Raw genomic sequence first — 57,108 nt, forward strand, 5'->3', positions numbered from 1 at the left:
AACATCTATCTGTATTACAACAAAGAACCAACAGCTGCTTATGCACGATAAGGTAAAAGTTTGGTTTGACCCATTAAACCAACAGCAGATAGCCTATTATGTAGACACCTATAAACCTTACGATAAAGCCGGAAGTTATGGCATTCAAGAATGGTTGGGCTATGTAGCTGTTCCCAGAATAGAAGGCTCCTTCTTTACGGTTATGGGATTGCCCACGCACTTGGTCTATAAAGGTTTATCTGAAATTGTTGCAGCTGCGGATTCCTAAATGTTAAAGAAGCTTTAAGAGGCGGCAGCTCGGCATCTAATTTGGCTATATTTGAGCAAACCATACCAATTACCACCCATGCGATTAAAAGGCTTTTTACTGCTTATCGCCATATTGCTACCCTTAGCAAGTTCGGCTCAAAAACCAGAAAAACCGAATTCCTCTGAAATCTATGAAGACCTAAGAAAACTCAGTTTCTTTGGCACAGCCCTTTACGTGGCTGCACACCCAGACGATGAGAACACAAGACTTATCTCTTATCTGGCCAACGATGTAAAAGCCAGAACAGCTTATTTATCGATGACCCGAGGCGATGGTGGCCAAAATCTGATAGGCCCAGAAATTCGTGAACTTCTGGGAGTTATAAGAACCCAAGAATTATTGGCAGCCCGAGCAACAGACGGTGGAAGTCAATACTTTACGCGAGCCAATGATTTTGGTTATTCCAAACACCCAGACGAAACCTTGGCGATCTGGAACAAGAACGAGGTGCTCAAAGATGTGGTGATGAACATTAGACGATTTAAGCCAGATATCATTGTAAATCGTTTCAACCACAGGACTCCTGGAAGTACTCATGGACACCACACCTCCTCTGCCATGCTCAGCGTGGAGGCTTTTGACCTAGCTGGAGACCCGAAGGCCTTTCCAGAATCCGCAGAAAAATACGGGATTTGGCAGCCAAAACGCTTATTTTTTAATACCAGCTGGTGGTTTTATGGCAGCCAAGAAAAATTCAACGAGGCCGACAAGACGAACTTGGTGTCTGTTGAGACCGGGAACTACTTCCCTACGCGCGGACTTTCCAATGGAGAGATCGCAGCACTGAGCCGCAGCATGCATAAATCTCAGGGCTTTGGTAGTACCGGTAGTCGCGGATCGCAAACCGAATGGCTGGAGTTCATTAAGGGAGATTTTCCAAAGAACAAAGAAGATCTTTTTGAAGGCGTGAATACCTCTTGGTCTCGCATGGAAGGTGGAGCTGCTGTTGGCGCAATTGTAGATCAGGTGATCGCCAATTTTAATTTTCAAGACCCAGCTGCCAATGTGTCCAAATTGCTAGAAGCCTATAAACGTTTAGAAAATCTTCCGGCCAGTCATTGGAAGTCCATTAAACTCGAAGCCTTAAAAAAGATCATCCTAGATTGCAGCGGGATCTTTTTAGAAGCGGTGGCCGATCAGCAAGAGACAACTTTAAAGAGTGATCCAAATATTCGTATAGAAGCGATTAACCGCTCTAACCTGAACGTAAAACTAAACGGACTTACATCTGCAGTAGTGAAATTCCCTGACATGTTTGCGGCTGTACCTTTAGCAACTAACCAAGGCTATACGGCCAGCAGTGTTAGTGGCACTTTTAGCCCACTTGCGGAGTATACCGCTCCCTATTGGTTAAAAGAACCTGGTACGCTCGGAATGTATAAAGTAAGCCGGGAGGATTATATCGGTCTGCCTCGAGCGCCTCAGCGCTTTCCGGTGCAGTTCAACATCAGTATTAATGGTGTGAACATGTCTGCCCTACGCAATGTGGTGTACAAATTCAACGACCCAGTGGATGGAGAGGTTTACAGACCTTTTGATGTATTGCCGGAACTCACCACTACAATAGCGGAAAAGGTGATCATTTTCGCGAATACAGACTCTAAAGTGATTCCTGTAGAAGTTCGTGCAGGAAAAGCCAATATAAGTGGTGAGCTAAGCCTTCAATTACCTCAGGGCTGGACCGCTAGTCCTAACAGTATCAATTTTAAGCTCGACAATCAAGGAGAAACCCAGCGCTTTAATTTTACGGTGACGCCTCCGGCCAATCAAAGCGAGGGCTATATTAGACCCCTAGTTACTAGTGATGGACAGATTTATACGCAAGAGTTGATCCAGATAGACTATCCACACATTCCTTTCCAGAATGTCTTGATGCCATCTCAGGCAAAAGTGGCGCGCATTCCCATTGCAAAACGCGGGGAGCATATCGCTTATGTAAAAGGAGCAGGAGATGCAATTCCAGAGAGTTTAGAGCAGATTGGGTATCATGTGGTTACCTTGGCGCCAGAAGAACTCAGCCTTGCCAATCTAGCCAATTACGACGCTCTGGTATTCGGTGTTAGAGCCTACAATACTGTAGATGAACTACAGTTTAAAAAACAAGTTGTTGCCGATTATGTCGCCTCCGGAGGGAACGTAATTGTGCAATACAACACCAGTCGCGGCTTGGTCACTAACGATTTTGCACCTTACCCCATCACTCTTTCGAGAGAGCGGGTTACAGACGAGTATGCTCCGGTGACCTTATTGGCTCCGCAGCATCCGGTACTCAATAGTCCAAACAAAATAACGGCCTCGGATTTTGAAGGATGGGTACAAGAAAGAGGGCTGTATTTTCCAAGCAGTTGGGACAGCCAATACGAGGCTATTTTAGCAATGAAAGACAAGCAAGCCAAAGAAGATTCTAAGGGAAGCCTTTTGGTCGCCAAACACGGAAAGGGCCATTATATCTATACCGGATTGAGTTTCTTTAGAGAACTTCCGGCGGGCGTTCCTGGCGCATACCGCTTGTTCGCTAACCTATTATCCATAGGAAAATAATGGAAAACCCTAGACGCTGGAATAAGTGGTACACCCTGATCCTGGTAGCCAATTTGGTCTACGGGATAGTCTTTTATTTGTTAATGAATCATTTTAGTCAATGAATAAGTTGCAATTAGAAGATTGGTTGGTACTGGCCACCACGCTCTTGTTCATTGTTATATACGGAGCTTGGAAAACGCGAAAGCACAGCAAGGTATCCGATTATCTCAGAGGAGGAAACTCCGCCAAATGGTGGACCGTTGGAATCTCTGTAATGGCTACCCAAGCCAGTGCTATTACCTTTTTGTCTACGCCCGGACAAGCTTTTCACGACGGGATGGGCTTTGTACAGTTTTACTTCGGATTGCCTATAGCGATGATCATTATTTGTATGGTGTTCATCCCTTTATACCACAAATTAAAGGTTTATACGGCTTACGAGTTCTTAGAGCAGCGCTTTGACGGAAAGACCCGTGTGCTCACTGCCTTTTTGTTCTTGATCCAACGAGGCCTTTCTGCAGGGATCACCATTTTTGCCCCAGCCATCATACTCTCTGCAGTATTGGGCTGGGATCTGTATCTACTCAATATCATCATTGGTGTATTGGTTATCATTTACACTGTTAGCGGTGGAACCAAAGCGGTAAGTGTCACCCAGAAACAGCAAATGGCAGTCATCTTTGCCGGAATGTTTATTGCTTTCTATTTGATCTTAGACGGCCTACCGGAAGAGGTTACCTTTAGCAAGGCGCTAGAAATTGCAGGCGCAAGCGGAAAGATGGACGTACTCGATTTTTCCTTCGACTTTGAAAACAATTATACCGTTTGGAGCGGGATCATTGGTGGAACCTTTTTAATGCTTTCCTATTTTGGGACCGACCAAAGTCAGGTACAGCGCTATCTGAGTGGACAATCAGTAAAGCAAAGTCAATTGGGGCTTATGTTTAACGGGCTGCTTAAAGTACCTATGCAGTTCTTTATTCTTTTGGTTGGGGTTATGGTTTTTGTCTTCTACCAATACAATAGCGCTCCCCTGCACTTTAATCCTAGTAATGTAAGCGAAGTGATGGCCAGCGATTACGCCGATGAGTACAAGGCCTTAGAGACCGAAAGATTAGTTGTTGAAAAGGAACTCTTTGCTGTGCAGGCAGCAATGGCCGCCACTACAGATGGCCTTAAAGATGGTCCGTTGGTGGCTAAGATGAAATCACTACAGGCCACAGACAAAGAACTACGAGAAAAAGCAAAGACGGTCATACTTCAGGTCAATGAGAATGCAACAGTGAATGACAAGGACTATGTCTTTATCCACTATATTCTCAATAACTTGCCTAAAGGTTTGATCGGTTTATTACTAGCAGTTATCCTATCCGCAGCGATGTCGTCCACTGCATCAGAACTCAATGCCTTAGGCACCACTACTACCATAGACATCTATAAACGCAGGCAGACCCAAGAAAGAGATGAAGCTTTTTACATCAATAAATCTAAATGGTTTACAGCCATGTGGGGAGTACTCGCTATACTGGTGGCCTGTGTGGCCAACCTTTTTGAGAACCTGATCCAATTGGTGAATATTATTGGTTCAATTTTCTACGGAAATGTTTTAGGAATCTTTTTACTGGCTTTCTTTATCAAGTTTGTGAGAAGCCGTGCTGTCTTTTTAGCGGCCATAGTGACACAAGTGATGATCATTGGGCTCTGGTTCTGGGATGTCATTCCTTACCTCTGGCTGAATCTAATAGGCTGTGTCTTGGTTATTCTTATTGCAATGCTGATTCAGAGCCTTGACAATAGGCCAAAAAAATAGGGGCCTAATCGCTCACTGACCGACCCCTTGCAAGTTAGGCTTGCTTTATCTTTATTTAGCCCCCCATTCTTTGAGTGACTTCTGATTGAGGGCAATATAATCTTTATCTCCAGCCTTTTCAGCTAACTCCAAAGAAGTTTTTGCAGCAGCAATTGCACCTTGCTTGTCCCCCATCTTAGCGTGGATCAAAGACTTCTGACGATACATCCAGAAAGCAGGGTCCTTGCGCATAGCAATGGCCTTGTCTATCCATTCTTTAGCTTGCTTCATATCCTTACCTTCTTGCAAGTAATACACTGCTGCAGCGTAATAATCATTACCACTTGGACCAGCCATGGTACGATCAATACTTGCCATTACAGCATCATCTGTTGGAACCTCGATAGTGGCGCGTACATAAGTGTTCTCCCAAATAATTCCAAGATTCACGGCATTGTTGGTCAAATCGTCAAAAGTAATAGTAAAGGTCTCTACCGGCATTTCGATAGGCCATACCTCCGAGGTCACGCTGGTAGCAACTTTAGATTCATCCCAATTTTGTGGATTACCCCAGTTACTGGAATCGCTGTAAAAAATAATCTCCCAGCTGCTCGCTCCTGGCTTACTATACAAAGCATAAGTTCCAGCCTCTACTTTTTTACCACCAATAGTAACGGCTGTACTAAAACTGATCTTGGTATTGGCATTTGCTCCTGTTCTCCAAACTGGTCCGAATGGAACCAGATCTCCGAATACTTTGCGTCCCTTCATGCTTGGACGGGAATATTCTAAGGTAATATCGGTTAATCCAACTTTCTGTTCCACTTTTTGAAATGGACTCGGTGCTGGTGTATTTACTTGTGCCCAAGCCGATCCGGCCAAAGCGAATAGAAATAAGAAGAAATAGTTTTTCATGTTAATGAATTTAGTGTTATGAAGGTAATTCAATCGAAACCTATTGAAAGTTAAGATTTCCTTAAAACACTAAGACCTACTTAGTTATATGCAATAATTATATGTAGGATTTTTCTATCTTATTGGCTTTTAAACGATTATTTTATTATTTTTATCGATATAAGTAACCCAAATTTACAGTAACCCCGCAAATCTAAACCTATGGACACTACCATGCATAAGTTCTCCAACGGAGGCTTAACGGTGACTTTTGATCCAAAGAAATGCATTAACGCTGAATGCTGTGCAAGAGAACTTTCATCGGTATTTAGAACATCCGTTATTCCTTGGATTCATTTAGAAGGCGCACCGGCCGAACAAATTGTGAAACAGGTAAAACGCTGCCCTTCTGGAGCCTTGCGATGCAGTATTAAGGAAACTCAACCACAATCAGCTTAAGGCAAAACCGTCTTTCGTCGATAAAATTGAAAATTCACACAAGAGAATGCCTTCTTTAGGCGTTCATCATGTACATTTACCGCGTTAGAAAACTAGCAATTATGAATTCCGCATTAAAATTATTCACTTTTATCCTATTGCTGAGCAGCTCCCCCCTATTTGCACAGCAAGCTCCTAAGACACTCGATGAACACTTTACAAATGTCATTGACAAGTCCAACAGATATGAAGATTACAAGGTTGTTAAACGCTATAAGCTAGACAACTTAAAGAAGGCTGTTAACGACAGTATAGCTGCTTATAAGAGCGAGGTGAATGCCTTGCAGACCACCGTAAGTGGCCTGGAGTCTAAAGTTACTTCCTTAGAAGGGCAATTACAGACCCTGCAGCAGAATCTGACAAATTCCCAAGAGGCAGAGAATCAAATGAGTTTGTTTGGAGCTCAAACAAGTAAAAGCTCTTACAATACTATTATGTGGAGCATTATTGGAGGCCTTTTATTCTTATTACTATTTTTTGTTTTTCGATTTAGAAACAGCAATGCCCTTACCCGGGATGCCAAATCCAAACTCACGGAGGTAGAAGAAGAATACGAAAGTCACAGACAGCGCAGTTTAGAGCGCGAGCAACAGATCCGCAGAAAACTTCAAGACGAGATCAACAAAAACAGAAAACAGCAGTCTTCTTCTGCTAAGAGTTCAGGCGCGTAATTTTAGCCCCAATAGCTCGTAAACGTTCATCGATCCGCTCATAACCGCGATCGATCTGTTCTATATTGTTAATAGTACTAGTTCCCTTGGCAGAAAGTGCCGCTATTAACAAGGAGATCCCTGCACGGATATCTGGAGAAACCATGGTGGTCGCTTTTAGGCTAGATTCGAAGTTGTGCCCTATTACCGTTGCACGGTGTGGATCGCATAAAATTATCTTAGCCCCCATGTCTATCAGCTTATCCACAAAGAATAAGCGAGATTCGAACATCTTCTGGTGAACCAAGACAGAGCCTTTCGCTTGGGTACAAACCACTAGCACTATGCTTAAAAGGTCTGGAGTAAAGCCTGGCCAAGGTGCATCGGCCACAGTAAGAATGGAACCGTCTATATATCCTTGGATCTCATAAGATTCCTGAGCGGGAATATAAATATCATCACCTCTTTTCTCTAAGGTGATCCCAAGCTTTCTAAAGGTATCAGGAATAAGCCCTAGATTTTCCCAGCTTACATTTTTAATAGTGATCTCAGAGCGGGTCATAGCCGCCAAACCGATCCAACTACCAATCTCGATCATATCTGGCAAGATACGGTGAGTGCATCCGCCCAGAGCGTCAACACCTTCAATAACCAAGAGGTTAGATCCTACGCCACTGATCTTGGCGCCCATGGAGTTGAGCATCTTGCACAATTGTTGTAGATAAGGCTCACAGGCTGCATTGTATATAGTAGTGGTTCCTTCTGCCAGCACAGCAGCCATCACAATATTGGCCGTTCCAGTAACTGAAGCTTGATCCAACAGCATATAGGTGCCTTGGAGGCCGTTTGGAGCTTCCACACCGTAAAAACGCTCTTCTTTGTTGTAGCGGAACTTGGCCCCTAAATTTATAAATCCTTCAAAGTGAGTATCTAAACGTCGACGTCCGATCTTATCGCCTCCTGGCCTTGGTATATAACCTTTGCCAAAACGCGCCAAAAGTGGGCCAACGATCATGATGGAACCTCTTAATGAGCTCCCTTCTTCTTTGAATAATTCTGATTCCAGGTATTTCAGATTAACATCATCCGCCTTAAAGGCATAACGGCCTTCTCCTAGCTTCTGAATCTTAACACCCAGGTTCCCGAGTATGGTGATGAGTTTGTTTACATCACGGATATTGGGAATATTCTCAATGACAACTTCTTCTGGGGTGAGTAAGACCGCACAGAGGATTTGTAGTGCTTCATTCTTGGCTCCTTGAGGCTGGATCTCACCTTGGAGGCGATGACCTCCTTCAATCTGAAATGTACCCATTACGGCGTGTAGGTTTTAGTGGCGTTTTCTACTTCTTCCTCCCTTTTTTCCGGAGGGTTTCTTTTGGAATCGTTTTTTGGTCTTTAACAGGTCGCTGGAATCGCTTAGATCTTCTTCGGAGTCTTTAAGGTTAAATTCTCCTTCAGATAACTCATAGAGATGTTGAAAGATCACCGGGTCTTCGACAGTGTCTTTGTTCCAGTTCAAGAACGATTTCTTCATGTGGTTGGCGATATTGATCACCAAGGCGTTCTTCATATCGCCATCGTCCCATCCGCGTGCTACATCGATCATGCGTTTTATGTTGTTTCCGTAGAAACGATACTTCGGATGGTTTTGCGGATATCCCAACGGCTGTGGTCTTTCACGTAGCTCTTCTAAGGATGGCTTCGGATATGGAGAATCTACATCCAATTTAAAGTCCGAAATGATAAAAAGTTGGTCCCATAGTTTGTGTTGAAAATCAGGGACATCGCGCAAGTGCGGGTTCAAGTTCCCCATCACAGCGATGATGCTCTTAGCACATTTGTTGCGTGCTTCTTTGTCTTCTATGGCCAGACAATGGTCTACCATTTTTTGTATATGACGGCCGTATTCGGGTATGATCAAATGCGGACGCTCTGTGTTGTATTCTAACTGGTCTATCAAAATTAAAGGCTTAGTAAGTAAGGGTAAGTCCTAGCGTTTGCAAAATAGTAAATTATAAGGAAATCACCCCTTCTACTTTAGAAACTTCTAAATATTTTTCTATCACCGCATCTGGCGATTTCATTCGGACTTTTACAGAGACACTAGTAAATGTTCCTTTAGAAGATTCCTTAGTTTGCAGATTCGCAGAAGTGTATGCAAATATGTCTTTAATGGCCGCCACTTTAGCTGGGTCAGAAGGGACGATAAATTTATATAAATAGGTAGAAGGCCAACTAAAATTATCTTCTAATTGGGCTTTTAAACGCTGGTAAAATTCTTCTGTCTTCTCAGAATTATTCATGAATATGTAGCAGTATTTCTGTACAGACAAAGATACATCTTTCAGATCGAAAAAATTATCTGCAACTTTGCCTGAGATATGGAGCGAATTAAGCCTTGTTAAAACCAAGAGATTCCTTTACTTTAAAACACATGGAAAATCAAATCCACAGAATTGTAATCACCGGGGCGCCTGGAACAGGTAAAACTGCTGTTATCGAAGCGCTACAGGAGCTCGGGTACCATATCTTCCCCGAGGTGATCCGCGAATTTACTGCAGAAGAGACCGCCCTACAGGAGAGCCCGCAAGAGGCGACTAATCCGATAGTGTTTGCAGAAGATTCTGAGAGTTTTAACCGGCGCCTACTCCGCGGTAGACAAAAACAGTATTTAAACGGTAGCGCATTGGAGCACCCGCTCTTTTACGATAGAGGGCTCCCGGATGTCTTGGCTTATATGGACTATTTTGAGCAGTCTTACACAGAAGAATTCGAACGTTACTGTCTGGATCACCGTTACGACCTTGTTTTTATAATGCCCCCTTGGGAATCTATATTTCATGCCGATGGAGGCCGTTTCGAAACCTTCCAGCAAGCCAAAGAACTACACCACAGTCTTATGAGCAGTTATGAGCGATTTGGTTATCCGCTCATTGAGGTGCCTAAGAATACCATAGAAAAAAGAGTCGCTTTTATTTTGGATCAACTCAATCGCTAATGAATCCGAAGGAGCTCTTACAACAGTATTGGGGCTATGAATCCTTCAGGCCTGGTCAATTGGAGCTTATAACAGCTGCTCTAAAGAATCGTGATGTTTTAGCGATCTTACCTACTGGAGGTGGTAAAAGTCTTTGTTACCAACTGCCGGGCATAGCACTAGATGGAATTACCTTAGTGATCAGCCCTTTGGTGGCGCTAATGCAAGACCAAGTTTCTAGGCTAAAAGCGCTTGGTATCAAGGCTGTTGCTCTGAGCGGAGGACTCAGCTATGATGCAGTAGACCGCATATTAGACAATTGTATTTACGGAGATTATAAATTTCTCTTCCTCTCTCCGGAAAGGTTACAGCAAGACCTAGTCCAAGGGCGAATCAAGCAAATGAAGGTAAATCTGATAGCCATAGATGAAGCTCATTGTATCTCGCAATGGGGACACGACTTTAGGCCCTCCTATGCAAAGCTAAGTACATTGCGAGAACTAGCCCCGGAGGCTTCAATTATTGCCCTTACAGCAACTGCTAATTCTCGTGTAGTCATGGACATACAGGAGCAGCTATTACTGCGTGATCCTTTGATCCATATTGGCAGTCTTGAAAGAAGCAACCTAAGCTATTCAGTTCTTGCTACTCAAGACAAATACAAAGGTTTAGAGGCTTTGCTGCACAAGCATCCAGGGTCTGGCATAGTGTATTTACGCAGCAGACGAGCTTGCGAACAACTGTCGCAATGGCTGAACGCCGCAGGGCATCAGACCTTTTCTTACCACGGAGGTTTAGACGCCAAGACCCGAAAGGAGCGCTTAGAGGAATGGAAGCAAAGTGATCAGGCCGTAATGATAGCTACGAATGCCTTCGGAATGGGTATAGACAAAGCCGATGTTCGCTTGGTGGTTCATTTTCAGCTTCCGGATAGCTTAGAGAGCTATTATCAGGAAGCAGGGCGAGCAGGACGCGATGAATTACCGGCTCAGGCGGTGCTTCTTTACAATGCCGACGATATCCAAAACGCAAAAAGTATGTTTTTGGAACAGCTGCCAGATCTTAAATTCACAACTACCGTTTACAAAAAACTCCAGCAACAATTGCGTATTGCCTATGGAGAGGGAGCTTTTGAAAGCTATCCGCTAGATTTTGCAGGCTTCTGTGCAGATTACAAGCTGGCTTACGGTAAGACCTATGCCAGTTTCCAAATGATGGATCGGCTAGGAATACTCAGATTAAGCCCAGTTTTTAGTAGACAGACCAAGGCGCAGTTCACAGCTTCAAACCAACAATTGCTGGACTTTTTTGACACTAATCCTCAGGCTGGTATGTTTGGACAATTGTTATTGCGCCTTTATGGCGGTATTGCAGAGGTTCCAACAAGAATTGCGCTCAAACCTCTTGCCAGACAGTTAAATAGACCGGAACAGTTCCTTGTAGAACAATTGGAGTTTATGGAGAAACAAGGGATCATGAGTTTGGAATTACAGGCGGCAGATAGCAATATTACCTTTATGCAGCCCAGAGAAGATGAACGAACCCTCTACCCTTTTGGTAAACATATCGAGCTGTATCACAAGCAAAAGACCAAACAGTTTAAAGCGTTAATAGACTATATCACTGCGGATTCTTCTTGCAGACACCAATTATTGGCCGCCTACTTTGATCAGCACGACCTAGCGCCTTGTGGTATTTGTGATCTTTGCCAAAAACCAAAAGCAGCTGTCAAAAACAGCATGCCCAAGCAGCGACAGGTTCTAGATCTTCTCAAAAAGGAGCCTTTGACACACGATCAACTGGCGGAAAGCCTTAATTTTGCCCCTGCAATAGTAGGCGAAGTCTTGCAATTGCTCTTGGACGAAGGCTTGATCGCCTTAGATCACAATCAAAAATTCAGAAGTATATAAGTGATGCGTATAGTCTTTATGGGAACTCCGGATTTTGCAGTGGCTTCTTTAGAAGCACTACTAGCAGCTAAAATGGAAGTTGTTGGTGTAGTCACTACTCCGGATAAACCTGCAGGAAGAGGCCGTAAATTGAGAGGCTCCGCAGTAAAAGAAGCTGCACTTAAGCACGATCTTCCTATACTGCAACCAGAAAAACTAAAAGACGAGACATTTCTAGAAGCCTTAAGCACATGGAAACCCGATCTTATAGTGGTTGTCGCATTCAGAATGTTGCCAGAAGCTGTATGGAAAATGCCTAGACTCGGCACCTTTAATTTACACGGCTCGCTTTTACCAGAATACCGTGGGGCAGCCCCGATTCATTGGGCAGTGATCAATGGAGAGACAGTGACTGGAGTGACCACTTTCTTTATAGACGAACAAATCGATACTGGTGCAATTATTGATAGCCGAAGCATTACCATTGGACCAGAGGAAACAACTGGTGAGGTGCACGATAGAATGATGCAATTGGGAGCAGACTTAGTCGTTGAAACAGCAAAGGCAATAGCAAAGGGTGAAGTGACACCAAAACCACAACCCAAGGAGAAAGCATTTAAGCCAGCACCAAAGCTAAATGCCGACAATACGCGTATTGATTGGTCTCTGGCACCAGAATATATATATAATAAGGTAAGAGGATTGAATGCCTTTCCTGGAGCATGGACAACATTTTATAATGGTGACGAGGAAATTGTGGCTAAAATATACGAGGTGTCTTTTCAAGCTGGTCAGCACGACTTGGAAACGGGAACTCTGGTTCACGATAAAAAGAACTTAAAAGTTGCCGTCGAAAAAGGTTGGATCTCTATTTTAGAAATCAAGTTGGCGGGCAAGCGAAAAATGACCGCTTCTGCCCTTTTAAATGGATTTGAATTTAAGCCGCAAGCCAAAGTCCATTAAACCCGCGCCTAGTCTGGGCTACATGAATTTTATCGATAAAGTGTTCGCTTTATTAACAAAGGCTCCGAGTTATTAACAAAAACCCCTATTTCCCTCGCTATTCCTTGCGTGAACCGATAATCCGATTAAATTTGTAGAGCAATAAAATAATAACGTTTAACCACTAATTTAATTTAAAGTTCAAATTATGAATAAATCAGATTTAATCGACGCAATGGCCGCCGATGCTGGAATCACTAAAGCAGCAGCTAAAAAAGCACTAGAGTCTTTTTGTGGAAATGTAGAAGGATCTCTTAAGAAAGGAAATAGAGTATCTCTAGTAGGATTCGGATCTTGGTCTGTTTCTAAGCGTTCTGCTCGTGAAGGACGTAACCCACAAACTGGGAAAACTATTAAGATTGCTGCTAAAAACGTGGTAAAATTCAAAGCAGGTTCAGAATTATCTAACTCTGTGAACTAATCACAAACGCAATAAAATAAAGGTAAAACCTCGCAATTTGCGGGGTTTTGCTTTTTAAGGGATTTATTTCTAGATTTACTTATGCCAACACTCGAACCAACTAAAGGAGTTCTGCTAATTGCCGAACCTTCTATACTCACAGATGTTTCTTTTAATCGGTCTGTGGTACTGTTGGCGGAAGTGAATGAAGCTGGCGCTGTAGGTTTTATACTCAATAAACCTTTGGAATTTACCCTTAATGATCTTATTCCTGAGATCGATTCTGAACTGACCGTTTACAAAGGCGGTCCGGTGGAGCAAGACAATTTGTACTTCATTCACAAGATCCCTGAACTGATCCCTGATAGTGTCGAAATAGCTAATGGTATTTATTGGGGCGGAGACTTTGATGCAGTCATGACACTCTTGGTGCAAAACAAGATATCCAACGATGATATTCGTTTCTTTTTAGGGTATTCCGGTTGGGCTAGTGAACAATTAGAAGACGAGTTGGAGATAAACAGTTGGATAGTCATGGAAAATCCTTATGCCAACGGAGTTGTCGGAAGGAGTTATGACAATTTCTGGAAAGAGAAAATGATAGAATTCGGAGACGACTATGCCTTGTGGTCTAACGCTCCGGAGAATCCGCACTACAATTAAGACAACCTAACCCGAGCATTAAGTTTCCCAATGAGGTCTTTGGCGACCTTATTGTCGTACTGCTTTTTGCGGTATTTAGTAACCGGCTGTATACCTTGGACCACATTGGTCAAAAACATTTCGTCTGCTTTTTGCAACTCAAAAGGAGAAACAGACCCCTCCTCTATCAAATAATCAGGTAGTTCGAGTAAGAGTTTTAAAATCTGCTTACGCATGATGCCATTCAAGCAACCAGATGCAATAGCCGGTGTTTTGATACGATCGCCCTTGACCAAGAATAGGTTTCCGTTCAGCGCCTCGACAATTTCTTTGTCTGTATTTACAACCAAACAGTTCTGATAATCGTTCTCTCTGGCGTATATACTACCTAAAACCTGTAAGGCTTTATTATTGGTCTTTAAAGTTGATAACAAAGAAGGACTCAAATAATGATCTTTGTACAATTCAACCTCATATGGAGCTTCGTTTAAGGTATAAAAAGGACTATCTATAGCTCTTAGACTCATAGTGTACTCTACTTCTAAATGCTGCGGCCCGTATAAACCACCGGATTTGCGATACACCAAAAGTTTAACCACAGCTGTCTTGACCATGAGTTCATTGGCGTCTACCAAGGCTAATATTTGCTCACTGAGCTTCTCCGGAGTGAATTCCATTGGAATCTCCATGCGCATGATACGCATGGCCGACATGAGTCGGAAATAATGATCTTCCCAGAAAAGGATCTTTCCCTGTTGAACGCGCAGGGTTTCAAAGACAGCGTCTCCGTAGTTGAGACCTCTGTTTTCCAGTCTTAGCGCGGATTGATCTGCCGTGAGTGTTCCGTTGATATTGTACATAAAAAACTCCCGATTATTCGGGAGCAAAGATACCTATAATTAGAGGGTTTTTAAACCGATCCTAAAATATGTTTTAGATCCGAGATCATGTTGTCCCAGAGCATTTTACCTTCTTCCATTTCGTCATCTTCGGCAAAGTCGGTAACCATAAGGGAAACGTCTTTGGTAATTTCGTCTACTTGAATGCGTAATTCAAAATAATAGTCGGTGTCTTCATCTTCCATCCAACGGAACTTGACGCGCTCTCCACTTTTTTTGCTGATCAGCTTGGCTTGTTCCTCGCTGCCGTCCCAAATAAAGGTAAAGAGTTCTCCTCTTGAATTGACATTATCTGCGTACCACTCTGAGAGTCCGGATGGTGTTGAAAGGTATTGGTAAAGAAGGGATGGAGACACATGGATTGGGAACTCCATTTCATATTTCACTTTGTCGCTCATTGCACTTTTTAGATTGGAACGCTCCAATATATATATTAATTTGATAGTACAAAAGAATTGCTTTGGAATTAAAAAAATAAAACAAAAATTGATCGCTTTATTTGGCTTGAGCGGATTTGTTGTTATCTTTGCCGCCGAGTAAAAACGGCGAGGTAGCTCAGCTGGTTAGAGCGTCGGATTCATAACCCGGAGGTCGGGAGTTCAAGTCTCCCTCTCGCTACAAAAAAGAACCCAACACCGAAGGTGCTGGGTTTTGTTTTTTAAAGCGTTGAACGCTTGCGTTCATAAGCGAATAAAAACAAAACTCAGAAACGCGCAAAGCGCGTTTTGGGTTCTTATGCTTGATACAGCTTCTCTCTTAAGACTCAGCGAGCCAAAGGCGAGCTAAGTCTCATTATAGTTATGAGACATAAAGCTGCGAAGCAGCTTGGGTTCTTATGGTTGTGGAAGCTAACCCTATTAAGACTCAGCGACTGAAAGGAGCTAAGTCTTTATTCATGCCAACGCGGCAGCCTGGCCCCTTCGCTAAAAATGTCCACAGGACATTTTCTAAACGCTCGGTCCTATGCTTGATACAGCTTCTCTCTTAAGACTCAGCGAGCCAAAAGCGAGCTAAGTCTCATTTTAATCGTTCTTTCCGCTTTCGCGGCTACCTCTCTCAAATATCCACTGGATATTTGGTTTTCTTTGAAAACTTCGTTCGGTAATTTTCAGGCTTCCTAATTAAGACTCATCACGCGGAGCGTGATAATTCTCCCTTACCATTATAATGACACCTCGATACGATTTGCTCCGCAAATCACTCGATGTCCGTAATTTGCATTAACCAGCGCCAGCGATCGCAGCGGCATACTTTTCGCGCTAGCGGAAAGATACAGCGGAGAGCGCGGTCGTGAAGTGAATTTATGCTACTTCACGAGGCGCCCAAAACCAAAGACTTAACTAAATAAAGGTATACTATACACTACCCTTCCTCTTCCTACAAAATTCAACTAACAATTGTTAATTCTATAGCCTTAAAAACATCGATGAAATGCACTTTTATGCAGTTTAATTGCATATTATCATGTTTTTTCTTGGTCAAATGGATTTTAATACACATTTTTGTCATCAGCTGAATTACATTACAGAAAAGGAGATCTGGACTTTGCACTAGATCTTAATCAAGTCGCTATCATAAACGCCAGACATAACGATATCAGCGCTCCGACAAGTCAACAGGTGTACTTCAATAATATTGAAATTGCAGAATCGGAATCCGACGCTGCCGATTTCGGGGAGATTTCTAACACCCGCTATTGGTTAGGACGCAGTTAGTATTGGAACGGGAGTTTCGGTGGTCGTATCACAGAGGTGATCACCTACTCTACCACTAATACCGATGGTTCTATGACAGACAGCCGTAACCGTATCCAAAGCTATTTGGCTGTAAAATACGGGATCACTTTAGGCGTTAATGGGGTGTCTCAAGATTATGTTGACTCAAACGGAAACGTGATCTGGGATCAATCTTCAGACGGTGGAGCTTTTAACTGGGATATCGCCGGATTGGGTCGTTCTGACGCCGCTGGTTTAATGCAAAAGCAATCCAAGTCGGTAAACCCGAACACCATGGTAACCATGGGTATTAGCAATATAGAAGCGACAAATAATCAAAATACCAACAACTTAACAACCGATGAATCATACCTAATGTGGGGTCATGACAATACAAGCCTGAACGCTGTTGCACCTATAATCGTAGATATGAGTGCAGGTGTTTCTGGCTTAACTACCATAGTAGAATTTACTTCGGTTGAACGCACTTGGAAGGTAGTTGAGAGCGGTGGTGACGTTCCGCGTGTGGAAGTTTCAGTACCAGAGGCCGATCTGGTAGCTACGCTGAATCCTCCGGGAGAATACTTGATGTTCATCTCTGACACCCCAAATTTTAGCCCGAACTCAGAATATCGCATTATGCGACTTAACGGTGGGAATTTGGAAACAACTTACGATTTCAACGGAACCAAGTACATTACTTTTGGATATGCCCTAGAAAACATGTATGTGCGTTCTGTTGATTTTGACGGTAGCGTAGACTATATGGATTCTGATGATTTTCTTGATCTAGACGCCGACTTTACGCTTTCTGCGTGGGTTAAGAATGATGGCGCCACAGATCGAGATATTATTTCTAAGCGTGACGCGTCCCCAATGACAGAAGGATATGCATTAAGAGTCAATGGTAGTGGAGCAGCACAGGCTATTTGGACCAACAGCTCTGGTACTATTCAAACGCTAAACTCTTCCGTAAGTATTCCTAACGACGAATGGCACCATGTAGCCGTAAGTTATGACGGAACCACTGCTCGTATTTATATCGATGGAGTTTTAGATGTTTCAGGTCCGATGGATCCACCAGTGTCGAACAGCCAGCACTTCTTAATTGCAGCTGCAGACTACCAAAACCCAAGTAATTTCTGGGACGGCGGTATAGACGAGGTTCGCGTGTGGGACACAACGCTTTCTCAAGATCAGATAAGATTCATCATGAATCAGGAGATCATTGAGCATACGGACAATACGGTAACCGGAAGCATTTTACCACAGAACATCACCAAAAATGATGTAGCCATTGTGGATTGGAGTCAACTTATGGCTTATTATCCTATGACCACTTATACCTTTACAAACATTAAGGATGAGTCAGGAAATGGTAACACAGCTGCTATAAAGAATTTAGATACAGTAGACTTCCAAACCGCTCCACTACCCTACCAGACCAATCAGGACGGAGCTTGGAACGACCCGAATACATGGACAAATAATAGCGTGCTGTATTTACCAGGAGCAACCTCTATAGTCGATGGTGTAACTACTATTGACTGGACGATCTCTCTAGTGAACCACGATTTGACAGCCTCTGACAATACTACTGTTTTAGGTGTGTTTGTAGACGCAAGCGCAGAAATACTGGTAGACAACAACAATAAATTCGAAGTGTCTCACTATTTAGACCTCGACGGTTTTATGGACCTGCAAGGAGAATCACAACTCATTCAAACAGATGGAAGTGACCTGGATCCTAGTAGTGCGGGTTATATCGAAATAGACCAAGGAGGTACTGCAGATACCTATACCTATAATTACTGGAGTTCCCCTACTAGTACTGTATCAACATCGGCCAACAATGTCGCTTTTAGTGTGAATACCATGCTTAGAGACGGAACCGATGTCAATAATCCTGTGAATGTAAATTGGATTGGTGGTTATAATGGTATGCCTACCACTCCAATATCGCTCTCCGATTTCTGGTTATTCAAATACGACAACCACCCTATTGGAGATTACAGCTCATGGCAGTATCTAGGACCGAACGGAACCTTGCAAGCTGGACAAGGTTATACTATGAAAGGCCCTGGAACAGGATCTGTACTCGACGAACAGAACTACACCTTCTCTGGTAAGCCAAACAACGATCAGACCGGATATGATATCCAGCTCAACATCAATGGTGGAAACAACTACCTGGTGGGTAATCCATTTGCATCTGCTCTAGATTCCCATGATTTCATAGCCGACAACACCCACCTAGACGGTACCTTGTACTTCTGGGAACATTGGGGCGGTGGTTCTCACGTCTTGGAAGAATACCAAGGAGGATATGCCATGTACAACCTTTCTGGAGGAGTAATGGCGACCAGCCACCCAGACGTAAGTGCAGCAGGAGTTCCTACTAAAACTCCAGGACGCTATGTAGCGCCAGGACAAGGTTTCTTTGTTGCTGCGGATACTGATGGAACTATAGAATTCAATAACAGTCAGCGTAACTTTGTACGCTCTGGAACCAGCTCCGTATTCGTCTTTACGGACGACACTTATGCCCTACCGACTGGCCCACTTGTAACTTCGTCAACCTATAGTTTGCCAGACGACAGCGACTTAGATCCTGTAGACAATCGCCCAAAGCTGAGAATTGGTTTCGATTCACCGAAAATGTTACACCGTCAGTTGTTATTGACAATGGACAACAATACTACCCTTGGTTTTGACAGAGGGTATGACGGAAGACTGTTCGATGATCTGGTAGAAGATTTCAACTGGGACATAAACGGAGAACGTTTCGTGATTCAAGGGATCCCAATGCTAGAAGGTGATAGCAGTGTAGTATTGCCATTGATCGCAGAGATAGACGAAAGCGGTGAGTTCACTATTGGACTAGATCAGGCAGAGAATTTAGGGGAGAAAGTAATTCCTTATCTACGCGATAAAGAATTCGACATCTTTACCAACTTGCTTGAAGACAATTACACAGGTACCATTGAAGCTGGAATGCATCCGAATCGATTCGAAATTGTGTTGCGCAGAACACCACGCAACCAAGATCAGGACGGTGCCATGAAAATAGCAGAGACTTTGGTTTATGCCATGCACCAGAAACAAGCTGCACAGGTTAACATCATTGCCAAAGAGGCAGATCAGACCATTGCTAGTGTTGCAGTGTATAATATACTTGGTCAATTTGTAGGTCAGTACAATTTCAGTGGAAACAATCCGCAGGAGTCATTCTCCTCGGCACAAATGGCCACAGGAACGTACATTTTAAAGACCACGACCAATACCGGTACCTATACAGTTAAGGTTTTAATAGAGAAGTAGTTTAAATTTTAATCAGTACCTAAAGGCGAGTATCTAGCGATGCTCGCCTTTTTATATTTCATTAAGGCGTGTTAAAGCCGAGCAATTCCGTTGCGATATTTTGTAACTTTATCAACCTTAATTCGTCTTATAACGCAATTAAACACCTAACCTATGTTTTCATTATTCCGGGAAAATGTTCGAATTGCGATGGATTCCATCCGCAGTCAACTCTTAAGAACCATTTTAACGGTAGTAATCATAGCAATTGGTATTTGGGCCCTAGTAGGCATCTTAGCCGCCGTAAAAGCCTTAGAGAACACGATTTCGAGCGATTTTGCCTCCATGGGAGCGAATTCTTTCAATATCCAGCGATACGATTTTACTTCACAAGGACGTCGTGGAGGTGAGCGCCAGAAGATCAATCCGATTATAAGCTACAGAGACATTAAAGAGTTTCAAGACAGCTACTCCTACCCTTTTACCAAGGTTTCGGTCTCTTTTAGAGGAACTAGCCGAGCCGAGGTGCGTTACGAAGGCAACAAGACAGACCCAGAAGTTCAAGTTTATGGGGCTAATGAAAACTATTTGAGCAATACAGGAACCGAGGTTGAGAAAGGCCGCGATTTCAATATTTTCGATATTCAGAACAACAACAATGTTTGTTTGTTAGGAGCAGATTTTAAGAAGACACTCTTTGAAGGTACCGACCCCATAGGCAAGACCTTGAGCATACGCGGGGTGAAATTCAAAGTGATAGGTTTGCTAGAAAGTAAAGGAGCAACTTTTGGCAACAATCAAGACCTTAAGGTTATCATTCCCATACAGCAAGCGCGAAGCATTTATACGGCTCCCAACATCAATTACACCATTAGTGTGATGGTAGACGACAAAGAATACCTAGAAGGCGCTCAAAACGATGCTATTGTGACCTTTAGAAATGTTCGAGGCCTCTCTCCCGTAGAAGAGAACAACTTTGGCCTGGAGCGCAGTGAAGATCTTATTAATCGCATTGCAGAAATTACTGGCGTTCTGGAGTTCGCTGCTTGGTTCATAAGTGCCATCACTATTTTTGGATCCCTGATCGCTTTGATGAATATCATGTTGGTATCGGTTACAGAGCGCACGCGAGAGATCGGAGTGCGGAAAGCTCTTGGCGCTAAACGATCTACCATAGGGACTCAGTTTCTTATGGAGACCGTTGTAATTGGTCAGTTGGGAAGTATCCTTGGAATTACTCTTGGACTTGTAACCGGAATCGCCTTTGCATCGCTGGCTGATTTTAACTTTAGTATTCCTTGGGGTGCTGTTATTGCAGCCACTATAATCACCTTTTTAGTTGCCGTGGTTGCTGGTTCTTATCCGGCAATGAAAGCAGCCCGCTTAGACCCAATTGAGAGTTTGAGATACGAATAGCCTAGTTGATCACCTTTATAAGCTGATCGATAAAACTTCCATCTACTATTTGAGCACCTTGTCGAACCAGACTAAATAATTGTTGATTGCGGTCTTCTGAAATGGCTTTGCTTCCGCTTTGGATGACCACAGAATCATCTATAAGATTATCTAACAACCATTCCCTACCAGCAGCTGTAGTCAAGTCTGCAGTGTTAGAGGTCACTTTAATATGAATAAGCTCGATCACCTCAGTCTGAACCGCAAAACAGAACAACTGATCTGGGCTTGCATTTTCCAGATACTTTGCGGCACTTAAGGCACCTTCCCAAACCAGGTCGCTAAATACATCGAGCTCGGCTTCGGCAACTTCGGGTTTGTTCTGTTTGATCTCTTGCCACTCATCCGCAGTAATACTCTGGGTAGCTAAAAATCTTGTAAACTCCTCTTGTAGGGCTTCGAACTGTTCTTTGGTAAGTCTGGTGTATTTCATTCTTTTAAAAATACGATCTACAAAAAAAGGCCTTCTGAACAAACAAAAGGCCTTTGAATTATCTTGAAGGTCTAATTAACTCTTAGCCTCTGCAATTACGTCAAAAGTAAGGTTCGCGATCACATCTCTGTGGAAACGAACTTTAGCTTCGTACTGTCCAGTGCGCTTGATGTTTCCACCAGAAACTGTAATGTACTTCTTGTCGATGCTCACTCCAGATTTCTCTAGAGCTTCAGCTACGTCTGCATTATTTACAGAACCGAAAAGTTTATCACCTTCTCCAGCTTTAGCAGCAATCTTCACTTCTAAACCGTTAAGTTTCTCAGCTTCTGTTTTGGCGTCATCAACCAACTTTTGCTCTTTAAAAGCACGTTGCTTCAAAGTCTCTGCCAATACTTTCTTAGCAGAAGAAGTAGCCAATACAGCATATCCTTGAGGGATAAGGTAGTTTCTACCGTATCCGTTCTTTACAGTAACGATATCGTCTGTAAACCCAAGATTCTCTACATCTTTCTTTAATATAAGTTCCATGACCGTACTGTATTATTTTAATAGATCCCCTACGTATGGCATAAGTGCAAGATGACGAGCTCTTTTAACAGCTACGGCCACTTTACGCTGATACTTCAAAGAAGTACCTGTCAAACGACGAGGAAGAAGTTTACCTTGTTCATTCACAAACTTCATCAAGAAGTCTGGATCTTTATAATCGATGTACTTAATACCTGACTTTTGGAAACGACAATATTTCTTTGCCTTAGTAGTCTCGATGTTAAGCGGCGTTAAATAACGGATCTCACCGTCTTTTTTGCCTTTTGCTTGTTGTTCAATGCTAGACATGATTAAGCGGTTTTAGCGTTGCGTTTTCTTCTTTTCTCTGCCCATGCGATAGCGTGCTTGTCCAAACGAACGGTCAAATAACGCATAATGCGCTCGTCTCGTCTGAACTCAACTTCTAATGGGTTGATCACTTCACCAGGAACGGTGTACTCGAACAAGTGGTAAAATCCACTTTTCTTGTGTTGAATTGGGTAGGCAAGCTTCTTAAGCCCCCAGTCCTCTTTTGAAATCATCTTAGCTCCGCCAGAAACCAAAAAATCTTCGAATTTCTTTACTGTTTCCTTTATCTGTTCTTCAGATAAAACGGGATTCAAGATGAAAACAGTTTCGTAATGATTCATACTTTATGTTTAAATATAAATTAAGTCTCTTATAAAGAGGCTGCAAAAATAGAACTATTTCTGCAATATTCAAAGCTCGTCTATCCTTTAATTTCCTACATTTAACCCTTACATATTTGGCAGATAAACGTAAATTTTCCACGGTTAATCGTTAAGTTTCGTTAATAAATGTTGTCGTTCATCGATAATTTGCTTATAATTGTGCGTTACTAAATCTATTATTGCCTTGGAAAAAACCGTACTTAACTGTGCTATAGTTGACGATTCTAGCCTACAGCGTCTGTCTATCGTCAAACTGATCCAAAACCACCCCTCGCTAAATTTAGTCGCCGAGTACAACAACGCTATTGAAGCGAAAATGGGGCTATTGGACACACAAATCGACTTGATATTCTTAGATATCGAAATGCCGATCCTATCCGGCTTTGACCTCTTGGATGACTTGAGTGTTAAACCACAGATCATCTTTGTTACTGGAAAGACGAAATACGCTTTTAAAGCCTTTGATTACGACGCCGTAGACTATTTGCGCAAGCCGATCTCTAAAGAGCGTTTTCTCAATGCTGTACACAAAGCGATCACGAACCATCGCCTACACAACGAAGACGGTTTTGACGACGAAGACTTCATCTTTGTTAAGAGCAACTTGAAAAAGCGTAAGGTATTCTTAAATGAGCTGCGCTATATAGAGGCGCGAGGAGATTATGTGAAGTTGGTAACAGAGCACGACTCTCTGGTAGTTCTATCTACCATGAAGAATTTTGAGTCGCTCTTGCCCACGGATCGTTTCCTTAGAATTCACAAGTCTTATATTGTGAATCTGGATAAAGTAGAGCGTTATAACAGCAAGGTCATTGAGATCGACAACGATCAGTTACCGCTTAGCCGTAACAGAAAGACCCAACTAGTAGAAGCGCTTGCCGCTTCTATGAAGGCTTAATACGGATCTACATCCACTACTAGCTTGATACGCGCAAACGGTTTTTGTGCCTCAAAGTTGCGGACCAACATGCCGACCTTGCCCTTATATGCCTTTATTCCGGCGTTTACAGGCACTTTTAGTAACACATGGCTCAGGTATTCGTTGCGTATACGGCCTACTGGCGGGATCTCCGGACCTAGCACTCCCTCATTGAACTGAGCCTCTAAAGCTTTGGCAAACCAACGAGAACCGTTTTGCATGGTCTCAAAATTGCGATGCTTAAAGGTAAACCTGATCAGGCGATTAAATGGCGGATAACCATATTGCCTGCGTTGTTCCATCTCGTCTTTAAACATACCATCGTAGTCATGAGTGGTCACCTGTTGTAATATTAGGTGCTCCGGATTAAAAGCTTGGATCAAAACCTTCCCTCTATCTTTGGTACGCCCAGCACGGCCAGCCACTTGACTGAGCAGCTGAAAGCTGCGTTCGTGGGCTCTAAAGTCCGGGAAATTGAGCAAGGAATCTGCTTGCATCACTCCTACCAAACCAACTGCTCTAAAGTCTAACCCTTTAGCCAGCATTTGGGTTCCTACTAAGATATCTATCTCCCCCTGCTCAAAACCGTGAATCAACTTGGCATGTGCATGTTTACCACGCGTAGTGTCTTGATCCATGCGAGCTACACGCGCGTCTGGCAAAAGTTCTTGTAGTTCTGTTTGGATTTGTTCTGTTCCGAAGCCTTTAGGGTCTAAGGTCATACTGCCACAAGCACCGCACTGCTTGGTCAAGGGACTCGCGTATCCGCAGTAATGACAGCGCAACTGCCCTTTGGCCTTGTGAAAGGTAAGGCTGACATCGCAATTGGGGCACTGCGGAGCGCTTCCACAGGTCATACATTCCATAATAGGAGCAAATCCGCGTCTGTTCTTGAATAAGATCACCTGTTTTTTCTCGGCCAAGGTTTCCTGTATAGCTTCTACTAAGCTATCAGAAAAATGGCCTTGCATCCGCTTTTTACGATTCTTTTCGCGCAGATCGACCAACTGAGTATCTGGCAATAGTACCTTTCCGTAGCGTTCTTTAAGACTGACCAAACCGTATTTACCCGAAACAGCGTTCTGATAGGTTTCTAAAGCTGGTGTAGCAGAACCCAAAAGTACCTTTGCTTTACACAAAGAGGCAAGCACAACTGCTGCGTCGCGGCCGTGATAGCGCGGTGCAGGATTGTATTGTTTGAAGGAATGCTCATGCTCCTCGTCTACAATGACCAAGCCCAGATCTTGAAAGGGTAAGAAAACGGTAGAACGAGCTCCAACAACCAATTGCGCACGCTGATCTTGGCGTAACAATTGGTTCCAGACCTCTACCCTTTCATGTACACTATAACGGGAGTGATAAACCCCGACGCGATCGCCAAAATATTCTTGTAAACGACTTATGAGCTGGGTTGTGAGGGCAATTTCCGGAAGCATATACAATACTTGCTTTCCTTGCGCTAACTGCTCTTCTATAAGTTTTACGTATACCTCGGTCTTACCACTTGAAGTAACACCGTGAAATAGACAAACAGACTTTTCGGTGAACTGTTGCTTTATCTCACCGTAGGCTCGCGATTGTGCTTCTGACAGGCCTTTGGAATCTGCCGTATCACTTTCCCACTGGGCTTTTCTATCGGTTTGTCGTTTCTCTTCCAGTATGATGCCTTTGTCGATCAAGCTGCGCAGTGGCGCAGCAGCTCCCGCTACTTCGGCTAAAAGCTCAGGGCGCTTTACAGCTCCAGATTGACGCGCAGACAACATAAATAGTTGCATCAGCACTTCCCGCTGTTTGGGCGCGCGTTGCATTTCGTCTAAAAGTGCCGTCAAGGCAGATTCTTCTTTAAACTGCGGAGCCAATTGCAGATAGCTAACCATTTTCGGGATATACTGCTCGTAAAGGGTTTCTACCAGTGCGATCCTGTTCTTTTCTAACAAAGCTTGGATAACGCCTAAAACCTGCTTTCTGTCCAAAATGCTCCGCACATCATTTAGGTGCAACTGTTGCCTGTTCTCTAAAGCCTCCAAGATCATTTCTTCTTGTTCAGATAAGGCAGCCTCGCTCGCAGGACGCTCTGTCTGCAAACGGATGATGGTCTCGCTTTCTAACAGAAATGCTCCAGGTAGCGCAGCGCGCATCACCTCGCCTATACTGCAGAGATAATAATCCGCTATCCACTGCCAATGCTTTAGTTGGGTTGGGGTTACCAGAGGATATTCATCAAGGATCTGATCGATCTCCTTGGTCTCGTAGGTCTGCGGGGGTGTTTGATGTACTTTATAAACAATAGCCGTGTAGATCTTCGATTTCCCAAAGGGAACAGCCACCCGATGTCCTGGCTTGAGAAAATGAGCCTCGTGAGCGTTTACCGAATAAGTGAACGCCTGCTTAATGGGAATGGGCAGTATGACATCAATAAAGTACAAGAAATAAAAAAGGCTGTCGCAAAAAACGACAGCCTAAAATTACGTAATTCTATGAGCACAATTAGCTGCCCAACATTCCTTTTTTAAGTTTTTTATCGGCAGGAACTTTTCCAAGCCAAATTCCGAATAAGGCTTTCTTAAACGCCATACCAGGAATGACTCCCAATTCTTTTCCGTTCTTGTAACACACCACGCCACGTCCGGTTTGGTAAGTGATATCAAAAACGTCTTCTTCTACGATTTCCTCGCTAAAAAAGCCAATGAATTTCTGGATCTCGCTATCTAAAGAAGAAGTGTCTCCACGCATAGAGGCATCGAATCCGTCGTTTACGGCCTCTTTCATAGCATCGCTAGATACAAAACTAGAAGTGATCACAAGTTTCATAGCCATATTCTTATCTGCATCGATGATGCCCTGTGCATTTTTAGACTTGGATTCCAAGTATAGTCCGCCCGAATAAAGTTCCAAAACAAACGCTTTTTTACGGATTCCACCGCCGTTAAGCACCAAATCAGAACCACCAACTTTCATGGTATTGGGTAGCATCACATCTCCTATCTCTGTCATTCCTCCATTCTGCGCAAACCCAACATTCATAGAAAGTAGAGCGATCATTAATATTAAAACTCGTTTCATAAGTCAATAAAGTATTTAAGTAATTATTAGTGTTTGTTTTTCAAAGCTCTTAAACTCGCATTAAGTTCAAAGCCCAGTAAAAGTAAGTTAGAATTTAACCAAATATACAGCATCATTATCAAAAGAGCCCCTATGGACCCGTAAAGCTCGTTGTAATTGGAGAAATTATTAATATAAACTCCAAAGAGATAGGTGGTTAGCATGAACAATAAGGTGCTTACCAAAGCGCCTATGGAAAAGAATCGCGATTGTCTCCCGTCCTTTACTCCAAAATAATAAAGTATAGCTACTACCATATAAACTAAAAGTACAAAGACCACATAACGTACCGTTGTTATCCAAAACACCTCGTCAGAGATGTAGTGTTCTTGCTTGAGTACACTGATCAAATATTCACTGTACACCGCTATCACTACGCTAAAAAGCAACAACAATGCCAAAAACACAGAAACCACTAAGGCGACCCAATACTGGCGCAAAAAATTACGGTTAATTGTAACGTGAAAAGAGTACTCAAAACCGCTAAATATAGAATTGACACCATTGGCCATAACCAACAGCGTCAATACAAAAACAAAGGACAGCAATCCTCCTCTAGGGTTGGCTGCAATATCTTCTATGACGGGGAAAAAGAAATCAAAGGTCTGGGCTGGCATCAATCCCCCAATAAAATCTAAGAAACGCTGTTGAAAGTTCTCTATGGGTACATAAGGAATAAGGTTCAGCACAAAGAGCAAAAAGGGAAAGATCGCCATAAAAAAGCTAAAGGCTATGGCTCCTGCCCTACTGGAAAAGGTCCCTTTGACTATGCCAACGGCATAGGTCTTTAATAAATCATACAACGACAAACCTTCAAAACCCGGCAGTAAGATCTTATCGCAGAGACGGATAGCCGCACTGACCACAGGAGTGTTTCGCAAGCGTTGTTCTAAACTCATAAAGCTTTTAGGCTGAGATCCATATTGTGTACCGAATGGGTCAAAGCTCCACTAGAAATATAATCTACTCCACATTCTGCATAGGCTCGCACCGTTTCTAAAGTGATGCCTCCCGAGGATTCAGTTAGGCATTTATCTCCAATTAGAGCAACCGCCTTTCGAGTATCCTCGTAGTTGAAATTATCTATAAGGATGCGATATACACCCTGGTTCTCTAAAATCTCTTCTATCTCTTCTAAAGATCGAGCCTCTACAATGATCTTCAGTTCCAGTCGATTGTCCTTAAGATACTCCCGAGTTACTTGTATGGCTTTTGTAATCCCACCGCAAAAGTCAATGTGGTTGTCTTTGAGCATGATCATATCATAGAGAGCGAATCGGTGATTCTCACCGCCGCCGATCTTAACCGCCCATTTTTCCAGTGCACGTATACCGGGCGTGGTCTTACGCGTATCGAGAATTTTGGTGCCTGTACCTTCTAATAGTTTTACATATTTGCTGGTCTTAGTCGCAATAGCGCTCATGCGCTGCATGGCATTTAAGACCAAGCGTTCAGCCTTTAGTATAGACTGTGAATTTCCACTGACATAAAAGGCTTCATCTCCGTATTTTACTGGGCTACCATCTGTGATTCTAATGTCGACCTCAAGACCGGGATCTACAAATTCAAATACCTTCTGAGCAAAAGCCACTCCTGCAAGTATACCTTCGTCTTTGACCAAAAGTCGCGCCTTTCCGGTAGCGTCATAAGGAATACAAGCAAGGGAGCTGTGATCGCCATCGCCTACGTCTTCTCGAATAGCATTGGCGATGATCAGATCGATTTCTTTGTCAAAGTCTTTTTGGGAGATCATGGAAATAGGTGTTTTGGCTAAATTACTAATTCCACCCTAAACACAGGCTTTAGCTTTGCGGATTCGTAAAAAGAAAACAAACACTAGGTCGCGCTTTTGTACCTTTGTCAGATGCAGATCAAACTCCTGGCCGTTGGCAAAACAGATAGCGCAGCAATAACAGAACTCACCGAGATCTACAACAAGCGATTGACGCGTTATATTCGCTTTGAATTTCAGATCGTTCCCGACTTGAAGAAAAGGGCCAAACTCTCCTTTGAACAGCAAAAGAAACAAGAAGGTGAATTGATATTAAGTCAGCTAAACACAAGTGATTTTGTTGTACTTCTAGACGAAACGGGAAAACAGTTCACCTCTATGGCCTTTGCCGATTATTTACAACAGCGCATGAATTCCGGAATCAAGAATTTAGTGTTTATAATAGGTGGCCCTTACGGGTTTTCTGAGGAGGTATACCAGCGCGCAAACGGCAAACTGTCGCTCTCTAAAATGACTTTCTCGCATCAAATGGTGCGTCTTTTCTTTGCCGAGCAGGTCTACCGCGCATTCAGTATACTCAATAACGAACCCTATCACCATCAATAACTATGAAAGAACTGGTTTTTGCCACGCACAATCCCGGAAAGCTCAAAGAATTACAAGCCATGGTTGGAGATCGCTTTAAATTACTCAGCTTAGATGATCTGGGCTGTCACGAAGAGATCACGGAGACCGCAGATAGTTTTCAAGGCAATGCCTTGCTCAAGGCTAAATATGTCCAAGAAAAATACGGTTTACCTTGTTTTGCTGACGATAGTGGTCTGGAAGTTTCTGCCTTAAACGGAGCTCCTGGGGTTTATACTGCGCGCTACGCTGGTCTTGGGTGTACTTCTGACGATAACATGGACAAGCTTTTAAGCGCCTTGAAAGATCAAGCCGATAGATCTGCTCGTTTTGTTTGTGTGATTTCTTTGTTGCTCGAGAATGAACCTGTTTACTTCGAAGGCTTCTGCCCTGGTGAGATTCTAAAGGAACGCCAAGGCACGGACGGCTTTGGCTACGACCCCATCTTTAAACCCAATAATTTTGATCGTTCTTTTGCGCAAATGACTCTTAAGGAGAAAAGTGCCATCAGCCATAGAGGAAAAGCAGTAGCACAATTGGTGGCCTATTTAAAGAATTCTCAATAAACAAGCTGAAAACAAAAAACTTAGCGTACTTTTTTCAAAGGCAACCAAATTTTATAGGTTAAACCCCAAATTATAAAATTTGGTTGGGCTTCAAGAACCACTTCGTTAGTCCGCTAACTTTTTTATTTCATCAAAAAAGCTTGGAAACAAAAAACTTAGCGTACTTTTTTCAAAGGCAACCAAATTTTATAGGTTAAACCCCAAATTATAAAATTTGGTTGGGCTTCAAGAACCACTTCGTTAGTCCGCTAACTTTTTTATTTCATCAAAAAAGCTTGGAAACAAAAAACTTAGCGTACTTTCGCGCCAGAAAACTCCTCGGGTTGAGGAAATGTGTTGCACGAAGCTAAATGGGTTTACTTGTCGCGTGCTTCGACCAACACGCAAATACAAGTAACTATGAGTGCATTTGAAGCATTAGGACTGTCTGCGCCTTTATTGCAGGCCACGGCCGATATGGGTTTTGAAAAACCAACCGAAGTTCAGGCCAAAGCGATTCCCCTTTTATTACAATCAGAGACCGACTTGGTTGCCCTGGCGCAAACCGGGACCGGAAAAACTGCTGCCTTTGGCTTTCCACTGATCCAAAAGATCGATGTAAAAAGTAGAAATACCCAAGGGCTTATCATTGCGCCTACACGCGAACTCTGTCTGCAGATCACCCACGAGCTGCGTTCTTATTCACAACACGTTAAAGGTTTACACATTGTTGCCGTATACGGTGGAGCGAGTGTACAAGCACAAGCAAAGGACCTAAAGAACGGTGCCCAGATAATCGTAGCGACTCCTGGTCGTATGAAAGATCTTATCGGTCGGGGTGTTGCTGTCATTAAAAACGTGGAGTACTGCATTTTAGATGAGGCAGATGAAATGTTGAACATGGGATTCTACGAGGACATCAAAGAGATCCTTTCACACACACCAGAAGACAAGAGCACTTGGTTATTTAGCGCGACCATGCCTAAAGAAGTTGCCGCAATTGCCAGACAGTTCATGCACGATCCTAAGGAAATCACAGTAGGCACAAAGAATAGCGGCGCACAGCGTGTGGATCACGAATACTACCTTATCAGTGCTAGAGATCGCTATTTGGCATTGAAGCGCTTGGCAGATGCCAACCCAAACATCTTTTCGGTAGTTTTCTGTAGAACCAAGCGCGATACCCAGAAAGTAGCAGAAATGCTAATCGAAGACGGCTACAACGCAGCTGCTCTACACGGTGACCTGAGTCAGAATCAGCGTGATCTGGTAATGAAATCGTTTCGAACCAATCAGATACAAATGTTGGTGGCTACAGATGTTGCCGCTCGCGGTATTGATGTGGATGATATTACCCACGTGATCAACTACCAATTACCGGACGAGATAGAAACCTATACCCACCGCAGTGGACGTACAGGACGCGCTGGTAAATCTGGTGTCTCTATGGTTCTGGTATCTAAAAGCGAGGTGCGCAAGATCAAGGCCATAGAAAAGATCATTCACAAGCAGTTTGAGGTTAAGACCTTACCAACAGGCATGGAGATCTGTGAGATCCAACTCTTGCATTTGGCAGAGAAGATCGAGCAAACAGACGTAAACAAGGAGATAGAGCCTTATGTTCCGGCGATTATGGAAAGCCTCGGTGCTTTTGACAAGGAGACCTTGATTAAAAAAATCTTTAGTGTGGAGTTTAGCCGTTTCTTTAATTACTACAAGAACGCTAAAGAACTCAATGTGCCAGAAGTTGGAAATGTTTCTAGTGGTGGCAATAGCACGCGCTTCTTTATCAATATTGGTGCTAAAGACGACTTTAGCTGGATGACGCTGAAGGACTTCTTAAAAGACCTATTACAGATCAAAGATGACGGCCTGTTCAAGGTAGATGTGAAAGGAAGCTTTTCATTCTTCAACGTAGAAGAACCTTATGTAAAAAGAGTAGTCGATACCTTTGAAGACTTTGTTTTAGACGGGCGTAAGATAGTAGTCGAAGCTACTACCGAAAAGCGCAGAAAAGGCGGTGGCAAACGTTTCAAGGAATCCTTTGATGGCAAAAAGAAATTCAAACAGCCAAGAACGCGAAAACAAGGCAAACGCGGCGGAGGTCGTTTTGAAGAAGGATTCGGTGGAGGACGCGGCAGAAAGAAAGGTGGAGGCGGTAAGCCAAGAGGCGAAGGTAGCAAGTCTAAAGGCACTGGAGGTAAGCGACGCAGAAGATAAGATTCTTAAATTTTTTGTAAATATGGGGTCGGCGGTATGAGAATTGTATACTTAATATGTATTTTTGACCTTAAGACCCTTGCTATGAAACCTTTCTGGTGTTTTTTATTGATCCTGATTTCTTTTTCCGCACTCTCTCAGGAGGAGCAAACAGAAATGGTTCAAGGTATTGTACAAAACGATGCCAATGACAAAGCGCTAGAAAACGTGAATATCGTAAACCTCAATCAGGTGATCGGTACGGTCTCTGAGCGAGACGGTAGCTTTAAAATTCCTGCTAAAGTTAACGACACCCTCTATTTCTCTTACCTCGGATTCAAATCTATACGCGTTCGTGTTACCAATGATTTATTGCGCTTCGGAGAGATCAAGGTCAAAATGACTGAACTTGGGATTGCCTTAGAAGAGGTTGTGATCCGGCCTGTAGAACTTACGGGCTATTTAGAGATAGACGCCAAGATCATTCCGGTTTATGACGATTACCGCTACGCCATTGCAGGTCTAGACCGTGGTTATGAAGGGGGTTCTCAGCAACCAGGAGCTGTGGGCAAGGTGCTCAGCGCCATATTCAATCCGGCAGACTTTCTCTACAACGTCTTTGGCAAACGCCCCAAGCAGATGCGGAAATTGCGACAAATGAAGGCCGATGACAATATCAGAAACTTGTTGCAGAGCAAATTCGATAGAGAAACACTAATGGCGGTCTTGCAGTTGGAGCGCAACGATCTGGACATGATCTTGAACAATTGCAACTATTCCGATCAGTTCATTAGAACCGCTAACGATCTGCAGATTTTAGACGCAATTTCTGAATGCTACGAGCAATATAAGGTGCTCAACAGAAACTAAGGGCGAATTGCTATCTTTAGGCAAACTCACAGCCTATGAGAGCACATATTGCTTACTGCCTACTTCTTTTACTTCCACTTTTCTCTTGCCAAGATGAATTTGTCGATCCTTTACAGGCAGCACTGTCTTCTGATGATCCTGCCATAAAAATGGTCATGAACAATCTAGAAGCTCATGAGGTGCAAATAGCCCTTAGTGTGGTAGACTATTCCGCACCCAGCCTTGCTTTCAAGGAATATGAATTCCAAGTAAATGATTCCGTCTACTTCTACCCTGCCAGTACGGTAAAATTCCCCATGGCGGTGATTACCTTAGAACAATTAGATGACAACGGATTTATCAATCTAGACGCTACCATTAACGTCAATGGAGATTCTATCAGCTCTACATTTAGAAAAGATATCCGTGACATATTCGCTGTAAGCAGTAACGAGGCCTACAACCGCTTGTATGAATATTTAGGAAAGGATTTTGTCAACCAGCGGATGCAAGAGCTCGGGATAGATAAATTCAGACTGGCGCACAGGCTTTCTACTGCCAATGCAGACGACCTCATGCTCAAAGGCCTGACCTTTAAAGGCTCCGAAGCAAATGAGACCTTTATTGGCGAAGGCTACCAAATGCAAGAACTCAAGGCTTTGGAGTTGGAAAAGACATCAAAAGGCGTGGGATATTTTAAAAACGACAGTCTTATTAAAGCACCGATGGATTTTGCTTACAAGAACTACTACCCCATCAGCAGCATGCACAATACCATGCGAAGAGTGGTTTTTCCAGAATATTACAGCAGTGAGCAGCAGTTCGACTTGAGTCCGGAGCTGCATCAGTTCTTACTGGAGAGCATGCAATTGCTTCCCAAAGAGGCCGGTTTTACTTCCCAGGAGTACTATGACTCTTATGTCAAATTCTTTCTTTATGGTGACAGTAAAGCACCTATGCCAGATGACATCACCATCTTGAACAAAGTTGGCTATGCCTATGGATACCTGACAGACTGCGCTTACATCATGGATACCGCCAATCAGATCTCCTTTATACTCACAGCTACGGTTCATGTCAATGAAAATAGGATCTTTAACGACGACAACTACCAGTACGATGAAGTTGGAGTTCCTTTCTTAGCTGCCTTAGGGCGTCAGATACACAAACAGTTAATTGTCAATAAATAGCAAAAGAAAAGGCTGCCCTTACGGACAGCCTTAATTCATAGCAATTTTATTTTTTGACCACCTAAAATTATTGAGGCATTACTACTGAATCAATGGCGTGGATCACTCCATTGGATGCAGCTACGTCTGGGATAATCACAGTAGACTTAGCGCCTGTTGCGTCTGTAAGTACTACGTTTCCTCCTTCTAGAGAAAGCGTGATCGTTCCACCCTGAACGGTTTTAACCTCGAACTTTCCATTGTTCTTCTTAATAGCATCTACTACTGCAGCAGCCTCAAATTTTCCAGCTACTACGTGGTAGGTCAACACTGCAGTTAGGGTTCCTTTAGCTTCTGGCTTAAGTAAACCTTCTACAGTTCCTGCAGGTAGTTTTCCGAAAGCATCGTTGGTTGGAGCAAAAACAGTGAATGGACCTTCTCCACTTAAAGTCTCTACCAATCCAGCAGCTTTTACGGCAGCTACCAAAGTGCTAAAAGCATCGTTTCCTGCAGCTACTCCTACTATAGTTGGAGGAGTATCGGCAACTTTAGCGTCGGTTACGTTTTCTACTTCTGCAGAGGCAACCTCGGCTGTGTCATTGTTTTGTTTGTTCTGTGCACAAGCAGAGATGAACATCCCGGCTAGTACGAATGTGGCAATCTTTTTCATGAGTTTCAATTTTTGTAGTTTTTGTTTATAAATCAAGCTAGCTTAGTGTGTTTTTGAATAAGTCGCTTCGGATCGCTTTTATCCTGGTCCGGATTATTGGGTCTTTACAATTTTGGCGCATTTCAAATCAAGTCTGTGTTACTAGTCTGATTTACCTGACGCTAAATTAGAACCTATAAAATACCTTTCTATTAATATTTTGTTTAAATTTTTCTATTTTTTGTTAAACAAAATATAAATGTACTTATTTGTGGTCGCTCCACTGACATGCAGTATCTTTATCCTTACAAAAAGTAATGCGCAAACATGGCGGCACAATTCCAAGAATTACGAGAAGTCCATAAAAATTTCATTGAGGCCCAGCCGGTATTCTTTGTTGCAACGGCAGCACAAGAGGGCAGGATCAATCTATCTCCCAAAGGCATGGATAGTATTCGAGTCATAAACGATAAGACATTGGTTTGGCTCAATCTTACCGGAAGCGGCAACGAAACGGCCGCTCACCTACTCAAGAACAACCGCATGACTATAATGTTCAATGCCTTTGAAGATCCACCATTGATTTTGAGATTATACGGAAGCTGTGAGGTCTATCATCCAAGAGACCCACAATTCGAAGACTATTTAAAGCTCTTCCCAGAAACTGCTGGGGCCAGACAATTCATTGAACTACACATAGAAACGGTTCAGACCTCTTGTGGTTATGGAGTTCCTTATATGGAATTTAAATCGCACAGGACACGCTTGGCAGATTGGGCAAAGGCTAAATCCGATGAGGAACTTTGGGCCTATTGGGAAAAGAAGAACACCAAAAGCATAGACGGATTTGAAACAGCGATTTTTGCAGAAGACTAATCTTATAATTGGCCTTTTCCTGGCCTGTTTACTCCTATGTGCTTGCACAGAACAACCCACCGACAAATTGCGTATTGCAGTTGCGGCGAACGCAGAAGGATTGGCGAGTGCCTTGGCAGCGGAATTTAGCAAGACCAATGATGTTGAGATCGATATTATAAGCGGCTCTTCTGGAAAACTTACCAACCAGATCAGCAATGGAGCTCCTATAGATATATTTATGGCCGCAGACTTGAGCTATCCACAGCGCTTGTATGATCAAGGACTAACCACCGCTGCCCCAGTTCCCTATTCCAAAGGCATATTGGTGCTTTTGTCTCAAGAGGACTTTCTCAAATCTGGTCTCACCTTAGCGGGACTTAAAACCTTAGCCATTCCCAACCCAGACTTGGCTCCATACGGCCGTGCAGCCAAAGAGCTTCTGGAATATCAAAAACTATGGGATACAGTTCGCCCAAATCTAGTCTATGCCGAAAATGCGGTTCAAGCGGCAACCTTTGTAGTTTCTGGAGCTGCCCAGGCTGCCATTACGGCTAAATCTACAGCCATGCAAGCACAGCGAGAATCCGAAGTATTTGTACTGGATATAAATAAGGTACACTACAAACCTATCATTCAAGGCGTGGTTCTAATAAAAGGTGATAACAAACATCCCGAGGCAGAAAATTTTGTGAATTTTCTATTGAGCGATTCAGTTAAAAAACTGATCAAACAACAAGGCTACGACCTACCCTAGAATTGAATTAATGCTATCTTTGAATAGCGTGAACTGGGATCCATTATTATTAACTCTTAAATTAGCAATTCTGACCACAATATTATTATTGTTGGTTGCAGTTCCCTTGGGCTATTGGTTGGCCTATTCCAAAACTAAATTAAAACCATTACTTAGCGTACTCATTAGCATGCCCCTGGTGCTTCCGCCCACCGTATTGGGTTTCTATTTTTTAATAGCCTTTAGTCCCAACAATGCCTTTGGCGCATGGTTAGACAGTGTTTTAGGGCTGAGATTGGTCTTTAGCTTTAGCGGATTGGTCATTGCCTCTATGCTATACGGTTTACCCTTTATGGTTCATCCCGTTTTGGCGGGCTTTAAAAGTCTCCCTCCGCAGTACAAAGAAGCATCAAAACTCATGGGACGCTCCCGTTTGGATACCTTAAGACAGGTTCTACTACCCAATATGAAACCTGCCTTAATGAGCGGATTGGTACTAACCTTTGCACACACTTTGGGAGAGTTTGGGGTTGTACTTATGATAGGCGGGGCAATTCCGCAGAAGACGCGCGTAGCCTCCATAGCCATCTATGAGGAAGTCGAGAAGTTGAACTTTGGACAAGCACATCTGTATTCCTTAGTATTGTTTCTGATCTCTTTTGTGATCTTGTTTTGGGTCTACACCAGAGGAGCTAAAAATTGGGGAGGATTCTACAAATGATAAAGGCTCGTTTACATAAAACACTGAAAGGCTCTAATGGCGTGATGTCCTTGGATGTAGACATTCAATTTGAACAAGGTAGTTTTAATGCGCTCTTTGGGCCATCTGGAGCTGGAAAAACTTCGACCTTGCGCATGCTTAGCGGCTTGCTGAGTCCAGATTCTGGAAAAATTACAAACCACAATGAAGTATGGTACGATGCTGAGAAGACTATAAGTCTGCCGGCCGGGAAGCGCAATATAGGTTACCTATTTCAAGACCTCGCCTTGTTTCCCAACATGAGCATAAGGCAAAATCTGCAGTATGCCAGTGGCAAAAACCCCAACAAAGCCCTTATTGCAGAACTACTGCGATTAACGGAGTTGGAAGCTTTGGCCGATCAAAAACCATACGTACTTTCTGGAGGCCAGGCCAAACGCGCTGCGCTGGCCCGAGCCCTGGCTCAAGAACCTCAACTACTGCTACTGGATGAACCCTTTACAGCTTTAGATCAAAAACTCCGATTGGAATTTCAAGATCATTTATTGCAGTTGCACAGCCGCTTTGGATTTAGTGTGATCTTAGTGAGTCATGACCTGCCCGAGGTCTGTAAACTGGCCGCTTATGTTTGGGTATTGGATAATGGTAGTATTACCAAATCTGGGGCTCCAACTGTAGTTTTCGGACTTGATCGATCCGATAAACAATTGAATGTCCTAGCACAAATCATTGCTAAGACCGCCTCCGGTCTATTGGTTTCTGCCAATGGCAAGCAGTTTGAAATTAAAACAGACCATACGAACGATAAATACGCACTTGGAAGTTGGGTTCCTGTCAGTTTACCGACAGATTCAGCAATACTATTAGAAAACAAAGAATGAAAGCACTGGTACTGATAGATATACAAAAGGGTTTCGAGGACATTGAATACTGGGGAGGCAATAGGAACAATCCCGAGGCGGAACAACGGGCAAAAGAGCTTTTAGAATACTTCAGAGCTAGATCATGGCCAGTGTATCACGTTCAGCATTGCTCCACCAACCCAAAGTCTCCGCTGCGCTCGGAGGCCAGGGGAAACGCCCTAAATGAGCTAGTGAAGCCTTTAGAAACTGAGCCAGTCTATACCAAGACTGTTAACAGTGCTTTTATTGGCACGCCCTTAGAAGAAGTGCTTAAGTCCGAGCAACAACAAGATCTTGTCATGGCAGGTCTAACTACAGACCACTGCATATCCACCAGTGTTCGTATGGCGGCTAATTTAGGTTTTGAGGTCACTTTGATAGAGGACGCTACCGCAACTTTTGACAAAGTAGATCGCAACGGAAAACGATATGACGCCCAATTGATCCACGAGACGGCTATCGCGAGTTTGGATGGGGAGTTTGCGCTGATCCAAACCTTAGAGGAATTTCTAGATTCAATAGACAACTGATGCAAAAACTAGCCGACACCACTTTAAAAACCCGCTACGGCCTTTTTACGGAGACCTTATTTGCCGATGGGCAACAAGAGATCATTTGCCTACATATGGGCGAACTCAAAGAAGCTAGGGCAGTATATTGTCGTTTGCATTCAAGTTGCATTTACGGACACTATTTCAATTCCTTGGAGTGTGATTGTCAACAGCAGATGGATCAGGCCATGCAACAAATAGCGGCCAAGGGTTCGGGTATTATTGTACTCCTGGATCAGGAGGGAAAAGGTAATGGTCACCTGGCATTAATGAAAAGTAAGGCTTTTAAGGCTCAGGGTTTGAAGCAAGCAGAAGCCTACCAGGCCGCAGGTTATCCAGCCGAGGCAAGAGATTTTACAGCTGCTGCCCAAGTTTTGGCTAGTTTTGAAATGGCTTCTGTAAATCTAGATAGCAGCAATAAACACAAAGTAGCAGCTCTCATCTCCGCAGGGATAAAAATCGAAGACTAAAATGAAACAACGCGATAAACGAGTAGCCTTTATGACCTATTTCTTTATGGTCGGTGGTCTAATTGGCCTTCTGGTTAGTTTTCTGCGATTGCGACACCCTGGAGATGACAATTGGTTTTGGTTTACTTTAAGCGTTCAAACAATTTTATTTAGTCTATTCTTTTATGTGGGTTATTTGTTCTTGAACAAGGAAAACAAAAGGGCATCAGAACTGGGGATCTTTATTCAAGTTTTACAGATTTTCACTTTTACCGCTTGGGGATGGAGTTATTATTTCGCCGGAGGAATAGGCGTTAGCCTGACATACTTACTAGAACCCGGAGCTTTAGAGTTCAGTACAGGAGTATCTGATTTTGTTTGGGATCTAGTCCCTAAAAGGCAAGCTAAACAAGTGGGCATTAATCTTTTTGCAGTGGTAATTCTTTTTATCTTGTTGAAGATTAGAAAAGCCTACCGATGAAAATCAAAAGCCTAATTGTACTACTACTGCTGAGTTCCTTTGGAGGTCTTGCTCAAGGCTTGGACCTGTACGAAAAAGAGACATACATCTCTAGAAACGGGGAGCTCCCCTATCGGATCATGTTGCCCAAACACTACAATCCTGAGATCACTTACCCTATGTTGGTTTTCTTACACGGTTCTGGAGAGCGCGGCAATGACAATACTTCCCAACTAAAGCACGGAGGTGCCTTTTTTGCTTCGGACAGTGTTCGCACAAAGTTTCCGGCCATAGTAGTTTTTCCGCAGTGTTCGGCCCAGGGTTATTGGGTCAATAGAGATTACAACCAAACCCCAGAGGGTGTAACCATAGACTTTCCCAGAAGAAACACTTACAGTTTAGAGCAAACACTGCTAGAGGGCATGATCAAAGAGCTATTAAAAAATTATACTGTAGATACGGACCGCCTCTACATAGGCGGCTTATCTATGGGCGCTATGGGAACTTTTGAATTGGTTAGACGTAACCCTAAATTATTCGCCGCTGCCTTTGCAATTTGCGGTGGAGCCAATCCGGCCATAGCTGGGAAACTAGATCGTTTGCCTTGGTGGATCTTTCATGGCGATGCAGACCAAGTGGTTCCTATTCGATATTCAGAACAAATGGTGGAGGCCTTGAAACGTTTGAATGCCGATGTGCAGTTTACCGTTTATCCTGGGGTTAATCACGACAGCTGGACTCCTACCTTCGCTAACCCAGAATTACTACCCTGGCTTTTTGCCCAAACTAAGTAATAATTATGGCGGTTATTGAAACAGAACGACTCCAACTCGAACCTGTCAAATTAAGCGATGCGGCTTTTATTTACGAATTACAGAACAGCCCTAAATGGCTTAGGTACATTGGTGATAGAAACATTAGCAGTGTAGCCGTAGCAGAAAAATATATAGCAGATAAAATGCTCTCCCACTACAAAGAGCACTCCTATGGAAATTGTGTTGTATACAATAAAGAGACTGGTGCGGCCATGGGTACTTGTGGCTTGTTCAACCGACCAGGCTTAGCAGTAGTAGATATCGGGTTTGCTTTTTTGCCGAAATACGAAGGAAAAGGATTTGGCAGCGAAGCGGCTCTGGCTTTAATGGACCATGCCAGAAACACTTTAAAGCTTCATAAGGTAAGTGCCATTGTATTACCCGAGAATAAAGCATCTGTTAGACTTATTGAGAAATTGGGCTTAGAATTCGTTAAACAAGTCCAATTGCCGGGGGATATGTCTTGGTTGGATTATTACGAAATCACCCTTAACGAGTAGGAATTTAGCATGCTGTGTTGTTTTATTACTAAAACAGACCATGCGCAGCTTAAAGTACTTATCCCTTCTATTGACTTGTTTAGTGCTAGCCTCCTGCTCGTCAGACAGTAATGACGATATGCCGATGAATAATGACAATTCCGGTGGCGGCCAACAAGAAGAACCTGCAAGAACTGCTATTGTTGACCCAGCCTTTGAGGCTGCCTTGGTAGCTTTGAATTTCGACAATGAGGTAGATGGCTCTGTGCTTACAGCCAATATAGAGAATGTAACCAGCTTGGTACTCAATGAGCAGGGAATTAGTGATATCAGTGGAATCGAAGATTTTGTCAACCTAGAGAATCTTTGGATCAATGATAATTTATTGGAGAGTTTGCCTATTGCCACCAACAGCAAACTAAAATTCATTTTTGCCGATTTCAATCAGATCAGTAGCATCAATGTCACTTCCCTACCGGATCTGGAAAAGGTCAGTTTAATAGACAATGCGTTAGAAAGCATTAACGTGAGTAACAATTTTGCACTTCAGCAATTGGTAGTGCCTGGTAATCAGCTAACTGCCTTAGACGTTTCTTCCAATGCTGCACTCACTATTTTGAACGCGGTGAACAACCCCTTGACCTGTGTGCAGGTGAGTAGTAGTCAGCAAAGCAATATTCCTGCGGATTGGGAAATTGATCCGGAAGACAGTTACAGCACGAACTGTAACTAGTAAGACTTCATTTACATCCATACTTTTTAGTAGCCTTTTAGCGTTTTAAAAGGGCTATGAAAACTGCGATTAAACTCCTAACGCATCTAACCATTATTGCCTTATTAACCGTCTTAACACAGATCGGAGGTCTGCTCTACGGTCTTGTGTTGCTATTCTATCGGCCAAGAGAAAGACGTATTCTCAAAAGATCTGTTGTTTTCTCCGGAGCTTATCTGGTCTTAAACCTCTGGGGAGTTCCTTATTTGGCTGCTTATTTTGGACGAGTCGAATTGCCGCAGACCGATCACATCCGCGCCCAAAGCTATATGTATCGCTTATGCAACAGGCATTACGCAACACCGGAATTAAAGCAAGAGCTCGAGCAACTCGCTGCACAATTACAAAATACAGATCCTGGGCTTGTTGTGGTGTATTTGGACGCCAACTTTCCTTTTATAGATAAGTTTCCCTTACTGCCCCACTTAAGCCATTCCGATGGCAAGAAGTTAGATCTGAGTTTCTTTTACAAGGATGAATTCGGAAGGATCAGTGCCAAAAAGCCGTCACGAAGTGGCTACGGCGTTTTCGAATCCCCAGAATTGGGAGAATTCAATCAAACCGAAGTTTGTCTCAATGGCGGTCACCGTTTCTACGACAAGACCGCTTGGCTAACTTTGGGTAAGCCCAACAAACAACTTACATTCGATACCAAGCTAAATAAGCGCTTGTTGGAACTGCTCAGCAGCAACCCAAAGACCGATAAGATCTTCCTAGAACCGCATTTAAAACACCGCTTGACCAATGGGGCAACTAAGGTTCGATTTCAAGGGTGTCACGCCGTAAGGCATGACGATCATGTCCATTGGCAGATCAAGTAAGGGCTACTCTATTTTGCGGATCGGTCATTTCCAATTATCTTAGGGTTTCGATTCAAAAACCAGACCTTTTGGAGGTTAACACATTTTCAGTTCCATGAATAAATCCAACTTGCTGCTCACACTCTGCGGATGGAGTCTACTCACACTAAATGCTTGTAAAGAGGCATCAGAGGGTCAAATAGAAGAAGTCAAAACATACCAAGAAGTTGCGCTAGTTGGCAAAGCCGAATATCTGGACTCTCCCTTTGTAACTGCCGGAGACCGTGTCTATATGGTCGGACACCAAAACGGAAGTTTTCCTGAACTGGGCTGGCACATCACCGGAGAGATGGGCGGAGTATGGAATCATCCCATAAAACTGCTCGATGGATTTGGACTTAGCCTTAAAACCGAGCGGGATCTTATTATACTCGACAAAGCCGATAAGTTTACGAATTATCCTTGGGGAAACTCCCATGATTATGGCAATGTAGCCAATACCGATCTGCACATCACTCGAACTCAGTTCGCTCCAGACGGAAAGCAAGGCATAGTGGTTTGGTATACCTTGGAAAACAAGAGTGCAGAAGACAAATCCTTTGGTTTGAATTTGCACGTTTACTCGGACCTGATGCCAACTTGGCTAGGCGAACGCACAGACATGAAAGACGGCAAGGACCTCGTAAATATGAATAAAGACGGGCATCTTTATTTTCATGACAGTGAGATGGAATACCACTGTATAGTGAGTACCAATTTGGCTGCAACAATGCGCGATTCAGAAAATGCCAACAACTTCTCTACCATTGAATCTCCCTACAAAGGAAACGGCATTACTGCCTTGCAAAGCTTTAACATGATGATTCCCGCAGGCGAGTCCAAAAAATTTCAAGTAGTCATTAGCGGGAGTTATGAGTCTCGAGCAATTAGCTATTCAGAAAATAAAGACATACGCGAAAATTGGCCAGAGATGCTCGAGGCTAAAAAAGCGCGTTTAGCCAGCCTAGCACAGCATAGTAAACTAAGCATTCCTGACAAGAAGATAGAAGAAGCCTTTGAATGGCTCAAATACAACTCGGACTGGGTGATCCGCGATGTTCCTCATATTGGTCGGGGGATCACCGCCGGGATACCCGACTACCCTTGGTGGTTTGGCGTAGACAGTGAATACGCCCTTAAAGGCTATATGACCATTGGGCAGACCGATATTGTGGAGTCTACCATAGCCTTGCTAGATTCTGTTTCTGAGGCCGTGAACGGTAATGGCAAGATCATACACGAAATGTCTACCAATGGCGCGGTGTTCAATCCTGGAAACATCAATGAGACCCCGCAATTTGCCTCGCTAATCTGGGAAGTGTTTAAATGGAACGGCGATAAAGCCTTTTTAGAGCGCTACTTCCCAACTGTAGAGAAAGGTTTGTCTTGGCTTATGGAATCTCAAGATAAGGACGGGAATTTATTTCCGGACGGTTTTGGGATGATGGAGATCCACGGGCTAGATAGCGAAATGATAGATGTTGCCGCCTATACCCAACGCGCCTTTGCAGATGCTGCGGCTATGGCAGGAGTTTTAGGGAAACCCGAACTAGAGCAGCAATACCGAGAAACTGCAGCTAAAATGGCTGCCAAGATCAATGCGGAGTTTTGGCCCGAAGAATTCAATTCTTTTGCGGACTTTATCGGTACAGACCAGCAAGCCTTGCACTTAATAGAAGACGCTATTATTAGGGCCGATACACTAGATAAACCCTGGGCTGTAGAAGAGCTTAAAGCAACAAGGGCAAAGATCAAAGCCAATCCTTCTGCCACGCCCAGACCTTTTGTTTTGCATCACAATTGGGTAGTGAATACGCCTATGGAAATGAAGATCGCCGATCCTGATAAGGCCTTGAAAGCTTTAGACACGGGCGCTAACTATGCAAATCCTTTCGGTATGTTCGTAACCGGTATAGACCGAGACGAATCTGCAGGTAGCGATGACGGTTCTTTTAAAGGGCCAGAGATCTTTTCCTATACGGGAGCCGTGATGACTCTTCCTACCGCTGTTCAGATAGTAGGAGAAAACAACTATGGCCGCCCAGATAAGGCTTTGAATTATTTGCAGAAGATGACCCGGAGTTTCAGTTATGCCTTACCAGGTTCTATGTACGAGGTGTCTCCAGATTACGGGATGATCGTGCAAGCTTGGAACATTTACGGCTATGGCGTGCCTATTGTACAGCAGTTCTTTGGTATTCAACCCATGGCCCATAACAAGATTGTTTACATCAGGCCGCAAATGCCTTCTAGTTGGAACAACGCCAGCTTGGAAAATGTGAAAGTGGCAGACAATACTATTTCGGTTTATTTCGAGGAGTCTGAATCCGGAGAAAAACAAATTCGAGTAACCCAAACAGCAGACCAGTGGGAGCTTCGCTTAGAACTGCCATTAGACAATTCCATCATTTATAGCTTTAACGAGGGAGTAGCCAATGAGACCGAAGGTGATACAGACCGCTTTAGCACCAGAGGCAAGGTTCTAGAACTCAAACTAAACCAAAAATAGCATGAACCACAGCAACTTTAAGATATTTGCGATTGGGATACTCGCTTTGTTCAGCTTTAATGGTCATGCTCAATCCAATTGGGACGAGGCCATAGATAAAAGCTTAAAACAAACCCTGCTTACCCATAAAGATTTTGTAGGATATCCGAATATCGCTGCCAATACCAAAGATATGATGGTCAACGTAGGTATAGCCACGGAGTATTTTAAAGCCCGTGGTTTTAAGGTGTCACTGCTGGAATCGGATGGGTTACCGGTATTTTTTGCAGAATATGAGGTTGACCCTAATGCGACCACCCTACTCTACTATTTACATTTAGATGGACAAGCGGTTAATCCTGCGAATTGGGATCAACCAGACCCGTTCACTCCAGTACTTAAAGAACAAACTCCAGACGGTAATTGGAGCATACTACCTTGGGAAAAACTTGAAGGCTCCATTGATATGGATTGGCGGATCTTTGGTCGCGCTGCCGCAGACGATAAAGCTCCCATAAGTATGCTGCTCACGGCCATGGATATTTTAAAAGCTTCTGGCCAGAAACCCAAACACAATTTAAAAGTGATCTTAGACCTGCAAGAAGAAGCTGGCTCTGAGGCCTTTTTGTCTACCCTAGGGCAATACAGTGATCGCTACGCCGCAGATTATATGCTGATTCTTGACGGCCCGGCCCACAACAGTAATCAACCGACCTTGACCTTTGGCTGCCGAGGTATTGCCAGGTTTAGTTTAACCACTTATGGTTCGGAATTGCCACAGCACAGCGGACATTACGGCAATGTAGCTCCCAACCCTATATTTACCTTGAGTCATTTGCTCTCCAGTATGAAAGCTCCAGACGGACGTGTTCTAATTGCGGGCTATTATGACGACATTGCCCTAAGCGCATCCGAAGAAGCCATACTAAATGCCGTACCGGACGATCAAAATGAGATTGTTCAGAAACTAGGTTTGAGTGAGGCAGAAAAGGTTGCGACCACTTATCAACTCGCCATGCAATACCCAAGCTTGAACATCAGGCATATTGAAACCTCTTGGAAAGGTCCCGGTTTAAAGACCATTATACCTGAATGGGCTAAAGCCCACTTTGATGTGCGTTTGGTGGCCGAAACGGATGGAGCTGCCACGCTAGAAAAGATAAAGGCGCATATTAGAGCCCAAGGGTATTATCTAATCGAACGAGCGCCCACTAGAGAAGAGCGTTTAACCTATACCAAAATAGTCAGCTTTGAAGGAAATGCTGGTGTAAATGCCTTTAGAACCGATATGGAAAGTCCTTTTGGGATACAACTCTCTGAAGCAATTACAGCTAGTTTTGGCAAGCCTCCAGTGCGCTTGCGAACTATGGGTGGAACTGTGCCTATTATTCCCGCGGTTAATGCCTTAAAAATACCAGCTATCATTGTGCCCTTAGTAAATATGGACAACAATCAGCACAATCCGAATGAGAACATACGAATCGGGAATATTCGCGACGGGATCAAAGTCATATTAAGCATACTGGAAACTCCTTTCGAAAAATAATGGCGCATCCGTTCAAAATAGCGCATTTAGATCATGTAGCCATTAATGTAAGGGATATGGAAGTATCCATTGCTTGGTATGTCCAGGTATTGGGACTTAAACGTGTCCAGGTTCCAGAATGGGGTGCAATTCCTGTCTTTATGTTGGCTGGGGAGACTGGGGTGGCGATTTTTCCTGCGGATCTCAGCGACGCTCCTTGCCCACAAGAATCACAACATATTAAGATAGAGCACTTTGCGTTTCGCGTGAGTAACACTGCTTTTGATGTTGCCCGTGCTCATTATGAGAATTTAGGTATGTCTTATACGCTGAAGGATCACCACCACTTCTTATCTATCTATACCGAAGACCCTGACGGACATACTGTAGAACTTACAACCCTTAAGGCTGCATCTGCCAATTTCTATAGGTAATAAACTAAAAAAGGGCAGCTTTCGCTACCCTTTTTACAACCAAATAAACAGTACCTAAGTGCAGGTAAACTAACTAGGCTCCGGTATTAACCGAATAACTGTAGGTCTTTCCGCTATTGGCAACTAGCTTGAAAGTGTACTCGCCTGCTGGCGCGTCACTAAAGTCAAATTGTTGTCCGATAGAAGCGGCATCACCCAAAAAGGATTTATGAATAAGCTCTCCGTTGTTATTGTATACATAAACCTTAAAGGTGTCTAGAGTCGTGTTGAGCACAGAAACGCGTACCACATTGGCATTCTCTTGAATAGAAACAGGATTCGTTGTAGGGTTTCCGTTGTTTGCTGTTGCAGCCATTGAAACTGTCAATGCTACTGCGGCGATTACATTCTTGAATTGCATAACTAAGTAGTTTTAAGAATTGAACATTACAAATGTCTCACATAATGAGCAGCTGTACTACCACGGAAATACCCATTATCTGTGTATTTTTAACCTTGTGTGTGGCAAAGTGACAATATTGGGTTAAAATAGTATATGTTTTAGCTAAATTTGCATAGTTGGTTTGGTACGATTTATGCCAACTTATTAATGTGAATAAAGACACGACCATGAAAGTGAGCAAACAACCCCTACTTGAAGCCATTGCCCCCGCCCTGGGCAGTTCTTTTAGCGTGACCAATTTTGCCGATCAGCGCAAACAGGACCGCGCGGCTTGGCATTTCCATCCGGAGATAGAATTGGTCTATGTAGACCAAGGTTCTGGGAAACGCCATATTGGGAATCACTTGTCCTATTATAATGAGGGCGATCTTATTTTAATAGGTAGTAATGTTCCCCATTTTGGTTTTACTGACCGTTTGACAGGGAACAGCGAAGAAGTGGTGATTCAATTCAAAGAAGACTTTTTAGGGCCAGAATTCTTTGAAAAGCCAGAAATGAATCAGATCAAAAAACTTTTCAAACGGGGAAAACAAGGGATAGTGTTCTACGGCCAGACCAAAGAGGTTATTGGGAAACAGATGTCTGCCCTAACGCAAATGACTCCGCTAAACCGCCTTACTGGCTTGTTGAATATTTTGGAGCAACTCTCTTTAAGCGATGAGTACAAGTTACTAAACATCGATTCTGTAATTATAGAGGCAAAACCTCAAGACAATAATCGTTTAGAGCTCTTACACGACTTTGTGAACCGAGAATACACCCGTCATATCCCTCTGGCAGAAGCAGCCAATATGGTAAGTATGACAGAGCAGGCCTTTAGTCGTTTCTTTAAAAAGAAGACCGGCAAGACCTTTACGCAGTTTGTTAACGAGCACCGTTTGGTTCACGCCTCTAGACTCTTGGCAGAAGAACCTATGGGTATCACAGATATCTGCTACGATAGCGGTTTTAACAACTTCTCCCACTTTAATAAACTGTTTAAGAAGTTCAGCGGAAAAAGCCCGTCTCAGTACCGAAACGAGATTCAAAAGGTCCTGGAATAGACTTGTCTTAGTGGCCTGAAATGTCGACTTTTGTTCTTATGAGCGAATCGGCAAAATACACTGCACTCGATCTAGAAAATTGGTCGCGTAAAGAACATTTCGAGTTCTTCAGTGCCATGGAAGAGCCATTCTTTGGGCTCACGGTACAACTGGATATGCGAAAAGCATATCATTATTGTAAGGCCAAAGGTTATTCCCTTTCTATGTATTATCTCTACGCTGCGGCTTGGGCCAGTAATGAGGTAGAATCCTTTCGCTACAGAATAGTGGATAGCAAACCGGTAGTTTTCGAAACTATTCACTTGAATGCGGTTCAATTAAGACCAGACAAGAGCTTTGTGTTCACTTATATGCCTTTCGCCAAAGATTTTGAAAGCTTTCTTAAGCTTGCCGAACCCGAACGTAAAGCAGCGCTTAATAGAGCCGGTTTGGGAATTACCGAAGACACTAAGCGTTTGGATTCTGTCCACTATTCCGTTTTACCTTGGATTGATTTTAGCAGTCTTTCTCACGCCAGATCATTCAGTTTTCCAGACAGTTGTCCTAAAGTGAGTTTTGGCAAATTGGTCACCGAAGCAGACCAAATGAGAATGCCTTGCGCAGTGCACGTGCACCACGGTCTTATAGATGGATATCACGTAGGGCAATTTTTAGAAAAATTACAAGCCTTTTTAGATCAAAGCCGATAGTTTTACTACTAGAGGATTGTGGCTTTTTTGTCTATCTTAGTCAAAAATTGCGACACTACAATTGATTGTTAAAAGCAGCCTTGGAGGAGTCACGGGAAAGTATACCTGTGTATTATTGGGTTTGATGTTTTTGATCTTCGGATCTATGCAAGCTCAAGATGCCTTTTGTGCCGATTTTAAAGAAGGAAGTTTTTACATTCCACCTACAGATGAGCTGCCTGTTTCCTATAAGATCACACGACAAGGGGAATCCTTGGTGGAGACTGTTGCCAGTGCTCCGAAAGGATTGCTCTCTGAAGAAGCTGTAAAACCTAAATACGGTGTGATCAAATGGATCGACGAATGCTCTTACAGAATTTGGTTCGACGATTCTAAAGGGCCGTTAGATGAAGTACAGCAAATGATCAATCGCAACAACGGCGTTCTTATAGAATTCCTGAGTATGGATGGCAACTGTGTGAACTATAGAGGGACCCTAGAGAAACCCGATGAGATCGTTACCTTTTTAGGGCAACAATGTAAAGACTAAGAGCTTTTTCCTATTCTGAATGCGTTTATTATTGGTCATAGGATTTTTACTGACAAGCCTGCCAGGCTTTACGCAAGATTGTCCTAACCTAATAGCGCCAGCCGCAGGAGCAACAAATGTTCCTGTAGACAGCCCAATCACTTGGGAAGAAGTTGTCGGAGTTACCGGTTACATTATTTCTCTAGGCACAACACCTGGAGGCATTGAAATTGTTGCGAACCAACCTGTAGGTTCGGTTACTACTTACAATCCGCCTTTGGGCTTACCGGAATCCACAACCATATATGTGACCATTACGCTATTCTTTTTTGATCAGCCAGATATTATATGTGAGCCCATATCATTTACCACTAGAAACGAAGTCAATCCTCCAACCTGTACCCAACTCAACGCACCTGTCAATGGCAGTACTGGCGTAAATGTGGGCGCGAACCTGAGTTGGAATTACGCCCCAAGAGCCACAGGTTATCGCTTAACTATAGGAACTGCCCCTGGCTTGGGCGATATTGCGCTTAATTTAGATGTAGGGAATGTACTGACTTACAACCCTCCTGCGGACTTTCCTGCAGCGACAGAGATCTTTGTACAAATAGTACCTTATAATGAAAATGGCATTGCGAGTTCTTGTATTGAAGAATCTTTTATTACTGGAGATTTAGGAGATCCTCCCGGCTGTACCATGCTTATCAATCCGGTTGATGGGCAGTTCAATGTAGCCCTTTCACCTTTATTGGAATGGGAACCTGTACCTGGTGCCACTGGTTATTTGCTTTACATAGGGCGATCACCTTTTGAAAACGATGTGGTAGATGGCGCCATATTTACAGACACTTCCACCTTTGTATTTAATTTTGAACCCAATAACACCTACTTTGTCAGAATAATTCCTTTTAACGAGGCTGGTCAAGCTGTAGACTGCCCCCAAGAGTCTTTTTCTACTATTCTTGGATGCGGTCCTTTCTTTGACGAAGACACCGGCGAACTGGTTGTTTTAAATCCAGAGATAAGTTTTCCTGATATCGTTGGGATTTGTCTTGGACAAACCCCAAGAGTCATCACGGCCACAGACCCCGCAGATGGCTACCGCTGGTATCGCGTTACAGATTCTGGAGACCTTTTGGTTATCTCCGAAGAAGCTACCGTAGCACTAGAAGAGACGGGGACTTATGTTTATGAAGCCTATGTACTTACCGACGATGGTCAAGGTTCCGTTTTAGAGTGTTCCAGCTCCTCAGAATTCACGGTAGTGGCCTCTCAAGAAGCGCAGATCGATGATTTTTTTATCCGTCAGTTCGGGGAGGTGTTCAATGTAGAGGTTGTGGTTTCAGGCATAGGAGAATACGAGTACGCCTTAGCAATAAACGGCCCATATCAAGACAGTCCAGAGTTCAATGGACTCGCAGAGGGTAATTATGTGCTCTATATTAGAGATCGAAACGGCTGTGGCATAGTACAGCGCCCATTTAGACTGTTGTTTCCTCCTACTGGTTTTCCTCCTTATTTCTCACCCAATGGAGATGGGGTAAATGATCTTTGGAACTATGTACCACCGCGACTAGACCCATTGCCTTTAAAGGACATTTATATTTATGACCGATACGGGAAACTCCTGGCTCGAATAAATCCAAACGGTACTGGTTGGGACGGCCAATACAAAGGGAACCCCCTCCCTGCAGCTGGCTACTGGTATCGTGCAGAAACTTTTGACAATCAAGTTTTTAGAGGATTCTTTTCTTTAGTACGTTAAGAACATTATCTTTTTATCAAGGCGCTGGACTTGCCAAATAAAGCCGTAAATTTGAGTAAAAATGATTACAAAAGCATCGGTGCTTATAGCGGTAATTACTATGTGGGCAACACAACCCTTATTATTGGATTTTGGAACAACTGGGAACAATCAGGAATGGTTCGCTCTTAATGATAATGTTATGGGTGGAGTTTCTAGTGGTAAATTGAATTATACGCCCAGCAGTTTTGTTTTTGAAGGACAGGTCTCTTTAGAGAACAATGGTGGTTTTGCCTCGGCTAGAGGGCCGTTTGAGGCTATGGACCTCTCAAAATTCAGCACTGTTATTATAAAGTATCGGTCTAGTGGTATGGACTTTGCACTCAGCCTAAACAACAGCAGGCTGTGGTATCGACCAAACTACAAGTCCAAACTTCCTAATACCGAGGGTCAGTGGAAGACCATCAATCTAGATCTAAATGCCTTTAAGGAGTATCGCGTTGGCAAAGAAACTGGCAACTCTATAGATCAAAAGGTTTTACAAAAAATCATTCGTTTAGGTATAATCTCGGACGAAAAACGGGCGGGCATTTACAGTATAGAGGTAGATTTTATCAAGTTCAGTTAACTATGAACGCATCGGAGTATCCAAACTATCCGGAATTAATAGCCCTTAAGAAGTTTACCCAAGCACATCAACTTAAAATCAAATCAAAAGGGTTACCCTCCAACCTTCTACCGGATCATCTTGTGATCTGTTTTAGCTTCAGATCGAAGCCGATCGAATTACACTATCACGACGAGTATGGCGACCTGGAGATAAACAATACGCTTTTACATATCGCTTGCTGTTTGGAGGTATTAGAGGATGTTGAAGACAATACGGACTACCTACAATGGTGCACTGAAATTGGTTTTGATGCAGCCAAATCCGGATTGCTCGATTATTATAAAGCCTTGGTGCACTTTAACGATAGTATTAGAACATATTTTAAGGATCAGAGCGTAAAATCTTTTGTAAATTCGTTGGACTTTCAACTCAATCAACGGGCCGTGCAAGCCTTGCGAAACAACGATTTTAGTCTCTGATGTGTTACGATATAAAAGCTAGTCTGGAATCTCAGCTCAAGCGAGCCAAACGCAACAATGATCTTGCTGCTATTTTAGAGATAGAACAGAAACTAGCCCCATATACCGACCTACCGGCACATCATAAAAGCGGATTTGCACATCCTAAACTTCTTATTTATACCGCTGCGGAACCGTTTAAACCGATCATTGCCCACTGGGGGCTTATCCCCCGTTGGGTTAAAGATTCTGAACTAAAGAACAAACTCTGGAACTCCACCATAAACGCCCGTGGCGAAACCTTGGCAGATAAACCCTCCTTTAGAGATGCCTATAAAAGCAAACGGTGCTTGGTCTATCTGGATGGTTTTTACGAACATCACCATCAAGACGGCGAGACCTATCCCTTTTATATCTATCAAAATGACGAAAGTCCTTTATGTGTAGCCGGCTTGTGGAGCGAATGGACAGACCGCGACAGTGGAGAGGTTTGGACCACCTTTAGTCTGGTAACAACAAAGGCAAATAGCATGATGGCCAAGATCCATAACAATCCTAAGGCCAAAGAGGCTCGCATGCCTGTGCTTTTAAATGAAGCCGAAGCAGAGCTGTGGTTAAATGCAGATGCTAATCAGCCAGAACAAAAAGAAGCCTTGGCTGCACTTATCCAGCCATGGACAGGATCTGATTTAGCGGCACATCCAGTGGCTAAATTACGCGGAAAGAATTATCAGGGAAACATACCAGAGATCACCGAGAAAGTCCATTACGACGAATTAAAATTAACCCTATGAACCTAAGAACTGTACTATTCTTATCTATCAGCATTTTACTGTTAACTGCCTGTAAACAGGAACCTCAGCAGGACAAGCCAAAAGTAGATCCAGACACGATCGTGGCAGAAGTTGCGATAATTAGAGGGTTTTCTGTTCGAGATTCAGCAGGAATTATGGTGGCCGATGCCTTGCGCGCTATGCAATCTGTAGAATACAATGCCAAAGGCCAGGAATTGGCCAATAAATTCTTTAACCAAAACGGTACGGTAGCTTGGGAAGATCAGTTTTTACTTAACGAAGAAGGGCAAAAAATAGGTTCTCGCTATTACGAAAATGGCGAACTCAAAATGACCTACAAATACGACCTAGATGACCAAGGGCGTCGTGTCGGGTACAGAGCGCACGATGCCAGTACTGGTGTTGAAATGTATCGCGGTTTCTCAAAATACGAGAACGGCGGAGGTCTTAGAATCGACGGAAGCGCACCTGGGCCGAACGCCGTGGTCCAATGGAATTACGAATATAGCTTTGACAAAAATGGCGAGGAAACCGGTTATGTTTATATCGCTGCGGATGGGAAACGTTTTCCGAGTAACTATAGCGTCAAAGAACGCGATGAACAAGGCCGTTGGCTTAGACGTGCGGTGGTGACCAATGATAAGGTGACTGCAATCGAGACCCGAGAATTCAAATCACTAACGGACTCGCAGTAATTTTGGACAAGCAGACCCGACTTAAGGTATTGTAATGCTAAAAGAGATGAAAAGAAGATCGCTATTATTCACTGTACTTTTCTTACTAACCCATTTTGTCTTAACGGCTCAAAATTCTGGCAAAGGTCCAGATGCCGTACTTGGACGTTATTGGACCCCTACTAAAAATGCTAAGATCGAGATCTACAAAGAAGGAGCTAAATATTACGGGAAGACCGTTTGGACAGAAAGATCGGGAGTAGACACCTTGAATCCAGATCCAAAAAAGCGCAACCAATCCCTACTGGGCCTAGTTTTCTTGACCAATTTTACATACGATGACGGAAAATATGTGGACGGACAGATCTACGATCCGCAGAATGGAAACATCTATTCCTGTAAAATGTGGTTAGAACCAGACGGCGATCTTAAAGCCAGAGGATATATCGGTATCTCACTATTCGGTCGGACAGAAGTCTTTGAAAAGATAGAAGAATAGGCCACAATTAAAGGCTAGATCGCGCAAACGTTTTCGATAATTTTTACTGGTAATTAGCGCCTTAGGGGTACCATTTAAGGTGTCTAATGTTTATCTTTACCCCCAACCAAACCAGCAAACTAGTCCGAATGAATCAAAGTCGCGTAATTATTGAAAATGTACGTCCGCAGTTAGAAGGCGGAGCCCATGCTATAAAGAGCATCGTTGGCGAGTACATTCCGGTAACTGCAACCGTAGTTGGCGATGGGCACGATGTTATCGCCGCTTCGCTACGCTACAAGCATCAATCCGAAAAAAAATGGAGTGAAACCCGAATGCAGGCTACCGGAAATGATCAGTGGGCTGCTGGTTTTGTTACAGACAAGCAAAGAGCATATCAATACAAAATTGAGGCTTGGGTAGATCACGCCTTAAACTGGCAGCACGGCATAGAGCGCAAGATCGATGATAAGCAGCACGTAAACTCTGAATTGTTAGAGGGTGCAGAGTATCTGGCAGAAGTTGCCAAACAAGCCAATGTCTCCGAAAAGAAATACTTAAACGAACTCATTACAGCCTTCAAAGATGCTGGACAATATGAAAAAGCAGTTCAAGAGGCCGTTTCTCAAAAGCTTCACGAGCTGCTTTTTAAATATCCACTCAAGAGTTTGGTAAATGAGTCTGCCTCTCTAGAGGCCTATGCAGACCGGGAGAAAGCCCGCTTTAGTACCTGGTATGAATTCTTCCCGAGATCTGCTTCTAAAGTAGCAGGACAACACGGAACTTTTAAAGACTGTGAGGCCCTTTTGCCACGCGTAGCTAAAATGGGCTTTGACGTCTTGTACTTCCCTCCTGTTCACCCAATAGGACGCGTAAACAGAAAAGGAAAGAACAACAGCACCGAGGCTCAAGACGGCGATGTAGGATCTCCCTGGGGTATTGGCGCTGAAGAAGGCGGACACAAAAGCTTACACCCAGACTTGGGCAATGAAGCCGATTTTAAGTCCCTGGTGGATAAAGCCAAAGAACTGGGCATAGAAATAGCCATGGATTTTGCCTTACAGGCGGCTCCAGATCATCCTTGGGTGAAATCCAACCCAGAATGGTTCAAATGGCGCCCGGACGGCACGGTGCAATACGCAGAGAACCCCCCGAAGAAATATCAAGACATACTCCCTATCCATTTTGAAAGCAAGGATTGGAAGAACCTTTGGCAAGAAATGCTCGACTGTGCCATGTATTGGGTAGAAGAATTCGGGATCCGCATCTTTAGAGTGGATAATCCCCATACCAAGCCTTTTTATTTCTGGGGATGGCTAATGGCAGAAGTCAAGAAAAAGCACCCAGATGTATTGTTCCTATCCGAAGCATTTACACGCCCAGCCGTGATGCATCAACTGGCCAAGCAAGGCTTTAGCCAATCCTATACGTACTTTACCTGGCGTAACAACAAGCAAGAGCTTATCGAGTATGTGGAAGAGTTGACCAAGACCGATCAGAAGTACTTCTTTAGACCAAATTTCTGGCCTAACACTCCAGATATCAACCCGTGGGCCTTACAAGGTGGCAACGAGGCCATACACTTGAGCCGTTATTTCCTAGCCGCTACCCTAAGCTCCAATACCGGGCTTTACGGACCGGTTTATGAATTTATGGTGAGCGATGCGGTCCCTGGGAAAGAAGAATACTGGGATTCTGAAAAGTATCAATTACGCCACTGGAATTGGGATGCAGAAAACAAACTGACCACCTTGATCAGTAAGATCAATCACATCAGACACCAACACGCCTCGCTACAACAAACCAACAACATCAAATTCTTGAGTGTAGAGAACGAGCAACTCCTGGCCTTCTATAAGAGTGATGCTAAAGGGCACGATGAAACCCTAATGGTGGTGAATCTAGACCCTTATTACCCACAAAGCGGTTGGATAGAACTTCCATTAGAAGAAATGGGCGTGGCAGAAGGGCATTCAATCACCGTACACGACCTCATTACAGAGAGCAGCTATATCTGGAACAAACGCTGGAATTTTGTAGAGCTGCATCCTGCACTACCTTTTCATTTGTTTAAAATCAAAAAGTAATGGCCAAGGCTAAATCGACTGTAAAGAGCACAACCAACTTCAATGTTGCTTGGGAAGCCCTTATGGACGACCCAGGCTTTGTAAAGATGTTCCTCTCTGAAGTATTGGAGCGTTACATTGTTCAGCAGCGTTGGTATGGCGGCAAGTCTAGTAAACTCAAGTATATTGACCTGACGGAATACTTCCGTATTGAACAAAACGAAGAGGTCTATTACGGACTGATCTTGGAGATTAATTTCGAAGAGGCTTTCTACCAGCATTATTTTTTACCGATCGCTTTTGTGACCGATGAGAACTTCGCCAAAGAAGATCGGATCATGAACTTGAGCATTCAAGGACAAGAAGGCTTTCTTATAGACGCTGTAAACCTAGAAGCCTTTAGAAAATTGGTCTTCGAAAGGATTTTACACGCCCAGAAAGGATCGGAAGCACGCGTAAAATACCATCGTGGGGAATCTTTTGTAGAGACCCAGTACGAGTCTTCTCGTTTTATGGGAATGGAGCAATCCAACACTTCTATAATCATCAACGAACGCTTGGTGATCAAATTCTTCCGCAGGATCTATGCCAACAAGAATCCGGACTATGAGATGTCTCGCTTCTTGTCTGACAAAAAAGGGTTTAAGAATACTCCAAGTTACCAGGGAAGTATCAACATCATTGACTCAGACAACCTGATCATTACCATTGCGCTGATGCAAGGCTTGGTGCCCAACCAAGGCGACGCTTGGGAATATATGCTGGGTAAACTCAAAGGTGTCTTTGAGAATCTGGAACATAAAAACATAAAGATAAATCAGCTGCCGCGCACCGAGTTGTTTGCCCGATTGACCATAGCCGACGTACCGCCACAGATCATCGACTGGGCTGGACTCAGCTTGTTCTTGGAATTGCAACAGTTGGCTAAGCGTACAGCAGAAATGCATATAGCACTGGGATCTGAGTTCGAGGAAACGGCCTTTGCTCCGGAACGCTTTAATGGCGATTATGAGGTTTGGTTAAAGAATCGTTTGCTGTATCAGTTCCAAAACCGACTGAATACACTAGAGAATAACCTACATAAGTTAGATGGCTTGGCCTTGGATCTGGCAAAGGACTTCTTGGAACAAAAGAACGAGATAAGAAAACGCTTTTTAACCTTTAACTGGACCAAGCTCAAAGGAGAGCGTTTACGTGTCCACGG

General features: G+C 43.4%; 60 protein-coding genes and 1 tRNA gene (2 of these 61 only partly in view). 45 read left to right on the forward strand and 16 right to left on the reverse strand.

The genetic code is table 11. The annotated features are described in order from the left end of the window. The 3 genes from AC0J2F_RS01400 to AC0J2F_RS01410 all read left to right on the forward strand — a co-directional run. Positions 1-268 carry the 3' end of a Maf family protein gene (locus AC0J2F_RS01400; RefSeq protein WP_473008274.1) on the forward strand. The gene continues 332 nt to the left of window position 1, outside the view, so only the last 268 of its 600 coding nucleotides appear in the window; the start codon falls outside the window, past its left edge; the stop codon is at positions 266-268. Positions 269-346: 78 nt separating this feature from the next. Then, on the forward strand, positions 347-2,851 hold the full coding sequence (locus tag AC0J2F_RS01405; RefSeq protein ID WP_473008276.1) for a PIG-L family deacetylase: 2,505 nt from the start codon (positions 347-349) through the stop codon (positions 2,849-2,851). 109 nt (positions 2,852-2,960) lie between these two features. Further along, entirely contained in the window at positions 2,961-4,643 is a 1,683-nt protein-coding gene (locus tag AC0J2F_RS01410) for a sodium:solute symporter family protein (protein ID WP_473009353.1), read from the forward strand. 51 nt (positions 4,644-4,694) lie between these two features. Here the strand turns inward: AC0J2F_RS01410 and AC0J2F_RS01415 are convergent, their stop codons facing one another. Further along, positions 4,695-5,537: a DUF2911 domain-containing protein gene (locus AC0J2F_RS01415; protein ID WP_473008278.1), complete on the reverse strand. Its 843-nt coding sequence runs from the start codon at positions 5,535-5,537 to the stop codon at positions 4,695-4,697. Positions 5,538-5,738: 201 nt separating this feature from the next. Between AC0J2F_RS01415 and AC0J2F_RS01420 the strand changes: the two genes are divergently transcribed. Beyond that, a complete protein-coding gene (locus tag AC0J2F_RS01420; protein ID WP_473008279.1) occupies positions 5,739-5,975 on the forward strand; it encodes a (4Fe-4S)-binding protein in 237 nt (78 codons plus the stop codon). 101 nt (positions 5,976-6,076) lie between these two features. Further along, on the forward strand, positions 6,077-6,685 hold the full coding sequence (locus AC0J2F_RS01425; protein WP_473008280.1) for a tRNA (guanine-N1)-methyltransferase: 609 nt from the start codon (positions 6,077-6,079) through the stop codon (positions 6,683-6,685). Here AC0J2F_RS01425 and murA read toward each other — a convergent pair. The 3 genes from murA to AC0J2F_RS01440 are packed head-to-tail and all read right to left on the reverse strand — an operon-like array spanning position 6,666 to position 8,970. Further along, the gene (murA, locus tag AC0J2F_RS01430) at positions 6,666-7,979 is read right to left on the reverse strand and encodes a UDP-N-acetylglucosamine 1-carboxyvinyltransferase (protein ID WP_473008281.1); all 1,314 of its coding nucleotides are present in this window, start codon (positions 7,977-7,979) and stop codon (positions 6,666-6,668) included. The genes AC0J2F_RS01425 and murA overlap by 20 nt on opposite strands. Before the next feature lie 15 nt (positions 7,980-7,994). After that, complete coding sequence (locus tag AC0J2F_RS01435; protein WP_473008283.1) at positions 7,995-8,627, reverse strand: DUF4290 domain-containing protein; 633 nt, start codon at positions 8,625-8,627, stop codon at positions 7,995-7,997. A gap of 52 nt (positions 8,628-8,679) precedes the next feature. After that, complete coding sequence (locus AC0J2F_RS01440; RefSeq protein WP_473008284.1) at positions 8,680-8,970, reverse strand: DUF493 family protein; 291 nt, start codon at positions 8,968-8,970, stop codon at positions 8,680-8,682. A gap of 131 nt (positions 8,971-9,101) precedes the next feature. Between AC0J2F_RS01440 and AC0J2F_RS01445 the strand changes: the two genes are divergently transcribed. From AC0J2F_RS01445 to AC0J2F_RS01465, 5 genes are all read left to right on the forward strand, one after another. Next, positions 9,102-9,665, forward strand: a complete 564-nt coding sequence (locus tag AC0J2F_RS01445; RefSeq protein WP_473008285.1) for an AAA family ATPase — start codon at positions 9,102-9,104, stop codon at positions 9,663-9,665. Then, a complete protein-coding gene (locus tag AC0J2F_RS01450; protein WP_473008287.1) occupies positions 9,665-11,554 on the forward strand; it encodes a RecQ family ATP-dependent DNA helicase in 1,890 nt (629 codons plus the stop codon). The genes AC0J2F_RS01445 and AC0J2F_RS01450 overlap by 1 nt, the downstream gene beginning before the upstream one ends. Before the next feature lie 3 nt (positions 11,555-11,557). Continuing rightward, on the forward strand, positions 11,558-12,496 hold the full coding sequence (gene fmt, locus AC0J2F_RS01455) for a methionyl-tRNA formyltransferase (RefSeq protein WP_473008288.1): 939 nt from the start codon (positions 11,558-11,560) through the stop codon (positions 12,494-12,496). Positions 12,497-12,683: 187 nt separating this feature from the next. Beyond that, positions 12,684-12,956, forward strand: coding sequence for an HU family DNA-binding protein (locus AC0J2F_RS01460; RefSeq protein WP_473008289.1), 273 nt, complete (start codon positions 12,684-12,686; stop codon positions 12,954-12,956). An 81-nt stretch (positions 12,957-13,037) separates the two neighbouring features. Continuing rightward, positions 13,038-13,598, forward strand: coding sequence for a YqgE/AlgH family protein (locus AC0J2F_RS01465; protein ID WP_473008290.1), 561 nt, complete (start codon positions 13,038-13,040; stop codon positions 13,596-13,598). Here AC0J2F_RS01465 and AC0J2F_RS01470 read toward each other — a convergent pair. Further along, entirely contained in the window at positions 13,595-14,437 is an 843-nt protein-coding gene (locus tag AC0J2F_RS01470; RefSeq protein WP_473008291.1) for an aminotransferase class IV, read from the reverse strand. The two genes, AC0J2F_RS01465 and AC0J2F_RS01470, sit on opposite strands and share 4 nt — an antisense overlap. A gap of 50 nt (positions 14,438-14,487) precedes the next feature. Further along, positions 14,488-14,874: an START-like domain-containing protein gene (locus tag AC0J2F_RS01475; protein WP_473008293.1), complete on the reverse strand. Its 387-nt coding sequence runs from the start codon at positions 14,872-14,874 to the stop codon at positions 14,488-14,490. Between the two features lie 146 nt (positions 14,875-15,020). On the opposite strand from AC0J2F_RS01475, the gene AC0J2F_RS01480 reads away from it, so the two are divergent. From AC0J2F_RS01480 to AC0J2F_RS01495, 4 genes are all read left to right on the forward strand, one after another. Beyond that, positions 15,021-15,094 (forward strand) — tRNA-Met (locus AC0J2F_RS01480). Between the two features lie 884 nt (positions 15,095-15,978). Continuing rightward, positions 15,979-16,191, forward strand: a complete 213-nt coding sequence (locus tag AC0J2F_RS01485; protein WP_473008294.1) for a hypothetical protein — start codon at positions 15,979-15,981, stop codon at positions 16,189-16,191. A 36-nt stretch (positions 16,192-16,227) separates the two neighbouring features. Next, a complete protein-coding gene (locus AC0J2F_RS01490; RefSeq protein ID WP_473008295.1) occupies positions 16,228-19,512 on the forward strand; it encodes a DUF8202 domain-containing protein in 3,285 nt (1,094 codons plus the stop codon). A gap of 153 nt (positions 19,513-19,665) precedes the next feature. Next, positions 19,666-20,907, forward strand: a complete 1,242-nt coding sequence (locus tag AC0J2F_RS01495) for an ABC transporter permease (RefSeq protein WP_473008296.1) — start codon at positions 19,666-19,668, stop codon at positions 20,905-20,907. Between the two features lies 1 nt (position 20,908). On the opposite strand, the gene AC0J2F_RS01500 is transcribed toward AC0J2F_RS01495, so the two are convergent. The 4 genes from AC0J2F_RS01500 to rpsF all read right to left on the reverse strand — a co-directional run bounded on the left by AC0J2F_RS01500 (position 20,909) and on the right by rpsF (position 22,560). After that, positions 20,909-21,379 carry a DUF6495 family protein gene (locus tag AC0J2F_RS01500; RefSeq protein ID WP_473008298.1) on the reverse strand — a complete coding sequence of 157 codons (471 nt, stop codon included), beginning with the start codon at positions 21,377-21,379 and terminating at the stop codon, positions 20,909-20,911. A 75-nt stretch (positions 21,380-21,454) separates the two neighbouring features. Continuing rightward, positions 21,455-21,910: a 50S ribosomal protein L9 gene (rplI, locus tag AC0J2F_RS01505; protein ID WP_473008299.1), complete on the reverse strand. Its 456-nt coding sequence runs from the start codon at positions 21,908-21,910 to the stop codon at positions 21,455-21,457. A gap of 12 nt (positions 21,911-21,922) precedes the next feature. Next, a complete protein-coding gene (rpsR, locus tag AC0J2F_RS01510; RefSeq protein WP_198356562.1) occupies positions 21,923-22,222 on the reverse strand; it encodes a 30S ribosomal protein S18 in 300 nt (99 codons plus the stop codon). Further along, positions 22,222-22,560, reverse strand: a complete 339-nt coding sequence (rpsF, locus tag AC0J2F_RS01515; RefSeq protein ID WP_087525154.1) for a 30S ribosomal protein S6 — start codon at positions 22,558-22,560, stop codon at positions 22,222-22,224. Before rpsF ends, rpsR begins: the two co-directional genes overlap by 1 nt. A gap of 226 nt (positions 22,561-22,786) precedes the next feature. Between rpsF and AC0J2F_RS01520 the strand changes: the two genes are divergently transcribed. Next, complete coding sequence (locus AC0J2F_RS01520; RefSeq protein ID WP_473008300.1) at positions 22,787-23,500, forward strand: LytR/AlgR family response regulator transcription factor; 714 nt, start codon at positions 22,787-22,789, stop codon at positions 23,498-23,500. On the opposite strand, the gene priA is transcribed toward AC0J2F_RS01520, so the two are convergent. The 4 genes from priA to nadC all read right to left on the reverse strand — a co-directional run bounded on the left by priA (position 23,497) and on the right by nadC (position 28,376). Further along, positions 23,497-25,947, reverse strand: a complete 2,451-nt coding sequence (priA, locus tag AC0J2F_RS01525) for a replication restart helicase PriA (RefSeq protein ID WP_473008302.1) — start codon at positions 25,945-25,947, stop codon at positions 23,497-23,499. The genes AC0J2F_RS01520 and priA overlap by 4 nt on opposite strands. 61 nt (positions 25,948-26,008) lie before the next feature. Next, positions 26,009-26,584 (reverse strand): chalcone isomerase family protein, encoded by a 576-nt coding sequence (locus tag AC0J2F_RS01530; protein WP_473008303.1) that lies wholly within the window; start codon positions 26,582-26,584, stop codon positions 26,009-26,011. A 26-nt stretch (positions 26,585-26,610) separates the two neighbouring features. Then, positions 26,611-27,522, reverse strand: a complete 912-nt coding sequence (locus AC0J2F_RS01535) for a YihY/virulence factor BrkB family protein (RefSeq protein ID WP_473008304.1) — start codon at positions 27,520-27,522, stop codon at positions 26,611-26,613. Beyond that, a complete protein-coding gene (gene nadC, locus AC0J2F_RS01540) occupies positions 27,519-28,376 on the reverse strand; it encodes a carboxylating nicotinate-nucleotide diphosphorylase (RefSeq protein ID WP_473008306.1) in 858 nt (285 codons plus the stop codon). Before nadC ends, AC0J2F_RS01535 begins: the two co-directional genes overlap by 4 nt. 111 nt (positions 28,377-28,487) lie before the next feature. Between nadC and rlmH the strand changes: the two genes are divergently transcribed. The 5 genes from rlmH (at position 28,488) to AC0J2F_RS01565 (ending at position 33,762) form a co-directional block, all read left to right on the forward strand. Then, positions 28,488-28,961, forward strand: a complete 474-nt coding sequence (gene rlmH, locus AC0J2F_RS01545) for a 23S rRNA (pseudouridine(1915)-N(3))-methyltransferase RlmH (protein WP_473008308.1) — start codon at positions 28,488-28,490, stop codon at positions 28,959-28,961. 2 nt (positions 28,962-28,963) lie between these two features. Beyond that, positions 28,964-29,545: an RdgB/HAM1 family non-canonical purine NTP pyrophosphatase gene (gene rdgB, locus AC0J2F_RS01550; RefSeq protein ID WP_473008309.1), complete on the forward strand. Its 582-nt coding sequence runs from the start codon at positions 28,964-28,966 to the stop codon at positions 29,543-29,545. A 399-nt stretch (positions 29,546-29,944) separates the two neighbouring features. Continuing rightward, positions 29,945-31,744 carry a DEAD/DEAH box helicase gene (locus AC0J2F_RS01555; protein ID WP_473008311.1) on the forward strand — a complete coding sequence of 600 codons (1,800 nt, stop codon included), beginning with the start codon at positions 29,945-29,947 and terminating at the stop codon, positions 31,742-31,744. Positions 31,745-31,828: 84 nt separating this feature from the next. Further along, positions 31,829-32,593: a carboxypeptidase-like regulatory domain-containing protein gene (locus AC0J2F_RS01560; RefSeq protein ID WP_473008312.1), complete on the forward strand. Its 765-nt coding sequence runs from the start codon at positions 31,829-31,831 to the stop codon at positions 32,591-32,593. A 35-nt stretch (positions 32,594-32,628) separates the two neighbouring features. Then, positions 32,629-33,762, forward strand: coding sequence for a serine hydrolase (locus AC0J2F_RS01565; RefSeq protein WP_473008315.1), 1,134 nt, complete (start codon positions 32,629-32,631; stop codon positions 33,760-33,762). Positions 33,763-33,829: 67 nt separating this feature from the next. Here the strand turns inward: AC0J2F_RS01565 and AC0J2F_RS01570 are convergent, their stop codons facing one another. Beyond that, entirely contained in the window at positions 33,830-34,411 is a 582-nt protein-coding gene (locus AC0J2F_RS01570) for a fasciclin domain-containing protein (RefSeq protein ID WP_374958506.1), read from the reverse strand. A gap of 306 nt (positions 34,412-34,717) precedes the next feature. On the opposite strand from AC0J2F_RS01570, the gene AC0J2F_RS01575 reads away from it, so the two are divergent. The 14 genes from AC0J2F_RS01575 to AC0J2F_RS01640 all read left to right on the forward strand — a co-directional run bounded on the left by AC0J2F_RS01575 (position 34,718) and on the right by AC0J2F_RS01640 (position 46,395). Continuing rightward, entirely contained in the window at positions 34,718-35,266 is a 549-nt protein-coding gene (locus tag AC0J2F_RS01575; RefSeq protein ID WP_473008317.1) for a pyridoxamine 5'-phosphate oxidase family protein, read from the forward strand. Continuing rightward, on the forward strand, positions 35,253-36,002 hold the full coding sequence (modA, locus tag AC0J2F_RS01580; RefSeq protein ID WP_473008319.1) for a molybdate ABC transporter substrate-binding protein: 750 nt from the start codon (positions 35,253-35,255) through the stop codon (positions 36,000-36,002). The genes AC0J2F_RS01575 and modA overlap by 14 nt, the downstream gene beginning before the upstream one ends. Before the next feature lie 10 nt (positions 36,003-36,012). Next, positions 36,013-36,702, forward strand: coding sequence for a molybdate ABC transporter permease subunit (gene modB / locus AC0J2F_RS01585; protein WP_473008320.1), 690 nt, complete (start codon positions 36,013-36,015; stop codon positions 36,700-36,702). Then, complete coding sequence (locus AC0J2F_RS01590; RefSeq protein ID WP_473008321.1) at positions 36,699-37,562, forward strand: ATP-binding cassette domain-containing protein; 864 nt, start codon at positions 36,699-36,701, stop codon at positions 37,560-37,562. The genes modB and AC0J2F_RS01590 overlap by 4 nt, the downstream gene beginning before the upstream one ends. Next, positions 37,559-38,113: a cysteine hydrolase family protein gene (locus tag AC0J2F_RS01595; protein WP_473008323.1), complete on the forward strand. Its 555-nt coding sequence runs from the start codon at positions 37,559-37,561 to the stop codon at positions 38,111-38,113. The genes AC0J2F_RS01590 and AC0J2F_RS01595 overlap by 4 nt, the downstream gene beginning before the upstream one ends. Continuing rightward, positions 38,113-38,604: a GTP cyclohydrolase II gene (locus AC0J2F_RS01600; protein WP_473008324.1), complete on the forward strand. Its 492-nt coding sequence runs from the start codon at positions 38,113-38,115 to the stop codon at positions 38,602-38,604. The genes AC0J2F_RS01595 and AC0J2F_RS01600 overlap by 1 nt, the downstream gene beginning before the upstream one ends. Before the next feature lies 1 nt (position 38,605). Further along, complete coding sequence (locus AC0J2F_RS01605) at positions 38,606-39,064, forward strand: hypothetical protein (protein ID WP_473008326.1); 459 nt, start codon at positions 38,606-38,608, stop codon at positions 39,062-39,064. After that, positions 39,061-39,837, forward strand: a complete 777-nt coding sequence (locus tag AC0J2F_RS01610; protein WP_473008327.1) for a carboxylesterase family protein — start codon at positions 39,061-39,063, stop codon at positions 39,835-39,837. The genes AC0J2F_RS01605 and AC0J2F_RS01610 overlap by 4 nt, the downstream gene beginning before the upstream one ends. A 5-nt stretch (positions 39,838-39,842) precedes the next feature. Continuing rightward, the gene (locus tag AC0J2F_RS01615) at positions 39,843-40,358 is read left to right on the forward strand and encodes a GNAT family N-acetyltransferase (protein WP_473008329.1); all 516 of its coding nucleotides are present in this window, start codon (positions 39,843-39,845) and stop codon (positions 40,356-40,358) included. Positions 40,359-40,440: 82 nt separating this feature from the next. Further along, a complete protein-coding gene (locus AC0J2F_RS01620) occupies positions 40,441-41,070 on the forward strand; it encodes a hypothetical protein (protein WP_473008330.1) in 630 nt (209 codons plus the stop codon). 56 nt (positions 41,071-41,126) lie between these two features. Next, positions 41,127-41,930 carry a hypothetical protein gene (locus AC0J2F_RS01625; protein ID WP_473008332.1) on the forward strand — a complete coding sequence of 268 codons (804 nt, stop codon included), beginning with the start codon at positions 41,127-41,129 and terminating at the stop codon, positions 41,928-41,930. A gap of 94 nt (positions 41,931-42,024) precedes the next feature. Further along, positions 42,025-44,457 (forward strand): alpha-L-rhamnosidase-related protein, encoded by a 2,433-nt coding sequence (locus AC0J2F_RS01630; RefSeq protein ID WP_473008333.1) that lies wholly within the window; start codon positions 42,025-42,027, stop codon positions 44,455-44,457. A gap of 1 nt (position 44,458) precedes the next feature. Continuing rightward, positions 44,459-45,982, forward strand: coding sequence for a M20/M25/M40 family metallo-hydrolase (locus tag AC0J2F_RS01635; protein WP_473008336.1), 1,524 nt, complete (start codon positions 44,459-44,461; stop codon positions 45,980-45,982). Beyond that, complete coding sequence (locus AC0J2F_RS01640) at positions 45,982-46,395, forward strand: VOC family protein (protein WP_473008337.1); 414 nt, start codon at positions 45,982-45,984, stop codon at positions 46,393-46,395. Before AC0J2F_RS01635 ends, AC0J2F_RS01640 begins: the two co-directional genes overlap by 1 nt. Positions 46,396-46,468: 73 nt before the next feature. Here the strand turns inward: AC0J2F_RS01640 and AC0J2F_RS01645 are convergent, their stop codons facing one another. After that, the gene (locus tag AC0J2F_RS01645; protein WP_473008338.1) at positions 46,469-46,795 is read right to left on the reverse strand and encodes a hypothetical protein; all 327 of its coding nucleotides are present in this window, start codon (positions 46,793-46,795) and stop codon (positions 46,469-46,471) included. Between the two features lie 191 nt (positions 46,796-46,986). Here AC0J2F_RS01645 and AC0J2F_RS01650 point away from each other — a divergent pair, with 191 nt between their 5' ends. The 11 genes from AC0J2F_RS01650 to AC0J2F_RS01700 all read left to right on the forward strand — a co-directional run. Continuing rightward, positions 46,987-47,880: an AraC family transcriptional regulator gene (locus AC0J2F_RS01650; protein ID WP_473008340.1), complete on the forward strand. Its 894-nt coding sequence runs from the start codon at positions 46,987-46,989 to the stop codon at positions 47,878-47,880. Positions 47,881-47,918: 38 nt separating this feature from the next. After that, positions 47,919-48,569 (forward strand): CatA-like O-acetyltransferase, encoded by a 651-nt coding sequence (locus tag AC0J2F_RS01655; protein ID WP_473008342.1) that lies wholly within the window; start codon positions 47,919-47,921, stop codon positions 48,567-48,569. Between the two features lie 61 nt (positions 48,570-48,630). Beyond that, the gene (locus AC0J2F_RS01660) at positions 48,631-49,098 is read left to right on the forward strand and encodes a hypothetical protein (RefSeq protein WP_473008343.1); all 468 of its coding nucleotides are present in this window, start codon (positions 48,631-48,633) and stop codon (positions 49,096-49,098) included. A 19-nt stretch (positions 49,099-49,117) separates the two neighbouring features. After that, on the forward strand, positions 49,118-50,845 hold the full coding sequence (locus AC0J2F_RS01665; protein ID WP_473008344.1) for a T9SS type B sorting domain-containing protein: 1,728 nt from the start codon (positions 49,118-49,120) through the stop codon (positions 50,843-50,845). Positions 50,846-50,906: 61 nt separating this feature from the next. Then, a complete protein-coding gene (locus AC0J2F_RS01670; RefSeq protein WP_473008346.1) occupies positions 50,907-51,452 on the forward strand; it encodes a CIA30 family protein in 546 nt (181 codons plus the stop codon). Positions 51,453-51,454: 2 nt separating this feature from the next. Continuing rightward, a complete protein-coding gene (locus tag AC0J2F_RS01675) occupies positions 51,455-51,913 on the forward strand; it encodes a hypothetical protein (RefSeq protein ID WP_473008347.1) in 459 nt (152 codons plus the stop codon). Continuing rightward, on the forward strand, positions 51,913-52,686 hold the full coding sequence (locus AC0J2F_RS01680) for an SOS response-associated peptidase (RefSeq protein WP_473008349.1): 774 nt from the start codon (positions 51,913-51,915) through the stop codon (positions 52,684-52,686). Before AC0J2F_RS01675 ends, AC0J2F_RS01680 begins: the two co-directional genes overlap by 1 nt. After that, positions 52,683-53,381 (forward strand): hypothetical protein, encoded by a 699-nt coding sequence (locus AC0J2F_RS01685; protein WP_420379553.1) that lies wholly within the window; start codon positions 52,683-52,685, stop codon positions 53,379-53,381. The genes AC0J2F_RS01680 and AC0J2F_RS01685 overlap by 4 nt, the downstream gene beginning before the upstream one ends. A gap of 46 nt (positions 53,382-53,427) precedes the next feature. Next, positions 53,428-53,859, forward strand: coding sequence for a DUF2147 domain-containing protein (locus AC0J2F_RS01690; protein WP_473008350.1), 432 nt, complete (start codon positions 53,428-53,430; stop codon positions 53,857-53,859). Between the two features lie 128 nt (positions 53,860-53,987). Next, positions 53,988-55,925, forward strand: coding sequence for an alpha-1,4-glucan--maltose-1-phosphate maltosyltransferase (locus AC0J2F_RS01695; RefSeq protein WP_473008351.1), 1,938 nt, complete (start codon positions 53,988-53,990; stop codon positions 55,923-55,925). After that, positions 55,925-57,108, forward strand: partial view of a trehalose synthase gene (locus AC0J2F_RS01700; RefSeq protein WP_374958574.1) — the 5' portion only. The gene runs 442 nt beyond the window's last position; only the first 1,184 of its 1,626 coding nucleotides appear in the window; it begins with the start codon at positions 55,925-55,927; its stop codon lies off the right edge, out of view. The genes AC0J2F_RS01695 and AC0J2F_RS01700 overlap by 1 nt, the downstream gene beginning before the upstream one ends.

Source organism: Gilvibacter sp. CC01, assembly GCF_055755295.1.

What these genes read in the sequence shown, in the direction of transcription:
- AC0J2F_RS01405 (WP_473008276.1), top strand. Translation starts at nt 347, where the DNA reads ATGCGATTAAAAGGCTTTTTACTGCTTATCGCCATATTGCTACCCTTA.
- AC0J2F_RS01415 (WP_473008278.1), bottom strand. Translation starts at nt 5,537, where the DNA reads ATGAAAAACTATTTCTTCTTATTTCTATTCGCTTTGGCCGGATCGGCT.
- AC0J2F_RS01420 (WP_473008279.1), top strand. Translation starts at nt 5,739, where the DNA reads ATGGACACTACCATGCATAAGTTCTCCAACGGAGGCTTAACGGTGACT.
- AC0J2F_RS01425 (WP_473008280.1), top strand. Translation starts at nt 6,077, where the DNA reads ATGAATTCCGCATTAAAATTATTCACTTTTATCCTATTGCTGAGCAGC.
- murA (WP_473008281.1), bottom strand. Translation starts at nt 7,979, where the DNA reads ATGGGTACATTTCAGATTGAAGGAGGTCATCGCCTCCAAGGTGAGATC.
- AC0J2F_RS01440 (WP_473008284.1), bottom strand. Translation starts at nt 8,970, where the DNA reads ATGAATAATTCTGAGAAGACAGAAGAATTTTACCAGCGTTTAAAAGCC.
- AC0J2F_RS01445 (WP_473008285.1), top strand. Translation starts at nt 9,102, where the DNA reads ATGGAAAATCAAATCCACAGAATTGTAATCACCGGGGCGCCTGGAACA.
- AC0J2F_RS01450 (WP_473008287.1), top strand. Translation starts at nt 9,665, where the DNA reads ATGAATCCGAAGGAGCTCTTACAACAGTATTGGGGCTATGAATCCTTC.
- fmt (WP_473008288.1), top strand. Translation starts at nt 11,558, where the DNA reads ATGCGTATAGTCTTTATGGGAACTCCGGATTTTGCAGTGGCTTCTTTA.
- AC0J2F_RS01460 (WP_473008289.1), top strand. Translation starts at nt 12,684, where the DNA reads ATGAATAAATCAGATTTAATCGACGCAATGGCCGCCGATGCTGGAATC.
- AC0J2F_RS01465 (WP_473008290.1), top strand. Translation starts at nt 13,038, where the DNA reads ATGCCAACACTCGAACCAACTAAAGGAGTTCTGCTAATTGCCGAACCT.
- AC0J2F_RS01470 (WP_473008291.1), bottom strand. Translation starts at nt 14,437, where the DNA reads ATGTACAATATCAACGGAACACTCACGGCAGATCAATCCGCGCTAAGA.
- AC0J2F_RS01475 (WP_473008293.1), bottom strand. Translation starts at nt 14,874, where the DNA reads ATGAGCGACAAAGTGAAATATGAAATGGAGTTCCCAATCCATGTGTCT.
- AC0J2F_RS01495 (WP_473008296.1), top strand. Translation starts at nt 19,666, where the DNA reads ATGTTTTCATTATTCCGGGAAAATGTTCGAATTGCGATGGATTCCATC.
- AC0J2F_RS01500 (WP_473008298.1), bottom strand. Translation starts at nt 21,379, where the DNA reads ATGAAATACACCAGACTTACCAAAGAACAGTTCGAAGCCCTACAAGAG.
- rplI (WP_473008299.1), bottom strand. Translation starts at nt 21,910, where the DNA reads ATGGAACTTATATTAAAGAAAGATGTAGAGAATCTTGGGTTTACAGAC.
- rpsF (WP_087525154.1), bottom strand. Translation starts at nt 22,560, where the DNA reads ATGAATCATTACGAAACTGTTTTCATCTTGAATCCCGTTTTATCTGAA.
- AC0J2F_RS01530 (WP_473008303.1), bottom strand. Translation starts at nt 26,584, where the DNA reads ATGAAACGAGTTTTAATATTAATGATCGCTCTACTTTCTATGAATGTT.
- AC0J2F_RS01535 (WP_473008304.1), bottom strand. Translation starts at nt 27,522, where the DNA reads ATGAGTTTAGAACAACGCTTGCGAAACACTCCTGTGGTCAGTGCGGCT.
- nadC (WP_473008306.1), bottom strand. Translation starts at nt 28,376, where the DNA reads ATGATCTCCCAAAAAGACTTTGACAAAGAAATCGATCTGATCATCGCC.
- rlmH (WP_473008308.1), top strand. Translation starts at nt 28,488, where the DNA reads ATGCAGATCAAACTCCTGGCCGTTGGCAAAACAGATAGCGCAGCAATA.
- rdgB (WP_473008309.1), top strand. Translation starts at nt 28,964, where the DNA reads ATGAAAGAACTGGTTTTTGCCACGCACAATCCCGGAAAGCTCAAAGAA.
- AC0J2F_RS01555 (WP_473008311.1), top strand. Translation starts at nt 29,945, where the DNA reads ATGAGTGCATTTGAAGCATTAGGACTGTCTGCGCCTTTATTGCAGGCC.
- AC0J2F_RS01560 (WP_473008312.1), top strand. Translation starts at nt 31,829, where the DNA reads ATGAAACCTTTCTGGTGTTTTTTATTGATCCTGATTTCTTTTTCCGCA.
- AC0J2F_RS01565 (WP_473008315.1), top strand. Translation starts at nt 32,629, where the DNA reads ATGAGAGCACATATTGCTTACTGCCTACTTCTTTTACTTCCACTTTTC.
- AC0J2F_RS01570 (WP_374958506.1), bottom strand. Translation starts at nt 34,411, where the DNA reads ATGAAAAAGATTGCCACATTCGTACTAGCCGGGATGTTCATCTCTGCT.
- AC0J2F_RS01575 (WP_473008317.1), top strand. Translation starts at nt 34,718, where the DNA reads ATGGCGGCACAATTCCAAGAATTACGAGAAGTCCATAAAAATTTCATT.
- modB (WP_473008320.1), top strand. Translation starts at nt 36,013, where the DNA reads ATGCTATCTTTGAATAGCGTGAACTGGGATCCATTATTATTAACTCTT.
- AC0J2F_RS01590 (WP_473008321.1), top strand. Translation starts at nt 36,699, where the DNA reads ATGATAAAGGCTCGTTTACATAAAACACTGAAAGGCTCTAATGGCGTG.
- AC0J2F_RS01595 (WP_473008323.1), top strand. Translation starts at nt 37,559, where the DNA reads ATGAAAGCACTGGTACTGATAGATATACAAAAGGGTTTCGAGGACATT.
- AC0J2F_RS01600 (WP_473008324.1), top strand. Translation starts at nt 38,113, where the DNA reads ATGCAAAAACTAGCCGACACCACTTTAAAAACCCGCTACGGCCTTTTT.
- AC0J2F_RS01605 (WP_473008326.1), top strand. Translation starts at nt 38,606, where the DNA reads ATGAAACAACGCGATAAACGAGTAGCCTTTATGACCTATTTCTTTATG.
- AC0J2F_RS01610 (WP_473008327.1), top strand. Translation starts at nt 39,061, where the DNA reads ATGAAAATCAAAAGCCTAATTGTACTACTACTGCTGAGTTCCTTTGGA.
- AC0J2F_RS01615 (WP_473008329.1), top strand. Translation starts at nt 39,843, where the DNA reads ATGGCGGTTATTGAAACAGAACGACTCCAACTCGAACCTGTCAAATTA.
- AC0J2F_RS01625 (WP_473008332.1), top strand. Translation starts at nt 41,127, where the DNA reads ATGAAAACTGCGATTAAACTCCTAACGCATCTAACCATTATTGCCTTA.
- AC0J2F_RS01630 (WP_473008333.1), top strand. Translation starts at nt 42,025, where the DNA reads ATGAATAAATCCAACTTGCTGCTCACACTCTGCGGATGGAGTCTACTC.
- AC0J2F_RS01635 (WP_473008336.1), top strand. Translation starts at nt 44,459, where the DNA reads ATGAACCACAGCAACTTTAAGATATTTGCGATTGGGATACTCGCTTTG.
- AC0J2F_RS01640 (WP_473008337.1), top strand. Translation starts at nt 45,982, where the DNA reads ATGGCGCATCCGTTCAAAATAGCGCATTTAGATCATGTAGCCATTAAT.
- AC0J2F_RS01645 (WP_473008338.1), bottom strand. Translation starts at nt 46,795, where the DNA reads ATGCAATTCAAGAATGTAATCGCCGCAGTAGCATTGACAGTTTCAATG.
- AC0J2F_RS01655 (WP_473008342.1), top strand. Translation starts at nt 47,919, where the DNA reads ATGAGCGAATCGGCAAAATACACTGCACTCGATCTAGAAAATTGGTCG.
- AC0J2F_RS01665 (WP_473008344.1), top strand. Translation starts at nt 49,118, where the DNA reads ATGCGTTTATTATTGGTCATAGGATTTTTACTGACAAGCCTGCCAGGC.
- AC0J2F_RS01670 (WP_473008346.1), top strand. Translation starts at nt 50,907, where the DNA reads ATGATTACAAAAGCATCGGTGCTTATAGCGGTAATTACTATGTGGGCA.
- AC0J2F_RS01675 (WP_473008347.1), top strand. Translation starts at nt 51,455, where the DNA reads ATGAACGCATCGGAGTATCCAAACTATCCGGAATTAATAGCCCTTAAG.
- AC0J2F_RS01680 (WP_473008349.1), top strand. Translation starts at nt 51,913, where the DNA reads ATGTGTTACGATATAAAAGCTAGTCTGGAATCTCAGCTCAAGCGAGCC.
- AC0J2F_RS01685 (WP_420379553.1), top strand. Translation starts at nt 52,683, where the DNA reads ATGAACCTAAGAACTGTACTATTCTTATCTATCAGCATTTTACTGTTA.
- AC0J2F_RS01690 (WP_473008350.1), top strand. Translation starts at nt 53,428, where the DNA reads ATGAAAAGAAGATCGCTATTATTCACTGTACTTTTCTTACTAACCCAT.
- AC0J2F_RS01695 (WP_473008351.1), top strand. Translation starts at nt 53,988, where the DNA reads ATGAATCAAAGTCGCGTAATTATTGAAAATGTACGTCCGCAGTTAGAA.